This is a genomic window from Geitlerinema sp. PCC 7407 (genome assembly GCF_000317045.1).
Lineage (GTDB): Bacteria > Cyanobacteriota > Cyanobacteriia > PCC-7407 > PCC-7407 > PCC-7407.
Genome location: NC_019703.1, coordinates 594,794 through 650,899, shown reverse-complemented (window position 1 = coordinate 650,899; position 56,106 = coordinate 594,794). Strand labels below are relative to the sequence as shown.

Genomic DNA, 56,106 nt, shown 5'->3' with positions numbered 1-56,106 from the left:
TTCAAGACTTTCCAGGTTGTGCTGAAAAAAGACGGGGCTTATTAATCCCTGCTGTGGGTGCCTGATGCTCAAAAGCCCGGCGATCGCCGGGCTTTGGGCGTTGAAGCGTCTCTCTAGCCTTGGACAACCAGCGCCTGTAGATTTTGGGCAGACTGGTTGAGGCTCTGGACGCTTTGCTTGGTTTGGGAGATGCCAGCGGCAGTCTGGGCCACGCCTTGGTTGAGGGCGTTCATGGCTTCGACCACTTGGTGACGCTCCTACACCAACCTAACGGTATGGTGTAGGCTTCTCAGGCATTCCGAAGAATGCGTAGAACTTCCTTGGAGGTGTCATCGCTGAAATGGATAAATACCAAGGGTGTCTGTATGGGTGGATGGGAGGACAGGTGCCAAGGTGCTGCTCTAGGGCTGAATCTGGGCGATCGCCCTTCGAGGGCCACGACCTCAAGGCTTTGGCAGCTGCTATCACCCTCCAGCCCAGGAATCCGCTAGGACACAGCGCTCACGCAAACAGGAGCGCCTCAGAGACGCAGACGTTGAAGATTGCTCTTAGAATTCCCTGAGAAAGTCGCAGAATGCCAAATTTTCGCGATCGCCCAAGGAAAAAACCTGAAAACTGAAGGGCTTTCCTGCCACTAGACCTTGAGATTTACGCCAAAACCCTAAATCTTGGCAAGCGTACTTTTGGGCAAAGCTGAGGGTCTCCAAAGGCGCAATGGGGGCTCTAGGCTGGCTGGGAGGCAGTGCGTCTCGCCCCAGGGCGGTATGGTGAGGAGGTTGGCTGGCGAGCGGCTATGTTTGCAACCATTGAGCAGCTGCAAAGTGTGCAAATTTTTGCTGCTTTGGAGGAGACGGAACTGGAGGCGCTCCAGGCTCAGACGAAGCTGTGGCGCTACGAAGCGGGCGATCGCGTGATGCAGGAGGGCGATCGCCTGCCGAGCTGCCTGTACGCGATCGCCGAGGGCACCGTGCAGATCACCAAACTGGCCACCACCGGCAAAGAGACCATTCTGCGGTTGCTGGGAGCGGGCGAAATCTTTGCGGCTCCGGCCCTGTTTGGGGACGGGATCGCCCCGGCGACGGTGCTCGCGCTGACGGACTGTAGCGTGCTGACGGTGAGCCGCGAAGCCCTGCTGGCCGTGATTCAGCAAAAGCCCGAGGTGGCGCTGCGGATGATGACGGTGTTCAATCAGCGGCTACAGCAGCTCCACGAAACGGTCCACGGCCTGGTGTCGGAGCGGGCGATCGTCCGTTTGGCGCGGCTCCTGCACTATGCGGCCCTCGAAGAGGGGGCGCAGCTCCAGGCGAATGGGGGGTTCCTGGGCGATCGCCGGCCCTACTACCAGATCGCCCGCAGCATCGGCATCACCTACGAAGAGTGCGTCCGCCTGATCAAGCGCCTCCAGGCCGTGGTGCGCTACCAGCGGGGCGGCAAGATCCAGATTTTGGACTTGGCGGTGCTGGAGGCGATCGCCCGGGGAGACCTCGAGCCCTGATCCATAGCCAGAGCCCCACCCCCAAGGAGGGGCGGGGCTTTGGCACAATCAATTGAGTCTTTGAATCAGGCCGCTGTGGCCAGAAATTCTAGACTTAGACCTTACTGGAAGTCATAGTCTTGGGTTCGGTCTGGGTCGGCTGTCGCAGCAAGGCCGCGATCGCCTGCACCGTGAACAGCACAATGGCGATCGCCCCCAGAGAGAACACAATATCCCCCGGAATGCGCAGCCACACCGTCCACTGCATCCACGGGCTGCCCACCACCTCCGCACTGCGGGCGTACCACGTCCCGTGATTGACCGACTGCACCAGCTGATAGAAGCCATTGGGGATCAGGCCAAAGACCATCATGATCACCAGGCCGCCATTCAGGCTCCAGAAAGAAAAGCGCAAGAGCTTCTCATTCCAGGCCCGCTCCGGCACGATCTCCCGCAGCGCAAACAGCATCAGCGCCAGGGCCAGAGAGCCATACACCCCAAACAGAGCCGAGTGGGCGTGAATGGGCGTCGTATTGAGGCCCTGGGAGTAGTACAAAACGATGGGCGGGTTGATCAAAAAGCCAAACACCCCAGCACCTACCAGATTCCAGAAGCAGGTCGCCAAGAAGAAGCGCAGGGGCCAGCGATAGAAGCCCTCGGCTTCCTGGGACAGGCGCAGCGTCTTCACCACCTCAAAGCCAATCAGCGTCAGGGGCACCACCTCCAGGGCTGACGCCACCGCGCCCATAGCCGCAATAAAGGAGGGCGTCCCGGCAAAATACAGGTGGTGCAGCGTGCCAATCACACCGCTACCAAGGTACAAAATCGCCGTGAGATAGGTCGCTCGCAGGGCCGAGGACTTCTTGAGGAAGCCCAGCTCGCTGCACAAGTAGGCGATCGTCACCGTCGCGAAGACCTCAAAGAAGCCCTCCACCCACAGGTGCACCACCCACCAGCGCCAATACTCCGCCACGCTCAGGTGAGTGTGATTGGTGTACATCAGCCCCGCCGCATAAAAGAGCGGAATCGTGATCGCGCTGTAGAGAAAGAAATGGTTTAGGCCCGTGCGGTTGCCGTCGGTCTTGAGGGCCGGCTGCAGCGCCCGGTACATCAGCCACAGCCAAAACACCATGCCGCCGATCAGCAGCACCTGCCACAGGCGACCCAGCTCGACATACTCATAGCCCTGGTGGCCAAACAGGAAGCTAGCGTCTCCCGTCAAAAAGCCCTGGACGCTAGCCCAGGAGCCGATCAGGGAGCCTACCACTACCACTGTTAGAGCAATCAGCAGGCCGCCATTGCCCCAGGCTTGGCCCTTGGGCTCCTGCTTGCCAAAGCGCGGCCCGAAGTAGAGCCCCGCCGCCAGCCAGCAGGTCGCAATCCAAAACACCGCCAGCTGCAAGTGCCAGGTGCGCGAAGCAGCGTAGGGCATGAACTGCTGGATCGGGACGCCGTAGAAGCTGTCGCCCTCCACAGCGTAGTGGGCCGTCACCATGCCCATGATGATCTGGACCAAAAACAGCGCCATCGCCACCCCAAAAAACAGGCTCGAAACCTTTTGGCTGGGGGTAGCCAGGCGCAGGGCGGGCTGCAGAGGAACCGTCTGCACTTCGTCGCTGCTTTCTTGCTCTAGGTAAACGAACAGGAAAAGGGCGATCGCCGCAATGAGGACAATCACCGACACAATGGACCACACCAAAAACTGCCCCGGCGGCTGATTGCCGATCAGGTCATCGTGGGGCCAGTTGGCCGTATAGGAAAAAGGCGCGTTGGGCCGATTGGCGGCGGCGGCCCAGGCTGTCCAGCTAAAAAAGGCGGTCACGTCGTGGATTTGCTGGTTGTCGGTAAACCAGCCATCGGGAATCGAGTGAATTCGCGACCCGTGGGCCAAAAGCACTTGATAATCCTCAAAGACCTGCTGAAGACCGCGCGTTTGGGCGGCGGTCAGCGTCAGGGCTCGAGTGTTGGCGTCATAGCGGTTGATCTTAAATTCTTGGCTCACTTCGGCCTGGAGCTTGGCGCGCTCCGGTGCGGGCAGCGCCTCGAGGTCGGCCTGGGAAAAGTGAGTATCGTTGGCGTAGAGAACTCCGGCGGTGGCCAGGCCCCAGCGGTGCAGGACGTCAGCGGTCCAGTCAGGCGCGAGATAGCTGCCGTGGCCCCAAATGCTGCCAATGTGCTGGCCGCCCCGCCCCAGGTAGGTCACTTGGCCCCGCTCGATATCCTCGGCCCGCAGCACGATTTCTTGCTGGGACGACTGGACGGTGGCGGGGATGGGGGGCGCATTTTTCCAGATGGCCGCTCCCGCCCCGATCAGGACGGTGAAGGTAATGACACACACCAAAACTAGCCAAGCGGGCAAACTCAGCGATCGCCGACTTGGAGAGGCGGGAGTGGCAATACCGAGGGTGGAATTTGCCATACCAAAATCCTTAAAGTGCTGAATCCAGCGAAATAAACAAGGCCCAGAAATCTGAGCCTCGCAGGTTGTCGTTGGGAGAAATCAGGGGCGATCGCCCCTAGTCAAAAGTTGAGGGACGATCGCCCAGATCACGGTCAAAGCTGCTGCGTCGAAGCGGCTGCAAACATCTAGAGAATCTATTCCCTAGGATGCTAGATAGATTTTGTGAAGCGATGAGTTTGCAGACTTTCTTCAGCAAGCTGTGACATTTAGCAATCTTTTTTGGCTGTCGAGAAAAACTGCCAAAAATCGGTAAAAAACGACCAGAATCCGCAGCTAAACCACAGACGATCGCGCGTCCTCGCGGGCAGCTGCCACCAGCACCAGGCACAGCAGGGCGATCGCCCGCTGCCAGGCTTCTCGCACTGCGGCTTCCTCGACCCCGTCAAACAGGCTCACCAAGCGCGGCACCGATCGCTCGAGGGCCGGCAGGGGCACCGGACGATGGAGCTCCACCAGGCGGATCAGGCTCTCCTCGTTTTGCAAGAAGCGCACCACCCAGCGCGTGGTGTGGTCCGGGCCGTCGGGCACCCGGCGTAGACCCAGCTCTTGCTTCAGCCAGACGTAGAACGGCGGAAGCTGGGTGGCCAAAATTGCGCCTGCGGTGGGCAGCGTTTCCTGGAGCAGGGGCACATTGAGCTGCCCGAGTTCGGCTTTGAGGGTGGGATGGGCCAGCAGCTCTTCGAGGCGGAGATCCAGCAGAGACTGGATTTCTTCAGGAGACAGGGGCAAGTGAGCTGCAAAGGTGTCCAACATAGGAGTGTTCATCGGTAATTAATTCGATAACGTGAGTAAAAACGACAGATTTTCTGAGGCGCTGAGGGCGTGGGGCGCGTGGGCCGGCATGAAGATCAGGCGGCCTGGTTCGAGGGCAATATCTGAACCGTTCAGGGTGAGGGTGCCCCGCCCTTCGACTACCTGCACCAAAGCATTGCGGGTGGAGGTGTGCTCAGAGATCTCGGTGCCCGCAGCCAGACAGAAGAGCGTGAACTGACAGTGGGTGTCCTTGAAGAGCACGGTGCTCAGAACTCCGGCCTCGGGATAAAGAACATGATCCCGCAGATGTAGGGTCAGCGTATCAGCAGACAGGAGGGTGGTCGTCATAGCAGACTCTCTGGGTCGGTGCTGCGCCGGGCGCAGAGGATGATGTGGCCGAGCTCGGCCTGGTAGCGCCGGAAAAGGCGGCGCATGGTCAAAACGCGATCGCGGATGGCGGGGCGGGTCAGGAGATTCCAGGCGATGCGCAGCATCCCCAAGAGGCCCTCATCTCGCAGCATTTGGCGCGGATCGAGCAGGCCCATGGGGCCGGTTTGCGATCGCTCCACGGCGAGGCCCGCTTGGGCACAGGCAGCGCGCCAGTCGGCCTCTGAGATCGGCGTGACGTTGGAGCGAATGGCCTGGGCGAGGTCGCGATGAATCTCGTCAGCGCGATCGCGGGCCAGCAGCTCGTGACTCAGGAAACGGCCTCCCGGCTTCAGGCGATCGCCCACAGACCGCAGGATCTGGGCCTTGCCCGCCGAAGACTGCATGCTCAAGATCGCCTCGGCCAGCACGTAGTCGTAGGTGCCCGGAATCTGGTCGAGGCGAAAGATGTCGCCTTCGAGGATCTCAACGCGATCGCTCAGCCCCGCCGCTGCCACCGCTGCTCGGGCTCGGGCGACGCTCTCGGGGTTCTTCTCGACGCCGACCACCCGCACCCCAAAGCGCTGGGCCAGGGCGATCGCGCTTTCGCCAAAGCTGGAGGCCAGCTCCAGCACTGTGTCCCCCGGCTGAAACTCAGCCCAGCGAAACAGCGCTTCGGTGGCGGTGCGGCCGCCGGGACGCAAGATGCGCTTGCCCGCCGCCGCCAAAACCTGGTGTCCTGTTTGCCGTTGAAGCGTGGTGTCGGTCATAGCCGTGACCTGAATTTGAGCTATCCCCACTCTGGCAAAGTTGGGCGGCCGCTTCTATGAGGTAGCTCATAGAGCCAAAAATTTAATTTGCTGCGAGGCATTGATTGGGGTCAATTCTTGTCTGAGCGAGAGGGGGTGAGCGCCCCAGGGCGCTCATCGCGGCGAAAATGGGTCCAAGGCCGATTTTCGGGCAGATCCGCCCAGGAAAGTGAGCCGGCCAATTCCCAAGCCTGTAGGCTATTGAAAAGGGTGCTGCGCCCCTAGGGCTGGTAACCTTTCGCGCGCCCCCGTTTTCTATCTCTGTGCACTCCATTCCTTTGCCCATGTCTCTGCCAGACCCACGCCGCCAAAAACAACTCATGAAGCTGCTGGAGCGTCTGGAACTGCCGCCGGATGTTTCTGTCCGCTGGGATCTGCTGGATTTGGCCCTCACCCACTCCACGGTCTCCCCCACCGAGAACTACGAGCAGCTGGAGTTTATGGGGGACGCAGTGGTGCGTCTGGCCACAGCAGAGTTTTTGATGGAGACCTACCCAGACTGGCCGGTGGGCGAGTTTGCGGCCCTGCGATCGATTTTGGTGAGCGATCGCCGCCTGGCCCAGATTGCCGATCGCTACGGCTTCGATCGCTTCTTGCTGGTGGGCAGCAGCGTGGCGGGGAACCGAGCGGGCCAGGAAACCCGGCTGGCGGAGTCCTTTGAGGCGGTGCTGGGGGCGCTGTACCTGAGCACTCATGACCTCTCGCTGGTGCGGCCCTGGCTGGATACCCATCTGCAAGAGTTTGCCGAAGAAATTCGCAGCGACCCCGCCCGCCAAAACTACAAGGCGGCCCTCCAGGAATGGACCCAGGCGCGCTACCAGTGCCGCCCCGAATATCAGGTCCAGGAGGTGAGCCAGATTTATAACGACACCAAGCGCTTTCGGGCGGAGGTGTGGGTGCGCGATCGCCACGTCGGCAGCGGCAGCGGTCGCTCGATCAAGGCCGCTGAGCAGGCTGCTGCTCAGGAGGCGTTTTTGCTGCTCTCCCAAAGTTCCAATCCTGATCTAGATTCTCATCTAGCCTGAACCATGCCTAAACCGGTCAAGCTGGCAATTTTTGGGGCGGGGCGCTGGGGAAATCACCTGGTGCGCAATGTCTTGGCCCACCCGGAGGCCGAGCTCGTGGCGATCGCCGATCCCCAGACGACGATGCTGCACAGCCTCGCCGATCGCTACGACCTGACCGGCATTCGCCTCAGCCCGGACCCCGCCAGCGCCCTCCAGTACCCCGACCTAGAGGCCGTCATCGTCGCGACCCCCGCTGTCACCCACTTTGACCTGATCCGGGCAGCCCTGGAGCGGGGCTGCCACGTCCTGGCCGAGAAGCCCCTTACCCTGGAGCCCGAGGCGTCGGTCGCCCTCTGCCAGCTCGCCGAAGCCCAGCAGCGCCAGCTCGTGCTGGACCACACCTACTTGTTTAACGGGGCGGTGCGCCAGGGGCAGGCCACGGTCGAGACGGGGGTCTTGGGGGAGCTGCGCTACGGCTATGCGGCCCGCACCCACCTCGGCCCGGTGCGCCAGGACGTCGATGCCCTGTGGGACCTGGCCATTCATGACTTGGCCATTTTCTATAGCTGGCTGGGGGAGATGCCGGTGCGGGTCCGGGCGGAGGGGCGCACGTGGCTCCAGCCCCGCCCCGAGAATCCCCTGGGCTCGCCGGCGGGCCTAGCGGACTGGGTGCAGGCCACCCTGGAGTATGCCAGCGGCTTGGTGGTGACCCTGCACCTGAGCTGGCTGAATCCTGACAAGCAGCGCCGGCTGGTGCTGGTGGGCAGCCAGGGCAGCCTGATTTTTGATGAGCTGCGGACGGACGCGCCCCTGGTGCTGCAGCGCGGTCGGCTAGAGCCGCGAGGCGCGCAGTTTGTCCCGGCGCAGCAGAGTACCGAGGCGATCGCCGTTTCGCCGAGCGAGCCGCTGTACCAGGTGTGCGACCACTTTCTCCACTGCGCCCGCCACAATGTCCCATCGGCGGTGTCCTCCGGCTGGCTAGGAGCCCAGCTGGTGGCGGTTCTGCGCTCCCTGAGCGACTCTCTCCACCGGGAGGGCCAGACCGTCAGCGTTCCCGCGATTCTGCCCGAGGGGCTTCGGCGGGGTCGGGAGTGACCTCGCTGTCGGCGATCGCCGTCATCGGCAGGGCAATTTCCACCGTCGTGCCCAGGCCCTGACCCTCGCTGCGCAGGGCGATCGCGCCGCCCATCAGCTCCATCAGATTGCGAGAAATCGCCAGCCCCAGCCCTGCCCCCTCAAAACGGCGGGTGGTCGAGCCGTCCACCATGACAAAGGGCCGAAACAGCTTGTGCTGGTCGGTGGGATCGATGCCGATGCCGGTGTCCTGAATGTGCAGCAGCGCCCACGTGCCGCGGGCGATCGCCGCCGAAGCCGTCTCAGGATCAGCACCTGCGGCATTCTGCGGCATCTCAATGTGCAAATCGATGTGAATGCCGCCCTGCTCGGTGAACTTGATGGCGTTGTAGAGCACATTGATCAGCACCTGCTTGAGCTTGGCCGGATCCGCCTGCACCATCACCGGCTCCGGCAGCGCTGGCATCGTCAGATTCAGGCCCTTGTTGTCGATGTGGATGCTCTGCAAGTCCACCACCTCCCGCAGGATTTGCCGCAGGTCCACAGGTTCCAGGTTGACCGAAAGGGTGCCCGCCTCGATTTTGGCGATGTCCAGCAGATCGTTGATGATCCGCAGCAGGTGAATGGCCGCGTCGTCGGCCCGCTGCAAAAACTCCAGCTCTTCCTCGCGGCTGTCGCAGCAGTCATCGCGAACCAGGCGCACGCAGCCAATGATGGCGTTTAGGGGCGTGCGCAGCTCGTGGGACGTGTTGGCGAGGAACTGATTTTTCAGCCGGTTCGCAGACTGGGCTTCTTGCCAGGCGGCCTCTAGCTCATGGGCTCGATCTTCGAGGCCCTTGACCATTCGCTGGAGAGCGGCGGACAGCTGACTAAACTCGCGGATGCTGAAGCGGGGCGGCTCGCTGCGAATGTCTTGCTGGACGCTGAGGGCGTAGTCGCGCAGCTTCTCCACGGGGCGGGCGAGGTCGCGGGCGATGTAGAGGGTGGCGGCGAGGCTGGCAGCCACCAGGCCCAGGGTGAGCATCACCAAGACTGCCTGGATGTCCTGGAGGCCCGAGAGCGCATCATCCAGGCTGGTAACGGCGAGAACGGTCCAGCGCTCGGGGCGATCGCCGCTGCTCCAGACCGTTGCTAGGCTGTAGCCCGCCAGCCACTCGCGGCCGTCATCCTGAAAAGAAAACAAGTGCACAAAGGAGCGCTGATTGGCCTGGGCGTTGCGCATGGCGCTGCGGAAGCGATCGGCGTCGCCGCCTTCTTGGTAGATGTTGCCGCCGACTCGGCTGGCGTTTGGGTGCGCCAAGATCCGGCCCTGGGCATCGACGATCATGGTGTAGCCCACTAGGGACTTGGGGTCGGCGTTGTCCCACTGGTGCAGCACAGCTCGGACTGACAGCACGTAGCGCAGCTGGTCATTAGGGCTGTAGACCGGCGTGCTGAGGATCAGGTGCAGCTTGCCCTGATCGCTGTTGGTTTGGGGCGTGGTGCTGGAGGGAGCGGCCGGGACGATCGCGGGGCGATCGCCCATGCGCTGGGAGTTTTTGGGCCAGGGGAGCCCCTTGAGCGGCTGCAGGGCCTGATTGCCGCAGGTGCTGCTAACCAGGACGCCAGACTGGGCGTCGCGCAGCTGCAAGCAGTCGACTCGGTTCTGGAGGCGATCTTGCAGCTGGGTGACAAACTGATTGACCTGAGCAGGGGGGCCACTTTGCAGGACGCTGGTTTCGCTGGCGGTGAGGAGATTGGCCTGGAGCGATCGCACCGACGTTTGGATGCCCTCGGCTTTGCGAGCGGCGCTTTCAGTCATCGTCTTGCGGGCGGTTTCCAGCAGGCTCGTTCGGGCTTTGCGGTAGGTGACGGCCTCGCCGATGAGCAGCACCGGCACACTGAGCAACAGAATGCGCGATAGCAAAATTCGACGGAAGGACGACTGACCAAACTGAACCATCGGTGCCCCTAATCTCAACCTGATGAGGATCAACGCACGAAATCAACCCCGAATCCAGCGGCATGATCGCCCCCGGCCTCTCTGAAACGATCGGTCAATGCACCCAAATGCTTTCGCTGGAAACCATTGTGGCATTCCCAGCAAAAAATTCCCCACCGCGCGCACCGCGCCCCTAGCGCCGCCGCAGCCGTCCCCAGTGCTCCTCACCCGCTCGCTCGGCCACAGAGCCGATCACGGGCTCTAGTCGCACAATCTCAAAAGCAGGTGCAAAGCGATCGCAAATTTCGGCGCGGGTAATGTCGAAGGGCGGGCCGCCGGGACGACCGTGGGTAAAGAAGACGGCCAACAGCTCGCCGCCCGGCTTCAGCAGCGATCGCACGAGGTCCACGTAGGCGGGACGCTGGCTCGGATCGAGGGCGCACAGGCAGGTATGCTCCGCCACGTAGTCAAAGGCCCCCGTGAAGGCTTCGGGCAGGCCAAAGATGTCCTGCTGCCGAAACTCGACCGTGAGCCCGCGGGCCTGGGCGGCCTCCTGGGCAGCGGCGATCGCCGACGGCGCAAAGTCGACCCCCACTACCTGAAAGCCCCGCTCAGCAAAGGCCAGGGCGTCATGGCCCCGGCCACAGCCCAGCACGAGCAGGCGGCCCGGGGCGGGGGCCTCGGGGCTCTCGAGGAGCTGGAGAAAGGCGGGGGCGGGCTGGCCCAAGTCCCAGCGGCTACTGCCCGTCTGGTAGCGCTCTTCCCAAAAGTGGCTGTCTTGGACCGTCGGAGCGGAGGAATCAGCTTGCATGATTGGCCAAAAAATCGGTACGGCGATTTTTCTATTATGCAAAGAGCAGAGCGGCCTCAGAGCAGGCTGGAGTTGGGACGGGCGATCGCCGATGATGGGAGCGTCTTGCTGTGCGATCGCTGGATTGTTTGCCTATGGCTGCCCAACTGCGTCCCCACACCACGGTCGTCCTCGCCATGAGCGCCGACGGCAAGATCGCCGATGCTGCGCGATCGCCCGCCCGCTTTGGCTCCGAGCGCGATCGCCAGCACCTAGAGGCCCAGGTGGCTCTGGCCGACGGCGTGATCTTCGGAGCGGGGACCCTGCGGGCCTATGGCACCACGATGTCGGTCCGCGATCCGGCGTTGCTGGGCGATCGCGCCCAGCGAGGCCAGCCGCCCCAGCCCGTGCAGATCGTGGTGTCCCGTCGAGCAGTCTTTGATCCCCAGTGGCGATTTTTTCGGCAGCCGGTGCCCCGCTGGCTCCTGACGGAGGCCCATCAGCGCGATCGCTGGCGATCGAGCCCCGACTTTGCTGAAGTCCTGGGGGCGCCGCTGGCGGGGGCCGATTTCGACTGGGCGGCGATTTGGGCAGATTTCTATCGGCGGGGGCTGAGCCGGATCGCGGTGCTCGGCGGCGGTGAGCTGGTGGCCAGCTTGGCAGCGGCGGACCTGATTGACGAGCTGCACTTGACCCTGTGTCCGCTGCTGCTGGGCGGGGCCGCTGCCCCCACCCCCCTAGAAGGGTCGGGCTTCGCGGCGGCCCACGCGCCCCAGCTTCAGCTCCTGAGCGCGGAGGTGGTCGGCGACGAGGTGTTCTTGCACTACCGACGGCGATCGCCCGAAGGCCCTGCCCGCCCAGCTTCTTGACTTTGCATTAGGCTAAGTGAAGCGGCCTGTGCCGCAATCCTCCGTTGTGTCCTTCTCCTGCGCGAGTCATGCTGGAATCTCTTACCGCTCGCTATTCCGTGGCCTGGGTCAACCGCATAGCCGACATTCCCCAGGCTGCCTGGGATGCCTTTGCCAAGCCCTTGGCCACGCCCTTTCTGGAGTGGGACTGGCTCGATCACCTTGAGACCTCGGGCAGCGCCGTCCCCAACGCGGGCTGGCTCCCCAACCACCTGACGCTGTGGCGCGATCGCACCCTGGTGGCCGCCGCGCCGCTCTACCTGAAGGGCCACAGCTACGGCGAGTTTGTCTTTGATCAGCAGTGGGCTGAGCTGGCCCAGCGCCTGGGCATCCAGTACTACCCGAAGCTCCTGGGCATGACGCCCTTCACCCCTGCCACGGGCTACCGCTTTTTGATTGCTCCCGGTGAGGACGAAGACCTGCTCACCGAGCTGATGGTGTCGGAAATTGACCATTTTTGCGATCGCAATCGCATTTCGGGCTGCCACTTCCTCTACGTGGACCCCGACTGGCAGCCGGTCCTGGAGCGCCACGGCTTCACCCCGTGGCTGCACCACAGCTTTTTGTGGGAAAACCAGGGCTACCAAACCTTCGATGACTATCTGGCCCGCTTCAATGCCAATCAGCGCCGCAACATCAAACGCGAACGGAAGGCGATCGCCACAGCGGGCCTAGAGCTGCGCGCTCTCACCGGCGACCAAATCCCCAAGCCCCTGTTTTCGCTGATGTACGACTTCTACAGCGACACCTGCGACAAGTTTGGCTGGTGGGGCAGCAAGTACTTGACCCGTCACTTTTTTGAGCAGCTCCACGCCACCCACCGGGAGCAAGTGGTGTTTTTTGGGGCTTATCGGGAGGGAGCGGACGATCGCCATCCCCTGGGCATGTCTTTTTGCATCACCAAGGGCGATCAGCTCTATGGCCGCTACTGGGGCAGCTTTGAGGAGATCGACTGCCTCCACTTCAACGCTTGCTACTACGCCCCCATCGAGTGGGCGATCGCCCACAATATCCGCACCTTCGACCCCGGAGCCGGTGGCCGCCACAAAAAGCGCCGAGGCTTCCCCGCCGCCCCCAACTACAGCCTCCACCGCTTCTACAACGCCCGCTTCCGCAAAATCCTCCAGCAGTACATCGCCGAGGTCAACGACCTCGAAGCCCAAGAAATGGACGCCATCAACCAAGAACTCCCCTTCAAGCAAGCCTAAGCCTAAAATTCATGGCCGAGCTAACAGAGCCGAGCTAACAGAGCCGAGCTAACAGAATTAACGACGATAAAGCGTTGATTTGAGAGGGGCAAATACAGCCTGATTTCTGTTTGTCCATCAAGAGTGAAATTCCTTTGAAAATCATAAAAAATTCAAGAGTAGTTCTGTTGTCAAAGCACTGAAAGTCATCTTGCCAATTTGCAGTTTGAGATCTTTTCTTGTGGGCATATTGGAGCGAAAAATTTTGACTTCAAAACAGCTTTTTCTCTTAGAAGCCGTGTGAAAATTGCCTGAGAAATAGAAGTTTTCGGCATCCATTCTTGGGATCAAGAAGGGTTTGCTGTTTTGAGAGGAGCTGTTATGTCCGAGTCTCGTATGTATCAGCCCGCGCTGCTGCGGATTCTCCACGGTGGGGCGGCGGTGCTGGTGATTTTGGCGCTGATTTCGGGGTTCTGGGTGTATGACACCTACGACAAGCGCTGGGGGAGCCTGGGCCTGCCGAGCCTGGGGGATATCCAGGGCATCCACGGCACGATCGCGCTGACGTTTTTGCTGCTGCTGCCGATTTTTGCGCTGTACAGCTTCCATTTGGGGGCTCAGCGGCTGGTCCAGGGGCGATCGCTCGCGGCGCTGCGGCAGGTCGGCAAGCCCATTTGGTGGGTGACGCTGCAGCGGCTGGCCAACACCCTGATGCTGGTGGCGGTGACGGCGTCGGTGGTGACGGGCCGGATGATGAAAGAAGAGTGGCTGCCAGCGGGAGAAATCGATCGTCCGTGGTACCTCGCCCATCTGCTGGCCTGGGGCGGCGTGTTTGTCAGCTTGGCCCTGCATCTGCTGCTGGGGGCCAAGGTCGGGGGCGTGCCGCTGCTGGCGTCGATGTTTCGCTGGGGCCTGCGGGAGGGCGACGAGCCGAGCACGTGGCTCCAGCGCTTACAGCTTCGTCCCGCCAGTTCGATCTTGAAAGTGCTCGAAGTGCTGGTGATCGGCGGCATCGCCCTGGCGTTTATTCTGCCGGTGTTTAATCTCTGATCAGCGCTTGAGAAAAACTCGCCCCTCGGCCTCAAGAGGTTTGCTTGTGCAGGCTGCGATCGCGGCTGAGCAGCGCCACGCTGAAAGTAACCACGATGATGCCCAGCACTTGCAGCCCGTTGAGGGTTTCCTGGATCGCGAACCAGGCCACCAGCACCGTGAGCGCCGGATTGGTCGCCCCGACCATCGAAGCGGTGGTAGCGCCCACCAGTCGAATGCCGAAGTTGTTTAGCAGGTGGCCCGTGAGGGTGGCGATCGCCGATATTAGGCTGCCGATCCAGAGCTCGGGCCACGCCAGCCCCGCCCCCTGGACCGGCCAGACCCCCAGGCTGCCCGCCGACAGCACCAGCGCCACCGCGAAGCTCATCCACGTGAAAGGCACTGGGTGCAGGGTTTCAAAGCTTTTTTGGGCGTTGACGGTGTAGAGGGCGTAGACCACGCCGGAGGCGATGCCCAGAGCCACCCCCAGCCACAGAGAGCTGTCGGCGTCGGGCTGACTGTGGGGCATGGTCAAGACGCTGCCCAGCAAAATCAGGCCCATGACGCCCCAGCGAAAGGGGCTCGGGCGCGCGCCAAACCAGCCCCAGGCAAACAGCGCCGTAAACACCGGATAGGTGAAAAACAGCGTCAGAGCGATGCCGGTGGGAATCAGGCCAATGGAGACGTACAGCAGGGCCAGATAAAGAAACATCAGCCCGCCCCCGGCGATCGCCCGCAGCAGCGCGGGCCGGCTCGCCTGCTGCCGGAGCCGCCGAAAATCCTGCCAGGTGTCAGCGTGGAGCGTCGGCATGATCGCCGCCATCAGCGGGACCACCACCACCATCCGCAGAAACATCAGCAAGAACGAGTTTTGGAAGGTGGGGGCGACAAACCCCCCCGTCTGAAACGCGCCCAAAATCGTCTGTTCCTGGAACAGCACCCGCACCACAATATTTTGCAGGCAGAAAAAGACCGACGACAGCAAAACAATCAGAAATCCAGCCACAGGCGCGATCGCAAACGAACCAGCATTCTGATTCTAGTGAAGACCGGTCTTGAACCTCTGGAAAAGCAGACTGTCGCCCGGGCCTAGGCCGCGGTTTGGGAGACCTCCTGCGCCTTCAGGCGAGCCTCCTCCGCCAGGAACTGGCTGACCTGCTGCTCGATCTCGCGCTTGACGATTTCGCGGTACTCCACGAAGTGCTCAATCTGCGCACAGACCGACAGGTAGCTGCTGATCCCGCCCGGATTGTGACGCCACATGTTCCACAGGTTGCGCCAGAACTGCCAGCGGGTTTCTCGCACCACCCCCTGGCGCCAGGCGATCGTCAGCAAGGCGCGAATCGTCACCCAGTTGATCGGCTTTCTGGCCCGCTTGCCTTTCTTGGGATAGGTCGCTTCTCCCAGGAGGCGATAGTGCCGGTACGCGCGATCGAGGAAGCGCACGGGATCGTAGAGCTGATAAAACGCGTCCACGTACTCCTGGGCGATCTCCTCCAGGGGCCGAGTCGGCACGTAGTTCATCAGGGTTGTCTGGTTGATGTTGGCCGACTTTTCGCGCAGCCGCCCTTCCTTGTTGAGTCGATGCCACAGCGCGGTATCCGGCAGCGCTTGCAGCATGCTGAACAGGGCCGTCGGGATGGCAGTTTTTTCCACGAACTGGACGATGCGCTGGCCTGCCCCCGACTTTTCGCCGTCGAAGCCGATGATGAAGCCAGCCATCACTCGCAGCCCCGAGCGAGTAATGGCCAGGACGGCCTCGCTGAGGGAGTCGCGGGTGTTTTGGTGCTTTTGGGTCAGGGTCAAGCTGGACTCGTCCGGCGTCTCGATACCGAGGAACACCGCGCCGAAGTTGCACTGGACCATGGCGTCCATTAGCTCTTGGTCCTGGGCCAGGTCGACCGACGCTTCGGTGGCGAAGGAGAACGGATAGCCGTGCTCGACCATCCAGGGCTGGAGATCTTTGAGAAAGAGCTTGACGTTGCGCTTGTTGCCGATGAAGTTGTCATCGACCATGAAAATGCTGCGTCGCCAGCCCAGCTCGTAGAGCCGCTCGAGCTCCGCCAGCAGCTGGGCGGGGGTTTTGGTGCGGGGTTTGCGGCCGTAGAGGACGATGATGTCGCAAAATTCGCACTGGAACGGGCAGCCCCGGGAGAACTGCACCGACATTTCTGAGTAGGCGTCGAATTCTAGCAAGTCGAAGCGGGGAATCGGCGTGCCGGTGACGTCTGGCTTTTCGCCATTGGCGCGGAAAACGCCGGAGGTCTGGCCCTGGGCGATCGCCTCGATGAACATCGGCAAGGTAATCTCGCCCTCGTCCAAAATCAGGTAGTCTGCGCCGACATCGCTGACCTCATCGGGCAGGGCGGTGGCGTAGGGACCGCCCACCGCAACGCGTTTGCCCTGCCCCTTGGCGACCCGAATCTGCTCAAGCAAATCCTCTTTTTGCACGATCATGGCGGAGAGGATGACCAGCTCGGCCCAGTCCCACTCCGCTTGGGTCACCTCGCGTATGTTGCGATCGACCAGCTTGAATTCCCACTCTTGGGGCAAAATCGCGGCGACGGTCACCAGCCCCAGGGGCGGCAGCATGGCCTTGCGATCGAGGAGGGCCAGGGTTTTCTCGAAGGACCAAAAACTCTTGGGAAACCGAGGATACAGCAACAGGACACGCATAGACGGCTCCAAATCAGAACAACCTCTCGCTTTGGGAAGGATCGAGGGTTTTTGGCCTCTGGGTCCATCCCCCACATTTTGAGATTCCTGGCACTGGGACTCGTTTGGTGGAGGGTTTGTGCCTTGGCCTGAAGTGCCCTCATTTTGTCACAGAAATTCGTTTGACAGCCTGCCCTGGAATGGATCGAGGCAAATTGCCCGAGAGATTTAAGATCAAGTTAGATCTTTGAGCCCAGACTGCCGGCTATCACGTCCTTCGGAGACGCACCCATGAATTTGCCCCCCTGGATTACGGTTTCTCGGTTGATTGCGGTGCCGCTGCTGCTGCTGTGGCTGCGCGGTGAGCCCAGCGAGGCGATCCGCTGGGTCGGCTGCGGCGTGTTTGTGCTGGCGGCGGGCACCGACTGGCTCGACGGCTACCTGGCCCGACGGCTCAACCAGGTGACCGACCTGGGGAAGTTTCTTGATCCCTTGGTCGACAAGCTGCTGGTCCTTGCGCCGCTGATGGCGCTGATTGGCCTAGGGCAGGTCCCGGCGTGGGGCGTGTTCATTATTTTGGCCCGCGAGCTGACGATCGCAGGGTGGCGGGTCAATCCGCTGCTGTTTACGGGCAGCAGCAGCATTTCGGGTGCCAATCTCTGGGGCAAGCTCAAGACCGTGAGCCAGATCGTCGCGATCGCCCTTTTGATTGCGCCGCTGCCCACCTGGCAGCCGGTGGCGATCGCCGCTTTCTGGCTCTCCGTGGTGCTCACGGTCATTTCCGGCGTGATCTACATCTGGCCGAGCGCCAAATCAACCAGCGCGACCTCCTAAACCTAGGTCGGCACCGCTTCGCCGGGGCGCAGGCGAGCCCATTTCCCTTGATCGGCGCGAAAGCTGTCGCACCCCACCACGTCATACTCAAAGCCAAAGTCTCCCTCCTGGGTCACCCGGCCATCGTCGGTAATCACGACCTCTGGCAGCATCATGTTGGCGTTGATGGTGGGATTTTCGGGCTCGAAGGTGGGGGTGTCAGTGAGGTGGGGCTGCTGGTGATTGGCCTCCACTGCGTGGTAGGTTGTGCAACGGTCGACGTAGTAGCAGTTAACGCAAATGCACATGGTGGCTCCCTCCCAAGGATTGGCAGGCTCGTTCGCATCGAGAGCCTGGGGCTTTCTGCTACTCTAGCTCAGACGGCCGGGCGATCGCGGTTTGGACAAGGCGCGGGGCTATCTCCTCGGCAGACGTCACCTGGGTTCCGCAGATTTTCTGATCAGTCTCTGCGCCAACCCCAGGGAAAATGGGTCTAATTGAGTCTTGGCTCGCTTCATTATTTATCTTTCGCTGTTTGATTGCTGTTGGTGCTTTCCTCTGCCTTATCTCCCCAATCTTGGCCGTTTTCTCTAGAATGGCTGCCGTCCAGCGCTTGCTTGGTGGGCGGCGCAGTTCGTGATGCCTTGCTCGGACGCCAAGCCGAGACCCTCGATCTCGATTTCGTGCTGCCCGAGCAAGCGGTGCAAACGGCCCAGGCCATTGCCCGTCACTACCGGGCAGGCTTTGTGGTGCTCGATGCTGAGCGCCAGATTGCTCGGCTAGTCTTTCCCCGGGCCACTGCGGATTTTGCGCTCCAGGAGGGCGTGAATCTGGAGACGGACCTGAAGCGGCGGGATTTCACGGTGAATGCGATCGCCTACAGCCCGCACCAAGACGAGCTGATCGACCCGCTCCAGGGCCACGCCGATTTGCAGGAAGGCATTATCCGAATGGTGTCCTCCAGCAATCTGCGCGAAGATCCCCTGCGGCTCTTGCGGGCCTACCGTCAGGCAGCCCAGCTAGGCTTTCGGGTAGAGCCCGAAACCCGCGTCGCCCTGAAAACCCTCGCGCCGCTGCTAGCTGACATTGCCGCGGAGCGGGTGCAGACGGAGCTGAACTATCTCTTGCGCACGGTGGGCGGCGCTCCCTGGCTACGGGCGGCCTGGCAGGACGGGCTGCTGGAGCACTGGCTGCCCCACAGCACCGAGGCAGGCCTGACCCAGGTCGAAACCTTTGAGCAGCTGCTGGCCGAGCTGGGCGATCGCTGGCCCGCCCTCGCCCCGGCCCTCAACCAAGAAGTCAGCTTTAGCAATGCCCAGAGCAGCAAAAAGGAGCTGGTTCCGAGCCATCGCACCTGGCTGGCGATCGCCAAATTGACCTGCCTGCTCGCCCCCGAGGCCGACGCCGCCGAAGCCGAGCTGCTGCGCCTCAAGATGAGCCGGGCCGAAGTCCGCGCGGCGCTGCTGTTTCAGCAGTTTTTGCCCACGCTCAAAGCAGGACTGCCCACCCGGCGCGATCGCTTCTTTTTCTTCCAGGCGGTGGGGCCTGCCTTTGCCGCCTTGGCCATGCTGGCGATCGCCAGCGGCACGCCCATCGACGCGATCGCTCCTCTGCTCGACCACTACTTCGATCCCACCGATCCCGTCGCCCACCCCCAGGCCCTCCTCAGCGGCCGCGACCTCATGACCACCCTCAAGCTGCCCCCCGGTCCCCAGATCGGCCAGTTGCTGACCCACGTTCAGGTCGCCCAAGCCGAGGGGCTGATCACCACCCAAGCCGACGCCTTGGACTGGATTCGGGCCTATTTGGCGGCTCCGCCCTCACCCTGGGAAGCCCCGATTCCCCAGGCGGAAGGGTTGGGTTCGTCCAAAAAATTATGTTAGAGTGGCTATTCCACCCCTCGAGCAAGGGAAGCCTTGGTTGTCCTTTTCCGATGTCTTGGCAAAAGGAACAGGGCCTAGTGCTCAGCTTAAGTGCTGGTAAATGGTTTCGGAGAGGCATTCAATAACATGGCTAAACGCCGCAATTTAAAGAAAGAAAAAGCGCTGCGTAACGAAGCATACGCGCGGAAGTTCCGGAAGCGGACCAGCCGCAACCGCATGAACCGTCGTCGTCCGATGGGCAGCCGTCCCGAAGAGGAAGGTAGCGAGAATAAAGAAGAGCAAGACGAAGGCGCTGTTGATCGCTAAGTCTGTTGCTTGAGGAGCCTCGCTAGGCTCTTTCTTTTAAAGCTTTTCAGAAACCAGATCCATCCAGGCTTGTTCGCCTTTGAGCGGGCGACCCTCTAGCCACTGATTGACTTGATGGGCCATGGCGAAGCCAGAGCGGTAAGCGCTGCTGAGCCCCTCGCCGCCACACCAATCTCCCCCACAAATCCACGGTGCAGGTTGGGTCGCGGCTAAAGCGCGATCGTGGTGGGACTGTTGAGGAATGGCATAGCGCCAACGGTGCACCTGCAACCAGTCCGGTTGCTGCCAATAAGAGATTTGCAGGACAGAGGCTGCCCGCTGAAGTAAAGCGTGGGCAGCCTCTGTTAGGTTTGGGGCATCAAAATTTTCGGCGGCAAAGCTCGGGCTGCTGTGCAGCACCAGCACCGGCGCAGCCGGCAGCGATCGCTTGCTGCTCTCGAGGCTAATCCAGCTCAGGAGCGGATCCTGGGGCAGGGCGATCGCCTGCCAATCAAGATTTTCGAGCGTTGGGTGGGGCCGGTAGCCTGCCATGACGGTCATGCAGGGGTCAAAGGTGACCGCTTCTAGCGCTGCTAGGGACTCTCCAGGAATTTGGGGCACAGGGGCTAGCAAATCCAGGGCTTGGGCCGCCGGAATTGCCAAAACCAAGATCTTGGCCAGGACAGGATCGGGGGCTTGGACGTCGGGGGTAGGAGGTGCGAAGGTGAGGTGCCACTGACCAGCTGGGGTCGGCGCGATCGCGCTCACGCGGTGTTCGCGGTGCAGCGTCAGGCCCGTCGCCAGAAACTTAGCGACAGAGTTGATGCCCAGGGCGGCGACGTAGCGGGGATGGCGATCGCGCGACGGACGAAGCTGGCCATCGGGACCGAGCTCCTGCACGTGGTCGGTCCAGGGATGAATCAAGCCGCGATCGCGCAGCAGCGAAAGCAAAGCCGTCAGATCGCCCTCGGGGGAATCCTCGAAGTAGCGCAGCCCGTGATCGGCCCAGGTGCCCTGGGCGCGCCGCGTGGCCATCCGTCCACCCACGCCCCGAGATTTGTCAAAAACCACCACGTCATAGCCTGCCTGATGGAGCTGCTGGGCACAGGTCAGCCCAGCCATACCGGCTCCTACGATCGCAATTTCAATCAAGCTGCACTCCGTCTGCATACCCAGGACTTGGTAGGGGCCTGCGGCCCGCGAAAGCGGCGAGGCTTTCTTGGGAACGAGGCACGGGGCCAGCTTTTTGAGCCATGCTGACCTCTCCAGGCCTCGATGCTAGCAGCTTGGGGACTTGGGGCGCTAGACGCGAGGGACTGGTCGGCTGCCGATAGAATAGCTACAGCGATCGCCCTTTGTGAGACTGTCAGAAGTTTTAGCAGGCGATCGCCGCAAGATCTTGGCAAGCCAGTGGTTTGGAGGCAAACGCCGTGGACGAACTCAGAACAGGGCTGGAGTTGGCAACCACCGAGGAGTTGGTTCAGCTGACAGACGTTTTATTTCGTCCCAAGTTTAATCCGCTGGACTATGTCCAGACGCCCAACCCCGTTGACCTCCAAAGCCAGTCTCGTCAAGCCTGGATCGATCGCCTAGAGCAGCGCTTTCGGTTTTTGGCGGCCGACGGCGTGACAGTGCTCCAGGGACGCACCCAGCGGGTCACGTACCGGCAGGCCCTGGTTCAGGTGTGCCGCTACCTAAAGCTGCCCTACTCAGCGTCCCTTTCGACCGTTGACCTGGAGGCAGAGGTGTTTTTGCATTTGCTGGGCCGAGCGTGGCGGCAGCTGCCCGCCCAGGAGCGCAGCGTGCTGAATGCGGCCCTCCAGCGATCGCTCACCCAGGCAGAGCTCGCTCAGCAGCTGCCGCGATCGCTCCAGCGAGACCCCATGGGGCTGCTGATCAAGGGGGGCAGCGCGATCGCCGTTAGTTCTTTGATTCAGCCGTTCCTGCTACAGCAGCTGGCGCGCCAGTTTGCGATTCATTTTGCGAGCTACCAGATGGCCAAGCAGGCGATCGTCCAGGGCGGTGCGGCCGCCGCCGCCCAGTTCCAGGGCTACGTCGCGATGCACATGGCCAAGCGCGGCATGGCCCTGAGCGTGGCGCGCTATTCGGCAGCGCGCAGCGTGTTTACGGTTTTGGGTCCTGCGCTGTGGGCGTGGTTCTTGGCGGATCTGGGCTGGCGGGCGATCGCCACCAACTACAGCCGCATCATTCCCACCGTGTTTGCCCTGGCTCAGATTCGTCTGACCCGCGCAGAATTCCTGGGCGCAGTTTGATTCTGTGGATAGAGGGTCTAGAATTGCGGCACTGATGGCTCCGGCGTCTCTGATGCGCCAACGCCGTCACTGGCTGCTCCCTCTCACGGATCAACGTCTCCGGTGAACGCTCTCTCTTTGACCAAATCCCCTCTGATCCAGCGCCATTCAGACCCGAGCCTCAACTTGGCCTGGGCAACGGCGCAAGTTGGCCTGTTTGTGTTCTTCTTGTGGCCTGCGCCGGGAGGCGTCCTGCTGGGATTTTCCCTGCTGGCCACGTGGTGGCGCCATTTGGGCAGGATTGTGCGCCAGCCGATGATGTGGGGCTGGCTGGGCCTGGGCCTCTGGCTGGCCCTGACCTGCATCACGGCCTATCGCCCGGTGGACGCGTGGCTAGGTCTGGCCAATTTTTTGCCGTTTTTCATCTTCTTTGCCACCTACAGTCGCCTGCTCCAGACCGCGGCTCAGCTGCGGCATCTGGCCTGGATTTTGGCGGCGGGGGGCGTGGTGGTGGTGGCTCTGGGCCTGGGGCAGCTGGTGGGCCTGTCCACCTCGGAGACGATGACCCAAATTCTCGGCTGGCGACTGCATGCGGGGGGCAACCCGGTCACGCGAGCGGCGTCGGTGTTTATGTACGCCAATATCCTGGCGGCCTATTTGCTGGTGCTGATCAGTCTGTGTGTGGGGCTGCTGATCGATGAGCGGCGGCGCGGCGGACACCGAGGACGCCAGATTTTTCTGGGGGTGCTGCTGTTTTTTGGCGTGGTCACACTGCTGCTGACCAGCTCTCGCAATGCCTGGGCGATCGCCCTTTTGGAGGCGATCGTCTTCTCGGTGTACTGCGGCTGGCGCTGGGTCGTAGGAGTGGTGGGGGCCATCGGCGGCGCGGTGGGTTTAGCGGCCTTTGGGCCTTTGCCGCTGCGCACGTGGCTGCGCTGGATTGTGCCGGTGTTCGTGTGGGGTCGCCTGACGGACCAGTCTTTTCCCAATCGCCCGTCGGCGACGCTGCGCAGCACTCAGTGGCTGTTTGCGCGCCAGCTGACGGCGGAGCGGCCCTGGCTGGGCTGGGGCCTGCGAAATTTCACGCCGCTGTACGAGGCCAAAACTGGGTTTTGGCTGGGGCATCCCCACAATTTGCTGCTGATGCTGAGCGCTGAGACAGGCATTCCGGCAACGCTGGCGTTTTGCGCTCTGGTGGCGTGGCCCTTGGCCCAGGTGGGCCGCTATCTACTGGCCCCGGAGCACTGGCTGTCGAATCTGGACGGGGGCGATCGCGCGGTGCTGTTCGCCTACGGCGTGGGCTTTGGGGCGATCGCCCTGTTCAACTTGCTGGATGTCACCCTGTTTGACCTGCGGATGAATCTGGTGGGCTGGCTGCTGCTGGCCTGCCTCAATGGCTTGGTTTTGCGACAGCGGGCGATCGCCAGGGATTCTCTGGAGACCCCAGGCTCGTTAAAATAGCAAGAGATTTTTGCCAGGGCATTTCTCCCGGCCAGCGCCAATCGTCAGGGACCGAAAATGTCGGATCAGAGAATGTCGGATCAGCAGTACGCGCCCCCCAACCACTACGCCCTGCTCGGGCTCCATCCGTCGGCTTCCGTGCGGGATATTCGCCAGGCCTACCGCGACTTGAGCAAGCAGTATCACCCAGACACAACCTTGCTGCCGCCAGCGATCGCCACTGCCAAGTTTCAGCAGCTCAACGAAGCCTACGCAACCCTCAGTAACCCCGATCGCCGAACCACCTATGACCAGAAAATCGGCTACTCCCGGGTTCCCGTGATACAGGTGCCCCCAGCCTACAACCGCCCAGCCACTCCGCAGCGCTACGCCTCCTCCTCGGCCTACCTCGATCCCACTGACCGGCCCCTCTCCCCCGGCGAAATCTTTGCCCTGTTTTTGATGGGCCTGACGATCTTGGGCTGCCTGATTTTGGCGATCGCCATCGGATTTGCTCGGGGCGATGCCGCCTTCGAGCCCCTCCAGGCCGAGCAGCCCCGCGAAGGTCTCCAGCAGTCCTCCGCGGCGATCGCCGAGCCCCCGCTTTGGTCCTCGGCCAGCCCCGCCCCGCCCCTCACCCCCTAGGCCCAAGGGACACGCTCCAGCGCTCCAGCGCTCAAAAACGCCAAAGTTCAAGAATTCAACCATTCAAGGGCGATCGCCCTGACGCATCCCGACCCCTTCACCCCATCATCACCATGACCCTGCCTTCCGCCGACACCCCCCTCTACAACCATCCCCTGCCCCACATCGAGCAGTGGCTCCGCGATCAAGGCTGCGAACAGGATCGAACCGATCTCCACTGCTGGCACATCCAGCAAGCCGCCTGGAGCGCCGAGATTTGCCTCGACATCGATCAGATCGCCGTCCGCTACCTCAAAGCAGGCGAAAGCGGCGAAGACATTCAGCGCGCCTTCAAATACTCCCTCAACCGCCAGGACATCGAAGCGGCTATCTTTTCCGGTCCCTAGACCTTGCCAAAGCGACGCTCCCGCTGCTGGTACGCCAGCAAGGCGCGTCGCAGCTCATCACGATTGAAATCCGGCCACAGCGTCTCCGTGATGTAAATCTCGGAATAGGCGACCTGCCACAGCAGAAAATTACTGATGCGCATCTCGCCACTCGTGCGAATCAGCAGATCCGGGTCGCAGATGCTAGCAGTGTACAAGTGGCGCTCAAACACCGACTCATCAATCTCATCGGGGCTCAAGGCCCCTTGCTGCACCTGATGGGCGATCGTCCGGCAGGCCTGGAGAATCTCCTGGCGACCGCCATAGTTCGTCGCCACCGTAAACTGCATCCCGCGATTGTTGCTCGTCGCATTCATCGACTGCTCCATCGCCGCTTGCAGCGACGCCGGCAGCGCACTGAGATTCCCCATCAGCTTCAGGCGAATGTCCCGCTCCATCATCTCCGGCAGCTCTCGGCGCAGAAACTGCTCGATGAGCGTCATGATCAGCATCACCTCTTGCTGCGGGCGGTTCCAGTTCTCCGTCGAGAACGCATACACCGTCAGCGCCTGAATGCCCCAGTCATCACAGCAGCGCACCGCTTCTCGCAGAGAGTCTACCCCCCGAGGATGCCCCATGATCCGCGGCAGGCCGCGCCGTTTCGCCCAGCGTCCATTGCCATCCATGATGACAGCGACGTGTCTCGGCAGGCGATCGCGCTTCAAATCAGCAGGTAACTCTTTCAAGACAGTCGGCTTTGTAGTCATTGTTTCTCCCGAGAAGCTGAAGAAGGAAGACGGAGTATGCGCGAAACGAGGGCCCAGCCCTGAGCACCAATCTGACGACCTAAACTCCGCAAATCAGTGGCCACTGCCTCACGATCTACAGACGGAGAAAAGCGAGTCTCCAGCAATTCCTTCAGTTTACTGCTCGTCAAAGGGCGGTTCAGCGTGCCTCGCTCCGCTAGCGAAATAGACCCAGTCTCTTCGGATACAACCACACAAATACAGTTTTCGACCCGCTCTGTAATCCCCATTGCGGCACGGTGCCGAGTACCCAGTCGCCGAGACGCCGTGCGGTCCGAAATCGGCAAAATCACGCTCGCCGCCACAATCCGCGATCCCCGAATCAACACTGCCCCATCGTGCAGCAGGGTCGTCGTCTGAAACAGCGTTTGCAGCAGCTCCTTAGAAACATCGGCATTGAGCTTGACCCCCGGCACCGAAAAATCGCGCTCATCAATCGGGCGATCGGTCTCCAAGATCAACAAAGCCCCAGTTCGATTTTGCGAGAGCTCTTTGACCGCGTCCACGATCTCATCGATCACGCTATCGGCCTTGGGCATCGTTTCCCGAGACGGCTGAAACAGCTGCAAGATTTCCCCTCGCCCTAGCTGCTCTAGAAACCGCCGGAACTCCGACTGCAAAATTACCGCCATTGCCACTGCCGAACCAACGACCAAATTGGTCAGCACAAAGCTGAGCAGCATCAGCCCCAAGCGACTACTGAGCGCCGCCGCCAGCATCAGCACCAAAAAGCCTCGCACCATCCAGAGCGTTCTTCGTTCGCCAATGATGACTAGAACAAAGTACGTCAGAAGCAGAACGAGGCCCACATCTACGAGAAACCCAAGACTAGCGATAGAAAACAGCCAAGGGGGCAACTGGATCGAAAAAAATAGCAAGGGGTGAGTCCAGGAAGGGTCTATCAGCCATTGCTTCATATATCCCATTGGAACTGGATCAACCTTGCACTTTGACGAGGGACTTATCCAGCAGGTATCGCTTGGGGCGGCTGGCGCAACCGACAAGGCGATACCCGCTGCGGAAGACAGCCCTGGAGAAGATTGCAGCTAGGCGAAGAGCGGTAATGGCTCTAGGCAACCTCTCAACCAGGCTCGATCTACGGCACCAAGCGATCGGGTAGACAGTCTTGACGGAGGAGATCTTCGTAGGTTTCTCGCTGCACAATGAGATTTGCTTCGCCATCACAGACCAAGACTGCGGCAGGCCGGGGCACGCGGTTGTAGTTCGACGCCATGCTGTAATTGTAGGCACCTGTGGCATTGACGACGAGGATGTCTCCAGCCTCTGCGGGCGGTAGCGAGGCCGCCTTGATGAGGATATCGCCAGATTCGCAGTGCTTACCGGCGACGGTGACCGTTTCGCTCAGGGGGGCGGACATGCGGTTAGCGATCAGGGCGCGGTAGAGCGACTGATAGGTGATGGGGCGGGGGTTGTCGGACATACCGCCATCGACAGAAAGGTAGGTACGAATGCCGGGAATTTCTTTTTGGCTGCCGACGGTGTAGGCGGTGACGCAGGTGGAGCCAATGAGCGATCGCCCGGGTTCGCACAGCAGCTTGGGAAGCGATCGCTGGCTTTGCTGGCAGGCCTTCGCCACCGCATCAGCCACGACCTTCACCCACGCCTCGATGCTAGGGGGATCATCGCTCTCGGTGTAGCGGATCCCCAGACCACCGCCAATATTGAGCTCTTTTACCTCGATGCCGTAGGTCGCAGCCAACTCCAGCCACTGCACCATGACGCTCCCCAAATCCTCGTGGGGCTGCAGCTCAAAAATCTGAGAGCCGATGTGGGCATGGAGGCCAACGCAGTTGAGGGAAGACTGCTGGCTCACAAACGCAAACACCTCGGGCAGCTGGTCTGGATCAAAGCCAAATTTGCTGTCGAGGTGTCCTGTGCGAATGTACTCGTGGGTGTGGCACTCGATGCCCGGCGTCAGCCGCAGCATCACCCGGGCCGGTGCGTATTGCGCGCCCTCATTTCCCAGCCACTGCGTGAGCAGCCGCAGCTCATGCCAGTTGTCTACGACGATGGTGCAGCCTGCATCGGCCGCGAGTCGCAGCTCTTCGAGGGATTTGTTGTTGCCGTGGAGATAGAGTTTGGTCGAGCTCACCCCTGCCTTGAGCGCAGTCAGCAGCTCACCGCCCGAGACGACGTCCACTCCCAGCCCTTCGCTGGCCACAATGGCGCAGATCGCCAGGCAGTTCCAGGCCTTGGAGGCGTAGAGAACCTGGGACTCTCCGGGGTAGTGGCGGGCAAAGCCGTCGCGATATTGCTGGCAAGCGGTGCGCAGGGAGTGCTCATCCACAATATAAAGAGGAGAGCCAAACTTTTTGACTAGGTCAGGCACGTCGCAGCCGCCGATCTCCAGGCTGTCTTGATCGTTGACGCGGGCGGTCAGCGGCAGCAGAAACTGGTTGGGCGATCGCCCCGCCAACTCTGTAGGCGCGACCTCGGGCAAATAATGGCGAGCGGTGGCAGTTGCCACGGCAGGGGGAGTCGAAACCATCGTGTCCTTATCTATAGATTTGGGTGAGGGTGCAAGGCAGGAGCGGGGTCATGGGTCAGAACCACTAGGCTCGGAGCCCCGAGCTAGCATCTTTGGGTTGACGTCGGTTTTCGATGGCGACTGCACGGGTCTGACGGCCCACAGACATCCCGTTACCCAGTGTACAATTGGAGGCTGTGCAACCTCAGCCCTTCCAACCTTCATCTTGTGAATTTCATCGCGCTGCGATCGCTGACCCCTGACCTCCTGCCAGCGGTGCTTGATCTAGACCAACAGTGTCTTGGGGGCCTGTGGAATGCAGACGGCTATCAGCGCGAAATTGACAGTCCCAACAGCGATATTTGGGTCTTGGTGCCCGAGCCCGTTCAGGGGAGCGATCGCCCGCCAGTCCTGGCCCTCGGCTGCCTATGGGCTATCTTAGAAGAAGCCCACATTACCTTGCTGGCCGTCAACCCCAGCTATCAAGAACAAGGTTTAGGGCAAGGAATGCTCTATGCTCTGCTAAAATCAGCCTGGCACCGCAGACTGGAGCGAGCCACGCTGGAGGTGAGGGTTTCCAACCAGGCCGCCATCGCGCTTTATCAGAAATTTGGCTTCAAAGAAGCGGGCCGCCGTCGCGGCTACTACCAAGCGACGGGTGAGGATGCGCTTATTCTCTGGCGGGGTGGTTTACATCATCCCGAGTTTTCTCAGATTTTAGCGAACTGGGACCAGAGCGTGCGTCACCGCCTTACCCAACATCAATGGGAACTGCGACTACCAGAGCCCTTTCCCAAGCCCCAAAGCGTCAGCGACTTGTCATCGCCCTTGACTGGCCCATGATGTAATCGCCTTTTCGTTGCTGTCCTTCTCACCCTGACCGCCCATCCAAAGGGCGGCAATCCTCCCCTCTCTGGCGTCCCACCGGCAACCGGTGGGTCAATTTCCCTGTGTTAGAATCAGCGTACCGGCACGCAGCAGGTGATGGGAATTACGCCATGTTTGAACGCTTCACAGAAAAAGCCATTAAAGTGATCATGTTGGCTCAGGAGGAAGCTCGCCGCCTGGGACACAACTTTGTGGGTACAGAACAGATCCTCTTGGGTCTGATTGGAGAAGGGACCGGCGTCGCCGCCAAAGTGCTGAAATCCATGGGGGTCAACCTCAAGGATGCTCGCATTGAAGTTGAAAAGATTATCGGTCGGGGCTCTGGCTTCGTTGCCGTTGAGATCCCGTTTACGCCTCGAGCGAAGCGCGTTTTGGAACTCTCGCTCGAAGAGGCCCGCCAGCTTGGCCACAACTACATCGGCACTGAACACCTGCTCTTGGGTCTGATCCGCGAAGGAGAGGGCGTTGCAGCTCGCGTTTTGGAAAACCTGGGCGTTGACCTGTCGAAGGTGCGCACTCAGGTAATCCGGATGCTGGGTGAGACGGCCGAAGTCTCGACGGGTGGCTCCCAAGGCCGGACCAAGACGCCAACGCTGGATGAGTTTGGCTCAAATCTGACGCAGATGGCTGCGGAGGGCAAGCTCGATCCGGTGGTGGGCCGCCAAAAAGAAATTGAGCGGGTGATCCAGATTTTGGGTCGCCGCACCAAGAACAACCCGGTCTTGATCGGGGAGCCAGGGGTCGGTAAGACGGCGATTGCCGAAGGGCTAGCCCAGCGCATCGCCAACGCCGACGTGCCCGACATCCTCGAAGACAAGCGGGTTGTCACCCTCGATATCGGTCTGCTGGTGGCAGGCACCAAGTACCGAGGCGAGTTTGAAGAGCGCCTCAAGAAGATCATGGACGAGATCCGCTCGGCCGGAAACGTCATCCTGGTCATCGACGAGGTGCACACCCTGATCGGCGCGGGTGCCGCAGAGGGCGCGATCGACGCGGCCAATATCCTCAAGCCAGCTCTGGCTCGGGGTGAACTGCAGTGCATCGGCGCGACGACCCTCGACGAGTACCGCAAGCACATCGAGCGAGACGCCGCTCTAGAGCGACGCTTCCAGCCGGTGATGGTGGGTGAGCCTTCGGTGCAGGAGACCATCGAGATTCTCCATGGCCTGCGCGATCGCTATGAGCAGCACCACAAGCTGAAGATCAGCGATGAAGCGCTAGAAGCAGCCGCCAAGCTGTCTGATCGCTACATCTCCGATCGCTACCTGCCCGACAAGGCGATCGACTTGATCGACGAGGCGGGCTCTCGGGTTCGCCTGATCAACTCCCAGCTGCCACCGGCCGCCAAGGAGCTCGATCGCGAACTGCGCCAAGTCCTCAAGGAGAAGGACGAAGCGGTCCGCTCCCAGGACTTTGACCGGGCCGGCGAACTGCGCGATCGCGAGATGGAAATCAAAGCTGAAATCCGCTCGATCGCCCAGAACCGCAAGAACGAAGGCGGCACCACCGAGGACAGCCCCTTCGTGACCGAAGAGGACATCGCCCAAATCGTGGCCTCTTGGACCGGCGTCCCCGTGAACAAACTCACCGAGTCCGAGTCCGAGAAGCTGCTGCACATGGAGGACACCCTCCACAATCGCCTAATCGGCCAAGACGAAGCCGTCAAAGCGGTCTCGCGCGCCATTCGCCGCGCTCGAGTGGGCCTCAAAAACCCCAACCGCCCCATTGCCAGCTTCATCTTCTCGGGTCCGACCGGCGTTGGTAAGACCGAGCTCACCAAGGCTCTGGCGTCCTACTTCTTCGGCTCCGAAGATGCCATGATCCGCCTTGACATGTCGGAGTACATGGAGCGCCACACCGTCTCCAAGCTCATCGGTTCGCCTCCGGGCTACGTGGGCTACAACGAAGGCGGTCAGCTCACCGAAGCCGTCCGTCGTCGGCCCTACACCGTTGTGCTGTTCGACGAGATCGAGAAGGCGCACCCCGACGTCTTCAACATGCTGCTGCAAATCCTGGAAGATGGTCGCCTGACCGACGCCAAGGGTCGCACGGTGGACTTCAAGAACACGCTGCTGATCATGACCTCCAACATCGGTTCGAAGGTCATCGAGAAGGGCGGCGGCGGCCTCGGCTTCGAGTTTGCAGAAGACCAAGCCGACTCCCAGTACAACCGGATCCGATCGCTGGTGAACGAAGAGCTGAAGCAGTACTTCCGCCCTGAGTTCCTCAACCGGGTTGACGAGATCATCGTCTTCCGCCAGCTCAAGAAGGACGAGGTCAAGGAAATCGCCGACATCATGCTGCACGAAGTCTTTGGTCGCCTCGGCGAGCAGGGCATCGTTCTGGAAGTCACCGAGCGCTTCAAGGATCGCCTAGTGGAAGAAGGTTACAACCCGAGCTACGGAGCCCGTCCCCTGCGTCGCGCTATCATGCGACTGCTCGAGGACTCTCTGGCAGAGGAAATCCTCTCGGGCCGCATTCAGGAAGGCGACACCGCCGTCGTGGATGTGGATGAGGAAGGACAGGTGAAGGTTCTGCCCGGCGAGAAGCGCGAACTGCTGTCGCCCGCGGTTGAATAACCGTCTCTTTCCCTAAGTACCTGCTGAACTAATTTAGGTTGGCTGTAGAGGGCCTCGCTCTCTACAGCTTTTTTGTTGGGGGCGATCGCCCCCTAGAGGCACCAGGGAACACTAGACCATAGCCGGGACGGTGCGATCGCCCCACCCTTCACGCAGCGCAAGCGCCAGGCGAACCCCATGAGTGACCTTTTCAAAGGATTTGAGCAGCTCCTCGAAATTGCCAAACTTCTAGAAGAAAAAGCTGAAAAAGGCGAACTAAAAACCGATATTCAAATCAATTCTCGTCCGCTGAGCAGCATTCCCCGCCAGGGCAACATTCCCAGCGGCATGGGGACCAGCCGAATTCGCCAAAATCCGCCCGCACCGACGTCTTCAGATCCAGACGTCATCGTCACCCCACCGCCCAAGGACGCCTCCGCCGCGTCGAGCCCCGGCGAGGACTCAGAACCGGGCGATCGCTCCCTCAGCGAAATCGGCGGCCTCGGCCCCGTCCTGCAAGAGCTGCGGGAGCTGGTCGAAATTCCCCTCAAGCGGCCAGACCTGCTGCAGCGCCTAGGACTGGAGCCCACGCGGGGCGTCCTGCTGGTCGGCCCGCCGGGCACCGGCAAGACCCTGACGGCCCGCGCTCTGGCCCACAGTCTGGAGGTGAGCTACATCGCCATTGTCGGGCCGGAGATCATGGGCAAATACTACGGCGAGGCCGAAGGACGGCTGCGCAGCCTCTTTGAAAAAGCTGCCAAATCTGCGCCCTGCCTGGTTTTCATTGACGAGATTGACAGCTTAGCGCCCGATCGCAGCAAGGTGGAAGGGGAGGTGGAAAAGCGCCTGGTGGCGCAGCTGCTGGGGCTCATGGACGGCTTCGCGGCCCAAGATGGCGTGATCGTGCTGGCGGCCACCAATCGCCCCGATCACCTGGACCCGGCCCTGCGGCGACCGGGACGCTTCGATCGCGAAATTCACTTTTCCATTCCCGATCGCGACGGACGCCTGGACATTTTGCGCATCCTCACACGGGCGATGCCCTGCGACGAAAGCGTCGATCTGGGGGCGATCGCCGACCTCGCCGTCGGTTTTGTCGGTGCTGACCTCAAGGCCCTGACCCAAAAAGCCGCCTACAGCGCCCTGCGCCGCCAGGTTCCCTCCCTGAGCGCTCCCATTCCAGAGGTGATGACCTTGGGGCAAGGAGACTTTTTGCAGGCGATTCGGGAGGTGCGGCCCTCTGTCCTGCGCTCCGTCGCCGTTGAGTCTCCGAACCTCACCTGGGCGGAAATCGGCGGCCTAGAGGAGGTCAAACAGACGCTCCAAGAGTCCGTTGAAGGCGCGCTGCTCTATCCAGACCTGTACGCCCGCGCGGGGGCCAAAGCGCCCCGCGGCATCCTGCTGTGGGGTCCGCCGGGGACCGGCAAAACCCTCCTAGCCAAGGCGATCGCCTCCCAAGCGCGCGCCAACTTCATCGCCGTCAATGGCCCCGAACTGCTGAGCCGCTGGGTTGGTGAAGCCGAGCAGGCCGTGCGTGAACTTTTTGCCAAAGCGAGACAGGCCGCCCCCTGCGTGGTCTTCGTCGATGAGCTCGATACCCTCGCCCCCGCCCGAGGCAGCAACTTGGGAGATTCGGGGGTGAGCGATCGCGTGGTGGGACAGCTGCTGACCGAGCTCGACGGGCTCCACGGCTGCCCCAATGTCCTGCTGGTGGGAGCCACAAACCGGCCCGACGCCCTTGATCCGGCGCTTTTGCGAGCGGGGCGCCTGGATCTGCAAATCATGGTCGACCTGCCCGACCTCGCCAGCCGCCAAGCCATCCTGGAAGTTCACAACTGCGATCGCCCCCTAGACGGCGTCGCCCTCGACCACTGGGCCGCCCAAACCGAGGGCTGGAATGGCGCTGACCTGGCGCTTTTGAGCAATCAGGCGGCCCTCGAAGCCATCCGTCAGCACCGCACCCAGGGCCTCAGCGACCCCAGCAGTCTGCGAATTCAGCAGCAGCACTTTGAGAGCGCCTACCATGTGCTGCTGCTGCAAAAGCGCTAGCCTGCTTGCAACCTTGGGCCTGCGCACCTTTCGACAAGCAGGCCCGAGATTCGAGGCCACTTTCGGGATCCCGCATACGCTAGGTTTGGGCTGGCGGACACGCAAAAAACGCCTTGTCCATGCGCAAGGGATAGGTATCCGTCTGGAAGCCGTCCCGAATCGCCTGCTGGGCCAGCGATCGCGCCTCCGCTAAGGTTTTGTCGGTGCCGATGACCAGCGCAGAATACTGATTGTCAGGCTTGGGCCCGCACACCTGGAGCCCGGGATAGCGCTGCTGTAGCAGAGCGCGATCGCCGATGTGCGCCTGAACTCGCTCAAGCTCTGCCTGCACATCACTCTTTTCCTTGGAAGAACCCGCCACCACAAAATAGCGATCGCGGCTCAGGGTCGAGTCGATGGCTGAAGCCACCAAGGCCGCATTTCCAGGGGCGCTCGGGCTTTCTGCCTGTTGGCGAATCGTTGCGCTTATGCGCTTGAGCTCATCGGCGATCGACAGTTCAGCCTTGGACTGCACCTGCGGCAGCAGCGTCCCTGAGATTTGCTTCTCAATGTCCGTCACAATACGATCGCGATCGCGCAGAATGTCATTTGTCACTTGCTGACTAATCATCGGCAGCTGCGCCTTGACTTCTCCGGCCACGAGCTCCGCCGCCCCCAAGGAAGCAACCTTATCTCGAATTTCTTGCTTGATGCTATTGAGCTCTGCCAATCCAAATAGCGTTAGCACCGCGACCGCCACCCCAACCCACTGCATCATCTTGTTGCGAGCATCCTCGAAGATTCGATAGGCTTGCAGCTCACCAATATTCTCTAGATTTTGAATTTGATTTTCGATTTCTCGACTTTTATCTTCCAGGCGAGCGAGCTTTATTTGCAGTGTATGAAGATCGGGAGTCCCGCTCTCGGACTCCGCAGTTTCCATGTGATCCACAGCTTGCTGAAGCTGGACACGCTCAGCCTTGAGATCGGCCAGCTGAGACTTTAGGCCACCGATGGAAGAAGATTCAGCATCTTCAGTTTTTGGAGTCATTTTCGTTTCTCCAAAACGATGCTTCCATCATGGCAATCACAGCCTAAGACGTCTGTTTTTTCGCCGATTTCTCAAACAGTTTTAATGAGCTGAAATATTACAACTTGAGCATTTTTCAAAAGAGAAAATCGCCTTGTTTGAGCTCATGAGAATTGCTCAGAATTCTTTAAATCAATCATTCAGAGAATGATGCTTTTGCTTACATTTTTTAGATCAATCTTTTTGAGAATTACAGATGAATGTGATATTCGAGAGAATCTAAGATTTGGCCACTGAGGTTCATTACCTGAGATTCTCGGTAAATTTCTCCGCCCAAGCTCTCCGCGATTTTTCGGCTAGGAAGATTGCGCCGATCAACGGAATAAACAATGTATTCAGCGTCTAAGTTTTCGGCAATCCAGTCTTTTAGAGCGTGAATGGTTTCGCGGCCAACGCCCAAGCCTTGAGCAGACCTTTTGAGCCAGATTCCCAGCTCAGGATGAGACGTATGAATATCGTGAATGCCGGTCATACCGAGGAAACTTTGATCGCTTTTTTGGCGAATCACTAGGGTCAGATCGTAGCCTTGGTGGCGTCCCTGGACGGCCTGACGAATAAAGTGCTGGGTTTCCTCTAGGCGATCGGGCGCCTTGGGATAGAGGTAGCGGGCGATGTCGGGCGTGAAGGCAGCAAAAATTTCCGACGCATCGGTTAGGGTGACCGGGCGCAGATCCAGGCGGGGCGTTTCGAGCTGGAAGGTGTCCCAGTCCATCACATTAGGGGTAGGGGCCTAGGGGCGGGCCAGCAGCGGCGCGGCCTGAAGCAGCTGCTGGGTGTAGGGGTGGCGAGGCTGGGTGAAGAGCTGCTCGGTGGGGCCGATTTCGACGATCTGGCCGGCCTGCATGACGGCGATGCGATCGCAGAAGAAGCGCGCAACCCACAGATCGTGGGTGATGAAGAGGTAGGTGAGGTGAAACTCGTCCTTGAGCTCTCGCATCAGGTCGAGCACCTGGGTTTGGACGGTGGCGTCCAGCATGCTGACCGGCTCATCGCAAATCAGGAGCTGGGGCCGGGTAATCAGCGCGCGGGCGATCGCCACTCGCTGCTGCTGGCCGCCCGACAGCTCCGACGGATAGCGGTTATAAAAGTCTTCGGCGGGCGTGAGGCCGACGCGCTCGAGCATCTGCTCTGCCTGGGCCTTGGCTCCCGCTGGGTTGGCCAGCTTGTGGATGCGCAGGGGGTCTGCGATGCTCTGGCCCACGGTCATCATGGGATTGAGGCAGGCGTGGGGATCCTGGAACACCATCTGCATCTGGCGGCGCTGCTGGCGCAGGGCCGCCGGGGACAGCGTGGTGAGATCCTGACCGAGGAATTCGACCCGGCCAGCGGTGGGCCGGATGAGTTGCAGCACGGTGCGCGACAGGGTGGATTTGCCGCAGCCCGATTCGCCCACCAGTCCCAGGGTTTCGCCGGGATAGAGATCCAAGTCAATGCCGTCTACCGCTCGGATCACTCGGTCGGATTTGGCGAAGAGTCGCTCTAGGAAGGTAGCTTCGAGGGTGTAGTGCTGCTGAAGCTGGGAAAGGCGCAGCAGCGGGGCCTGATCCGGGGGCGGGGCAGAGTCTGCCGGGACGCGGGAGGCCACCGCCTGGAGGTGCAGCGCGGCTTCGAGGAGCGATCGCGTGTAGGGGTGCTGGGGCTGCTGGATAATTTGCTCGGTTGGCCCCATTTCGACCATTTCGCCGCCGTACATCACCGCGATGCGATCGCAGTATTCGCCGATCATGGCCAGATCGTGGGAAATCAGCACCAGGGCCATTTGGCGATCGGCGCACAGGCGCGTCAGCTCCTGGAGGATCTGGGCCGAGACGGTGACGTCCAGACTGGTGGTGGGCTCGTCGGCCACAATCAGCTTGGGGTTGAGCAGCAGGGCCAGGGCGATCGCCACCCGCTGGCGCATGCCGCCGCTGAACTCGTGGGGATACTGGGACCAGCGATCGGCGGGGATCTTGACTGCCTCCAGGGTGGCGATCGCCAGCTCCTTGGCGGCCTTGCGGGAGAGATTTGGCTGGTGGGCCTGCACCGTCTCCAGGCAGTGATCCCCGATGGTCATCAGCGGATCGAGGCGCGTCATTGGGTCCTGAAACACCAGCGCCACCGCCTCTCCCCGAAAGAGCCGCAAATCCGTCGGCCCAAAGTCCAGCACCGATCGCCCTTCAAAGCGGATTTGCCCCTCGACGCGGCTGCCGTCCGGCAATAGACGCATCACCGCCCGCCCCAGGGTCGACTTGCCGCAGCCCGATTCGCCCACCAAGCCCAGGCGCTCCCCCGGCCGCAGGCTCAGGGACACCCCCTTCACCGCCCATTCGTCGCCCATGCCGCCGCGCCCCCCGTAGGGATAGGCAACCTTCACGTTTTCTAGGGTCAGCAGTGCATCGCTCATGATCGCGTCGAGGTCCCGTGGGTAATCAGTCGTGGGCAGGTCTAGCCTTGGGGGCGATCGCGCTGGGTGAGCGCATCCGCCTGGGGCTTGTCAAAGCGGCGCATCAGGTAAGCCACGCCAAAATCGCCGTAGGGATGACCTTCGAGGGCCTCAGCCAACGCAAAAATTTGGGCAGCCAGCTCCGGTCCCAGCTTGTCAATGGTGGCCTGCTGCTCTTTTTCAAACAGCTCATTTTCGCGCACTCGGGCCTGCCAGTCGCTGGAGAAAAGCTGCTCAATGGTGGCGTGCAGCCCTAGCTGCTCTAGCACGCCCCACTCGCCGCGATCGCACCAAATCCCGCCGCAGTTGGGGCAGCGCTCAACATAAAAAGGCGTCTTGACTCCCACCCGGGCGCGGGCCAGGTAGTGGCGACACTCGGGACACAGCGCCGCCTTCATGTCGTAGGGCGACTGCACAAAGTCCACGTCCAGACGGGGCGAGAGGGTCTCAGGAGAGATGGGCCGCGCCTGCTGGCGAAACTGCCACGAAGAGTAGTTCTCCGACGGAATCCACGTCCCCTTGCAGTCCGGGCACCCGTGGACCGGCAAATCTTGGGACAAGACTTCATCGACCAGTTCCGTTTTGCGATCCTTCGGGCACAGCACAGGTCCAACCTCCCTCACAACGAAAGCAATATTGCTGCACTTGGGCAGTGTATGGGCGATCGCCTTGGGCCAAGGCCGATCGCGCTAGGGTTATTTTCCCGTGATCTGACGCTGGCTCCGCAGGATTGCCGGATCTCACATCTTCTGTCATTGATCAGCATACGGCAGAGCACCGCAAAAACGCCCTAGGACGCGGGTCGCTCGGCCTCCACTAGCACCTGGCAGTAGCCCGCCAGCTTCTCCAGGCGATCGCCCAGTTGCTTTTGGCGCTGCTGCTGAGTCGCACTCTGGCGCGCCGCCTGGAGAAACATCCCATCCATCGCCAGCAGTCGCAGCTCCTTTTGCATCTCCGTGCGCACCGCCTGCACCCGAGGGGCGATCGCCCCGTCCAGCTCCGCCAGATCCAGCGGCCCCACCTGCTCTTGGAAAAACTGCTGCACCTGCAACAGCTGCGCCCGGAGAGCTGGCCCATCCCTCTCAGGCCCTTGGACAATCGTCCGGCAGGCAGTCAACAAGTCTTGCCATTGCTGATAGCGATCGCGATGGGACGGCGGCAGCCAAAAATCACCCATCGCTATCCTCCCTAGACCACACAAAAACTTTTGTACTATTTCGAATCATTTCGCTTTTTGCCGCAAAATTTGGCCTTTTCAACAAGCGTTGCAGCGCGATCCCAAAGAGTCGCTAAAGAAACTCATGGATTCACAAAGTCGTGATTTTCTCTCAAAAATCATCAGGATTTCTAGCAGTCTCTACCACAAAGGCGCGATCGCCTCCTGAGCCCCCTAGGCCAGTCAAGAGCTTGTCTATTATGATGAATAGAACTAGGGTTTATAAACGTCTTGTTCGCGCCAGTTTCGCGCCCCAGACAAGACCTCGCCCCAAGCTTAAATCCACTCTGCACAGTCCTCCTCGTCGTTTAGAACGACTGACAGAGCGGTCTTTTTATCGCTAATTGATTGCAGTTATCTGCTTTTCAGCAGATCATCCCTTGCAATCTAGCATTTGCATTCTGTATTCTCGAATACATTTTCCCTTATAAAAAACCAGCCAAATATCTTCTTAAGCCGACGCCACCTTACCTCCCGCCGATTGTATGAACGTAGCAACGCTGACCTCTCCAACCGACTTCATCCTTCCAGACTGGCTGAATGAGTGTATGGTGCAGGTTCCGCAACCTGACGCGAGTTCGACTGACGCTGAAACGGACAAAGACGAAAAAGAATCGAGCGGGCCTAGCCTGATTTGTCGAGCCTTTTGCTTTGCCTACGAGCTGCACGAAGGTCAGTTTCGCGCCTCCGGAGAACCCTACATCGCGCACCCCGTAGCCGTGGCTGGGCTGCTGCGGGACCTCGGCGGCAGTCCGGCCATGATCGCGGCGGGCTTTTTGCACGACGTGGTTGAAGACACCGACGTCACCGCCGACGAGATCGAAGAGCGCTTTGGCCCCGAAGTGCGGCAGATGGTCGAGGGCGTCACCAAACTGTCGAAATTCAACTTTTCTAGCAAGACCGAGCGTCAAGCCGAAAACTTCCGGCGGATGTTTTTGGCGATGGCCAAAGATATTCGCGTGATCGTGGTGAAGCTGGCCGATCGCCTGCACAACATGCGCACCCTGGAGCACCTGCCCGACGTCAAGCGGCGGCGGATTGCCATGGAGACGCGGGAGATCTTCGCGCCCCTCGCCAACCGCCTGGGGATCGGCCGGGTGAAGTGGGAGCTCGAAGACCTGGCGTTTAAATATCTAGAGCCCGACGCCTATCGGCAAATGCAGTCTCTGGTGTCGGAAAAGCGGGGCAGCCGCGAAGACCGGATCGCTCAGGTGACCGACGTTTTGCGCGATCGCATGGCGCAGTCTGGCATTCGCTGCGTCGACATCAGCGGCCGGCCCAAACACCTCTACAGCATCTACCAGAAGATGCAGCGGCAGCACAAAGAATTCCACGAGATCTTTGATATCGCCGCCATCCGCATCATCGTCGAGAGCAACGAGGAGTGCTACCGCGCCCTCGCCATCGTCCACGACGCTTTCAAGCCGATCCCGGGCCGCTTCAAGGACTACATCGGCCTGCCCAAACCCAACCGCTATCAGTCGCTGCACACCGTGGTGGTGGGCAACATGGGCCGCCCCCTAGAGGTGCAGATCCGCACCCTCGAAATGCACCAGATCGCTGAGTACGGGATCGCCGCCCACTGGAAATACAAGGAGTCGGGCCACAGCAGCTCTAAGTTCACCGCTTCCGACGAGAAATTTACCTGGCTGCGGCAGCTGCTGGAGTGGCAAAACGACCTCAAGGACGCCCAGGAATACCTCGACAACATCAAAGACAATCTCTTTGATGATGATGTGTACGTCTTCACGCCCCAGGGAGACGTGGTCGCCCTAGCGCGGGGAGCCACTTCGGTGGACTTTGCCTATCGGATTCACACCGAGGTCGGCAACCGGTGCGCGGGGGCGCGGGTGGATGGCCGGATGGTCACCCTCGACACGCCGCTCAAGAACGGCGACATCGTGGAGATCATTACCCAAAAGAACTCTCACCCGAGCCTCGACTGGCTGAACTTCACGGTCACGTCGGGCGCACGCAACCGCATTCGGCAGTGGTACAAGCGATCGCACCATGACGAGAACGTCGCTCGGGGCCGATCGATGCTGGAAAAAGAGCTGGGCAAGAACGGCCTAGAAGCCTTGCTGAAGTCCGAGCCCATGGCCGCTGTTGCCCATCGGTGCAACTATCACACCGTCGAGGATCTGCTGGCGGCCCTCGGCTACGGCGAGGTGACGCTGAACCTGGTAGTCAACCGGATTCGCGACGCGGTCAAAGCCACGCAGACCATCGAGGTAGCCAGTCACGACGCCGACACGCTGCCTTTGCCGACCAGCCACCGCAACCTCAAAGAGGTGCCCGCCAGCAACCCCAACCACTCTCCGATCATTGGGGTGGAAGGACTGCTGTACCACTTGGCAGGCTGCTGCAACCCCGTGCCGGGGGAGGCCATCTTGGGGGTGGTCACGATGAGCAGTCGCGGCATCTCGATCCACCGCCAGGGCTGCCACAACGTGGAGAATATTCCGGGCGATCGCCTGGTGCCGGTGAGCTGGAACAACAGCGATCCCGCGCGATCGCGTCCCCAGACCTATCCGGTCAATATTCAAATCGAGGTGATCGACCGGGTCGGCGTCCTCAAGGACATCCTCTCGCGCCTCACCGACAACAACATCAACGTGCGCAACGCCCAGGTCAAAACCTTCCCCGATCAGACAGCGGTCATCGATCTGTGCATCGATATCCGCGACCACACCCAGCTCGAGCGCACCTTCACCCAGGTCCGCAAGATGAGCGACGTGCTGAATATGCGGCGGATCAGCCAAGCAGAAGACTGTTAAAAATCGGCTGTTTGCCTTCAGGTTGCTTTTCCCTATCACCCTCGGGCGGCGAGTCCTCGCTGGACTTCGCCGCCTTTTTCGTGGGCTTCTGAGCAATTTTTGGCGCAGCGCTGACTTTTGGCGCGTTCAGGGCGCTATTTCATAGAGGCCTTGAGCTCGCGATCGATGCGCTTGATGTGGTTTACAAACCAGTCGAGGAGATGCTCATTAACTTTCATGGCCAGGGGCAAGCTAGCGCCTTTGGCATTGAACTCGGCCTTGATTTCTCGGAAAGTGGCCGAAAATTTGGCGTGGGCCTCTTTGTTTTGGCAGGCAACTGGGCAGCTGTGTTTTTGCATGCAATTCTCTTCAAAGCCGAAGTGCTGCCACACATATAAGTCGAGAAACTGAATGATTTTTTGAATTTCTTCTTTGCCTCGATTGGTGTTCATCGCATCCACCAAAGCATTCATTTGCTCAATCAGTTGCTGATGCTGGCGATCGATTTCAGGAACACCAATTTTGAGCGTGTCATTCCACATTACGAGGGGCATAGAAAGTCAAAGCCAGAAAGTTATGTTCAGCATTCCCTCTAAGGAGAAGGCGATCGCATTTTGGGAAGCTTACTGACAAAACTTATTAGATAGGGATGGCGAGAACTGAGGTTCAGATGAATTTCAGTATATTTTTGAGCCGATTTTAAGTATGAACAACCGGAAATAAAACAACTCAAAGATTGTTTTAATCGCTTCAAAGACAATACTTTAATTTAGAATTAAGCCAAATAAAAAGAGCTTGGCTCATTCGTCCAAGCTCTTGAAACTTGATATTTGTCCAGCAAGCTTGACTGACGTTTTCACTCCGGGAGACTGTATCCGGAGTTGTCAGGGTGCTATCGTCCCCAGCTCCAGAGCCGCCGCCATTGCGATCGGTCTTCTCGATTGCCTTGAGTTCAGTATGGGCGATCGCCCCTTGCAAATCTTCCGCTAGGTGACGGAGGTTTTCTAGGCCGAGCGGATCAAAAGCGCAAAGAGACCTAGGCGATCAAAAGCAGCTTTGGGACGTCGCTTTCTGCAATCGCTCAAAGGCTGTTTCGTCGAGCTGGAGCCGTCTAGAAAGCCCCCTTCAGGCTGCAACATACTGTCATGTCTTGGCCGCGACTTTGGTGATAGCTTTAAAGCACAGGCAGAGAGTCAACGCTTCATCTAGACCTCTGATTCCTGGAAAGTTCGTGGAAAATTGCGCGATTTTGCGAGATTTAGCCACGGGCGATCGCCAGCGCCTTGACGGCGAGGTTTGCGCCACCGTTACGGCGATTTCTTGTCCCCCTGAACGCTGGGAGGGGAGGATGATGCCCCCAACTTTTGCTTGGTTGTTTCTGATGGCCTTGATCAGTGCTTGGCTGTGTCAAATTGCCACCGACGACATTGACACAACCTTGGCAGGAGCGATCGCGGTGATGTCCTTTTTCTTGGGCCTCGCCTTTTCGCCCTGGAGCCTGCAACTGCTGATTTTCGTGCTGCTGCTGTTCCTCGATCGCCTGTATTGGTGGGGCGATCGCGCTGCCTCAGAAACCATCAAATCTCGAAATTAAAGCCCCGCTCCCGGAGCGCTAGATAGGCCTGCTCATCAAACTGGTAGAGCCGCGCTGCCCGGTGGGGCACATTGGCCTGGGTCTCATCTAGCTCGGTGAGGAGACCCATTTTAAGAATCTTTTTGCGGAAATTTCGTTTGTCCAAAAGCTGGCCCAGGATGGTTTCGTAGAGCTTCTGGAGCTGGGAGAGGGTGAACTTTTGGGGCAATAGCTCGAAGCCGATGGGCTCGTAGCGCACCTTGCCTTTGAGGCGGGCGATCGCCCGCTGGACGATCTCGGCATGGTCGAAGGCCAGGGGCGGCAGAGCATCCATGGGGAACCAGGCGGCATCGCTGGCATCGGTTGCGGCCTGCACGGGATGCTCGGCCAGGTTGACCAGGGCGTAGTAGGCCACCGACACAACGCGATCGCGCGGGTCCCGCCCCGGCGCCCCAAAGGTGTAGAGCTGCTCCAGAAACACATCGGTCATCCCAGTTTCCTCTTGCAGCTCTCGCTGGGCCGCCTCATCTAGGGACTCCTGAAGATGCACAAATCCACCCGGCAGCGCCCACTGTCCCTGAAACGGGGGCAAGCTGCGGCGAATCAGCATGACCTTGAGGGTGGTCTGGTCATCGAGGCCAAAGATCACGCAGTCCACAGTCAGGGCGGGGCGGGGGTACTCGTAGGTGTAGGGCATGGCGACCAAAAAAGCGCTGGGTAAGGGCTGCGCCTCGCAAGGGGGCGGCGGGGAAGTCAAAACTCCCCCAGACCCGGGGTTGATGATACCGCTGGATGGCTCAGAACAGAGGGAGTGCTGCCGGTAGGGTGAGGAATCTTTGGGCAAGATTGACATATTGTATTTTTGACACTATGCTTGGTGTACAAGATACACAATACGGCCATGGAAGACCAGTTTGAGATGGCGGCGGGCTCGGTGATCGGTACGGAGCATCTGCGAACCGGCAAGAACAACCAAGACGCCTTCTACAGCCTGCGCCAGCCGATGGTCACCGTGGCGGTGGTGTGTGACGGGTGCGGCAGCAGCGCCCACAGCGAAGTGGGGGCCAAGCTCGGAGCGCGCTGGATCGCCGAGGCGATCGCCCAGCGCCTCGATGCAGGTCAAGACCTGTCAGAACCGTTTTGGTGGGGGGTGCAGCGAAGCGTACTCGCTCAGCTGCGGGCCTTGGTGGAGCGCTTTGGCGGCGATCGCCCCCAGGTGGTCCAGGACTATCTGCTGTTCACCGTGGTGGGCGCGGTGGTCACGCCGACGGAGACCCAGGTTTTTGGGCTGGGGGACGGGGCGATCGCCGTGAATGGCCACCTGCAACACCTAGGCCCCTTTCCCAACAATGCGCCGCCCTATCTGGCCTATGGCCTCTTGGTGCCAGACACCGCGCGATCGCCCATTCTCGATCTGCAAATTCACCATTCCCTGGCCACCCAGGACGTGCAGTCAATTTTGATTGGCACAGACGGCCTAGAGGACTTTTGCCGAGCAGCAGACCAGCCCGGACCGGACCCCAGCACACCCCTCGGTCCCCTGAGCCAGTTTTGGCAAGACGATCGCTACTTTCGCAATCCCGATGCGGTGCGGCGGCAGCTCACCCGGCTCAACCACCAGCGCACGATCGCGAACTGGCAGGCGCAGCAGCTCACCAAATTCGGCGGCCTGCTGCGAGATGACACCACTTTGATAGTTCTCCGCAAACGATCGCCCTCGACATGAGGGAGGAGGCAACCATGCCCCGCTTATCCAATTCGCAGGTCCACTATGCCGTGGTGGTGGAGCCCGAGATGTTTTGTGATCACTGCGGCCACGGGCTCGACGCCGAAAGCCGCTACTGCTCCCACTGCGGCCACGCCGTGACCCCGGAAACCCGCCCGGAGAAGAGCTCCCGCCTAGATCCCGCGACGCTCTTGGCAGCGATCGCCCTTGGCCTGCTGCTCTTGATGGCGCTGACCGGCCCCGAGGCGTTTTCTCCCGAACCTGCTCCGATTTCTGCTCCCTTGGTGCCCTAGGAGACTGCCATGTTAGGCGCGATCGCCGGTGACGTGATTGGCTCGGTGTACGAGCGGCAAAACTGCAAGCGCAAAGACTTTCCGCTGTTTCGGCAGGGCAGCCGGTTCACCGATGACACGGTGCTCACCGTGGCCACGGCCGAAGCCTTGCTCCAGGGCGCTGACTACGCCGACACCTACAAGCGCTACTTTCGGCGCTATCCCCTGGCGGGCTTCGGCAAAAGCTTTACGCTGTGGGCTGGCCTCAACCGCTCCGAGCCTTACCAGAGCTGGGGCAACGGCTCCGCTATGCGCGTCAGCCCCGTCGCCTTGGCGGGGGAGGACCTGGAGACCGTGCTGGCTCTGGCAGAGCAAAGCGCCGCCGTCACCCACAACCACCCTGAGGGGATCAAGGGGGCGCAGGCCACGGCCGCCGCGATCTTTTTGGCGCGGCGGAGTGAATCCAAAACCGCGATTCAGGACTACCTCGAGACCACCTTTGGCTATGACCTGAGCCAGTCCCTCGACGACCTGCGTCCCCACTACCGCTTTGATGTGTCCTGCCAGGGCTCGGTGCCCCAGGCGATTCGGGCGTTTCTAGAATCGACGGACTTCGAGGACGCGATCCGCAACGCCATTTCTCTGGGCGGCGACAGCGACACGATCGCCTGCATCGCCGGAGGCATTGCCGAGGCGTTCTATGGCGGGGTGCCAGAGGCGATCGCCCAGGAAGTGCTGGCGCGGCTGGATGCGCCCCTGCGCAGCGTGACCGAGGCTTTTGGAGCGCGCTACGGAGGCCAAGCCCGATGAAGGTCTATGTCCAGGGCCGCCGCCACACCCTCAAGGCAACGGATGCGATCGCCAAAGGTGGGGAAGCCGACATCTTTGCCCTGGGGCCAAACCGGGTCCTGAAGCGATTCAAAGACCCCCAGCATCCAGACTACGCCCGCCAGCCCCACGCCCAGCAGGCCGCCCGCGATCGCCTGCACCTGCACCAGCAAAAGCTGCCCGCCTTCCCCAAAAATCTGCCGGCCCGCGTGGTGGCTCCCGAGGCGATCGCCACTGACGGCCAGGGCACCATCGTCGGCTACACCATGCCTCGCCTGGACCCGGCGACGGTGCTGCTCAAATACGGCGATCGCAGCTTTCGGCAGGCGGTGCCCACGGCGGAGGTCATCGAGGTCTTTCGGGATCTCCACGGGACCGTGACCCAGCTCCACCAAGCAGGGGTCGTGATCGGCGATTTCAATGACCTGAACGTGCTGGTCCAGGGCAGCGCCGCCTACCTGATCGACGCGGATTCTTTCCAGTACGGCAGCTTTCCCTGTCAGGTGTTTACGGCCCGGTTTCTGGACCCGCAGCTGGGCGATCCCCAGGCCGGTCGATTTCAGCTAGCCAAGCCCTACACGCCCTTCTCGGACTGGTACGCCTTTGCGGTGATGCTGATGCAGAGTCTGCTGTTTGTGGATCCCTACGGCGGCGTCTACAAACCCAGGGCTTCGAGCCCCAAAATTCCGCCTAGCGCGCGGCCTCTGCACCGGATCACCGTCTTTCACCCCGAGGTCCGCTATCCCAAGCCCGCCCTGCCCTACGGTGTGCTATCCGACGACCTGCTGCACTACTTCCAGGCGGTGTTTGCAGGCGATCGCCGGGAGGTCTTTCCGCGATCGCTCCTCGACGGGCTGCGCTGGACCACCTGCACCCGGTGCGGCACCGAGCACGCTCGCTCCTGCTGTCCTCGCTGCACCCCGGCCCAGACCGCCCCGGCACTGCCCACCCCAGCGGCTCAGACCGCCCGCAGCGTCAGCGTGAGCGACGTATTTGAAAGTGGAGGCGTGATCCTGTGCGCCGCCGTGCAGCAGGGGCGGCTGCGCTGGCTGGTCCACGAGCAGGGAGAGTTTCGGCGAGAGGACGGCAGCGTGGCGTTTCGGGGGGCGCTCGATCCCCAGACTCGCTTTGGGGTCCAGGGGGACGCCACGCTGGTGGCGCGGGCGGGCCAGTGGCTGAAGCTGCGGCCCGGACACTCCCCCGATCGTCTGACGGTGGAGGCCGCCGACGGCAATGCCCAGCATCGCTACTGGGCTCACCAGGGCCAGCTGTGGCGAGACGGAGACCTCGGGCCGGTGTACCTCGGCGACGTGCTGGCGGGCCAGACCCAGTTCTGGGTGGGCGATCGCTTTGGGATGGGCTTTTATCGGGCGGGACACCTGAGCGTGGCCTTTGTCTTCGATGCCCAGCGCCCTGGGATCAACGATCGCGTGGCGCTCCCGCCGATGGGCGGCCAGCTGATCGACGCCACCTGCACCTTCAGTGAGCAGCGGGCCTGGCTCTTTCTGACGAGTCAGGACCAGGGTCAGCGAGTCCATCGCTGCTGCGTGATCCGGGCAGATGGCACCGTCGAGGCCACCGCCACGGCCATCGCAGGGGACGATCACTGGCTGGCGCGGCTCGGCCTCGAGCGATCGCTCCCAAATGCCTGCCCCGCCTGCGCTGTCGGCGCGTTCCTGCTGGCCGCCACTGACGACGGGATTGTGCGCATCGACCTCCAGGCAGGCCAGCTCGTGCACACCCACACCTTCACCGAGACGGAGCCCTTCGTGAACGCCAGTTGTCACCTGCTGCCCGCACCCCAGGGCCTCTACAGCGTGTCCGCTCACCGGATTCGTCGCCTCACCCTGGGCTAGGCCCCGGCGCGACGCTCTCCCCTATTCACCCTTTGCCATTTTTGAGGATCTCCCCATGACCCAAAGCGTTTCTCATTCCTTACCCCTGCCGCCCCACTTCGAGGCGGGCCGGGTCGGCCAGGTGTGGCGCGTACCCTACCAAGCGCGGGCCGAGCAGGCCAGGGCCTGGGCCAAGCAGCACGCGATCGCCCCCGCCGCCAAGGACAAAACCCGCCTGTGCCTGATGGCCATCGATGTGCAAAATACCTTCTGCATTCCGGACTTCGAGCTGTTTGTGGGCGGGCGATCGGGCCAGGGAGCCGTCCAGGACAATGTGCGCCTGTGCGAGTTTATCTACCGCAATTTGGGCCTGATCACCGAAATCGCACCCACCATGGACACCCACACGGTGATGCAGATTTTTCACAGCCAGTTTTGGGTGAACGACGCGGGGGACAATCCGCCGCCCATGACGACCATCTCGCTGGCACAGGTGCAGCAGGGCCACTGGAAGGTCAACCCGGCGATCGCCCACAGCCTCGCCAAAGGCAACTACCTGCTGCTACAAAGCTACGCCCTGCACTACGTCCAGACCCTCAGCCAGGACGGCAAGTATCCCCTGACCATTTGGCCCTACCACTCCATGCTGGGGGGCATTGGCCACGCCCTGGTCTCGGCGGTGGAGGAGGCCTGCTTTTTCCACAACATCGCGCGCCACAGCCAAACCAACTTCGAGATCAAGGGCGGCAACCCGCTGACCGAAAACTACTCGGTGCTGCGGCCCGAGGTGCTCGACGGCCCAGACGGTCGACCGATCGCCCAGAAAAACACCCGCTTTATCCAAAAGCTGCTGGAGTTTGACGCGGTGATCATCGCCGGTCAGGCCAAGAGCCACTGCGTCGCCTGGACCATTGCGGACTTGCTGAGCGAAATCCAGGCCCAGGACCCGGCCCTAGCAAAGAAGGTGTATCTGCTGGAGGACTGCACCTCGGCGGTGGTGGTGCCGGGGGTAGTGGACTTCACCGATCAGGCCGATGCAGCGTTCCAGCGCTTCGCGGATGCGGGGATGCACCTGGTGCGATCGACCGAGGCGATCGCCCACTGGCCCGATCTTTCGCTGTGACGCAGGCTTGTGGTTCGCCGATTCCCGCGATCGCCCTCTCAAGCTTTTTCGACCTTTCCTGAGCTTTCTCAAGTTCTCTCAATCTTTTCTGAGATTGTCTAAGCCTTTTTGCGCCTTTTTAGGAGTTCCATCATGAGCCAAGGCACCAACCTGAACGAGCTATTCCAGAGCGCCCAAGCCGAGGGCCTGTTGTCCAGTGCCTCCTTTCAGGCGCTGAATGTGGCGGACATCGGCACCCAGATCCAGGCGGGCCTGGGGATCGCCATTGACGACGTGACCGCCAGCGAAGTCGTCCTGGTCACCCTGATGCCCGATGACTCCGGCTCCATCCGCTTTTCGGGCAACACCGCCACGGTGAGCGCTGGCCACAACACCGTCCTCGACGCTCTCAGCCACTCCCAGCAGCAGCAAAACCTGCTCGTCCACACCCGCTACTTGAATGGGCAGGTGCTGTTTCCCTACTGCCCCGTCGCCCAGGCCACTCGTATGGACAGCAGCAACTACAACCCCAACCTGGGAACGCCCCTCTATGACCAAACCGTGGTGCTGCTCGGCACGGTGCTGGCCAAAGCGCAGGAGTTTGCCGATAACGGGGTGCCGGTGCGGACCGTCACGCTGATTATTTCCGATGGGGGCGACGAGCACTCCCATCGGGCCAGCGCCGACACGGTGCGATCGCTGGTGACGGACATGCTGCGGGCCGAGACTCACATTGTGGCGGCCATGGGCATCGACGACGGCAGCACGGATTTTCGGCAGGTGTTCCGAGACATGGGCATCCGGGATGAGTGGATCTTGACGCCGGGTAACAGCCGCAAAGAAATCCACCAGGCGTTTCAGCTTTTCTCGCAGTCAGCGGTGCGGGCCAGCCAGAGCGGCAATTCCTTTAATTCCCTGGGCGGCTTTGGCTCGCCCTAGCCTCGCCAAGTCAAAGAGGCGATCGCCCGACAGAATCTGTCGGGCGATCGCTTACAAATTTTGTTCTAAGCCAAACTTTTTAGAAGATTGATCGCCCAGTAAATTTCTTAAGGAATTCCATTAGTCACTTTTGGGCTTGATGCATCGCAGACAAAGCCTTCTCTCAACCTGAAACAAAAACTGCATCGATTACTCTTAATCTTTATCTTCTCCAGTAATCACCTTCATCCCTATCCTCATTATCGTCATCATCATCTTCTCTGTATGGGATTACTGGAGTGACCGAGACTGAGACTGAGGCGTCATCTTGAAAACCTAAAGCCTTTGGATAAACCCTCTCAACAGTTGCTGAACAAAGAGGTAGTTCGTCGTCAATTTCAAGTGTTTTGACGCCAAAGCGTTGTGATGTGACTGTGACTACTGTTTTCCCAGAAGAAACTCTTAGAGTTACCCTGTCTGGAGGAAGAGCAATATCTGTAAAAGCCCAAAATGACTCAATCATTGGGAGCTACCCTCTACAGTGCTTTATCCAGCGTTATGGATATAGTGCTTATGTTATTTTATAGTACAAATGATCGCAAATTTTCTTTAGTCGGCTTTAGACTGAACTCACAAGTTAAAGCGTGGGAAGTTCTGAAGCAGCTCTACTACTTCAAAATTTCATTAGGTCATCGGAAGCAAGAATTAATTGATGGCTCCCTTCAGGTGCATATTGCTTCGACATCCCCTGATTACTTCGCTGTATAGATGAAGCAATTAGGGGAACTTAGTAAAAACAAGAACCCAGACCTCTCCCTCACGACGGCAGCACTCGATGGAATTTCACGCTTGGCTGAAACGGTTTTCTTTGATTTTGCTGGGCCTTGTGGCGCTGGTGGCGGCCCTCTTTTTGGGCAGCTTGCGCGACGGCGGCCTGTCCTCCCAGGCCTCCGTGCCTGACCCCCACGAGCTGATGCACAGCGTCCCGGCCAGCGACACCCCGATCCAGTGGGAAGAAGTCGAGACGAGCCCGCAGTTTGCCCAGAGCGCGCCGCCCGTGGAGGCGATCGCCCCGAGCACCTATCAGCCGCCCATCGTCGCGGCCCCGGCCCACCCCACCAACTACGGCGATCGCTTTACCCACGACGCCCAGGGCAATCCCCTCACCCATGCAATGATCGTCGTGCTCCACGAAACGGTGTACTCCGCCGAGAGCGCCATTCGCTTCTTCCAGACGCCCCACTACAAGGACGAAGAGCAGGCCAGCTACCACACCCTGATTCGCCAAGACGGCACCGTCATTTACCTGGTCCCGCCCGAAAAGCGAGCCTTTGGGGCCGGAAATTCGGTCTTTATGGGGCCAAACGGGCCAGAAACGCTGAAAACCAAGGCCGAGCTGCCCCCTTCGGTGAATAACTTCGCCTACCACGTCGCCCTGGAGACGCCCCGAGACGGCTGGAACAACAACCGTCGCCACAGCGGCTACAGCGCCCAGCAGTACCAGTCCCTTGCGTGGCTGCTAGCCCAGACCAACGTCCCCGAAAACCGCATTACTACCCATCAGGCCGTGGACCAATCCGGCAGTCGCCTCGACCCCAGGAGCTTTGATCAGGTGCAGTTCTTGGCGATGCTGCGGGGCTACGAGCGGCCTGCCCAGGCCAACCTGGCACCAGCAGGCGATCGCGTCACCCAGGCTTCGTGACAGCCATCACGGACCACCCTCCCGAATGTCACACCGTGTCGGGCCTTACAGTCACCGAGGTTTTTCGTAGAAATACGGATACTAAGGATGTAGAGGATTCTAGGTGCTGGCAATGGACGTTGAACTTTCTTCCCAAACAACGCTAGAGCAGTTGGTTGCGAATATTTTGGAAGCTCGACGCATCACCCGCCGAGACCAGCAGCGGCTGATGGCGCTGTTTGGCCAAAACAACCTGAACAGCCAAGAACAAGGCCTGATCAACCACCTGTACGAAACCCTGCGTCGCGGCCTGCTGCGCGTGGTTGATTAATCTACGGTGAGTGAGCGCGGCAGTAGCCCGCACCTTGGCGATCGCAGGCCCCTTTTTCCCGAGTCGCCTGCCAGGAGCGTCAGCCGCGATCGCACGGAGATCTGGCGATCGATCGACACTGCCACCCATGTTTTTACGATTCTCTACAAGTTTGTTGAGACAGATAAATAAATCAAGGGGAGCGATCGCCCGCTGCGCTGGAGGTCCTCGGAGCCGTGAGCTATGATTCCTAGCAAGCTGGGACAACTCAAACCCTTGCAGTGATTGACAAAAGAGGTACCGACGAGTGGCACACCCTTGTGAGCTAGAACGCGTTTCCGAAGACCTTCGGACCCTTCTGTCCGAGGAAGCCTCCAAGCCCTCAGCCGACAAGCGGGACGCTGTGGCAGGCCTGATGAACTCCGAGCGCTTTGTCGCCTCCTACGAGGCCTGCGTTTGGTGGGATGGCTGCTATTACTGCCAAGACGCCAAAGGCGATTGGTACTGCATTCGGTGCGGATTCTTCTAAAACCGATGCTTTGCAGTTCTGATTTTTTGGGCGAGGTGCGCTGCGATAGCCTTGCAAACCAAAGTCTCCCACCATTGGGGGGCTTTGGTTTTTTGGGGCCTTGAGCGCTCACTCAGCCAAGCCAGCCGATCGTTTAATCATTTTTATTAATAGTTTTTATAAGCTTTAAGAATCAATCGGTCATCAGTTTTTTTGTAACGGTAGGTAACGAAAACTCGAGCGATCGCTTCTGGGAGCGGCTCTGGCTTTTGCGAGTTTCCACGGACCGGGCCAGCAGGGTGGTAGCGGGCGAAATCCGTGTGCCAGACTAGGGCGGAATCTACTGCTCAGCAGTCTTGAGGATCTTCCGAGGAGACCAACAGGCTGCTGACTTCCTGGCTCACGACTGTTTCGTTCTCTAGTCGCAAAGTTGCCTATGAAGCGGCGTCATTTTCTCCAGGTGGGAGGTGGTCTGCTGGCCTCGCTGGGCTGGAATGCCCTGGCGGTCCAGCACCAGAGCGATCGCTACGGTCGCGCGATCGCCCAGAGCACTCCCCGCAAGCTCGCCCTGCTCGTGGGCATCAACGAATATCCCGAGAGCAGCCTTTTTTCGCCACTCTACGGCTGCGTCACCGATGCCGATCTCCAGCGACAGCTGCTGATTCACCGGTTTGGCTTCAATCCCAAGGACATCGTCACCCTCACCGACGCCCAGGCAACCCGCGACGGCATCCTGACCGCCTTTGAGGAGCACCTGATCCAGCAGGCCAAGCCGGGAGACGTGGTGGTGTTTCACTTCTCGGGCCACGGCTCCCAGGTCTCCGACCCCGATCGCGACTTTCCCGACGGCCTCAACAGCACCCTCGTCCCCGTTGATAGCCGCCTGCCCGCCAACTTCCCCCGGGAGGGCGGCGCCGTTCAGGACCTCATGGGCCACACGCTCTATCTGCTGATGAGCGCCCTGCAAACCGAGAACGTCACCGCCATCCTTGATAGCTGCCACTCCGGCGGCGGCAAGCGCGGCAATGTGATCGTGCGATCGCGCGCTGGGGGCAGCGTCCTCGAGCCCAGCCCTGAGGAGCTGGCCTACCAAGACCAGTGGCGATCGCGCCTGGGCCTGAGCCCCGACGAGCTGATCGCCCAGCGCCGCAAAGGCATCGCCAAAGGCATGGTCATCACCTCCACCCGCCGAGACCAGCTGGCCGCAGACACCCCCTTCAGCGACTTCTACGCGGGGGCCTTCACCTACACCATGACCCAGTACCTGTGGCAGCAGGCCGGGGCCGAGCCCTTCGTCAGCGCGATTCCCAACATCGCCCGCGCCACGACGCGCGACTCCTTCAGCGGCCAAGAGCCCGAGTACGAAGCCAAGGCAGGCAGCAATAACGAGCAAAAACCCTTTTATTTCGTCCCAAATCAAAAGCCCCCCGCCGAAGCCGTGATCACCAAGGTGGAAGGATCCCAGGCGGAGCTGTGGCTCGGGGGCCTCGACCCGAATAGCCTGGAAGCCTTCGGAGAATCGGGGGTTCTGAGCGTGGTCGATGCCCAGGGCAACGAGCAGGGACTGGTGGAGCTCCAGGGCCGCGAAGGCCTGGTGGGTCGGGGGCGACTGCTCCAAGCCAAGGTCCAGCCCGGCGCCCTGCTGCGCGAGCGCAGCCGCGGCGTCCCGACCGACTTGGTGCTGCGGGTCGGCCTCGATCCGTCCCTGGGAGACGACGCCTCCGCCGCCCAACAAGCCCTGGAGCGCGTCTCGCGGGTGCAGGTACGGCCGCTCCAGCAAGGGGAGGTGGACTACCTGCTGGGCCGAGTCACTGAGGCCGCGCGGCAAAACTGGCAAGGCGCTGGAAAGCCAGCGATCGGGAGCGTGGGCCTGTTTTCCCAGGCGCTGGAGCCGGTGCCCGGTTCCTTTGGCGGTGCGGGGGAGGGGGTCGAAGCAGCGGTCCAGCGGCTCCAGGCCAAGCTGCGATCGCTCCTGGCGGCGCGCATCGTCCGCACCACCCTCAACACCAGCACCTCTCGGCTCCAGGTCAGCGTCAGCCTCAGCCCCGAGGGCAGCGACTCCCAGCTCCTGGCAGAGGTCTTTCCGACCCGCAGCGCGCCTCGCCGCCGCAGCGCCAGCCCCAGTACTGGCCTGCCCCGGCTGGCTGTGGGCACCCCGGTCCAGTTTCGCATCGAGAACCGCGAAAGCCGCGACCTCTATTTCAGCGTGCTGGTGATCGACCCGACGGGCGATATGGCGGTGATTTTTCCCAATCAGTGGACGGCCAGCGATGAGGTGATGCAGGTCAAGGCGGGCCAAAGCATCCTGATCCCGGACGCGGGCCGCGACAGCTTCCGGCTGGTCACCCAGGAGCCCAAAGGCGTCTCGGAGGCGCTGATCATCGCGAGCAGCTCGCCCCTGCGGCAGGCCCTGAGCGCGCTGCGGGACGTGGCGACCCGGGGCGGCCAGAGCCGCGGGCCAGTGGCGCCGGAGGATCCAGCGACCGTGATGGGCAGCCTCCTAGCTGACCTAGGGGGCGGATCGCGCAGCAGCGGCGGCCCGCGATCGCCGGGTGGCCAGCTCGACACGGCCCAGCTGGCGGCGATGGCGATCGCCTTTGAGGTGGTCTAGGGCCGCAGTTTCAACACCATCCTAGGGAGGCAGGTATGGTTTCACGTTGGTTGGCGGGGGCGGCGGCGATCGCCCTAGGACTGGGCAGCGTCAGCCACTGGAGCCCAGGGCAGGCGGCCCCCGCTCCCGTAACCCGAGAGATCACTAGCCAGACCTTCTTGGACCGGGGCTTTGTGAAGTTTCAGGCGGGCCAGTACGCGGAGGCGATCGCCGACTGGCAAACGGCCCTTGAGATGGCCCAGGCCGAGGGCGATCGCCCGGCCCAGTTTCAGGCCCTGGCCGAAATGGGGTTTGGGTACCTGATGCTCCAGGACTACGAGCGATCGGCCCAGTCCTCCGAGGACGCCTTGGCCATCGCCCGCGAGCTCCAGCAGCCCGAGGCGATCGCCAGCACGCTGAATAACCTGGGGCCGGCCTACTACGAGCTGGGGCGCTTTGAGGCGGCGATCGCGGGGTACCAAGAAGCCCTGGCGATCGCCCAAACGCTCGATTCGGACGCGATTCGGGGCCGCTCCCTGGGCAACCTCGCCAACGCCTACCAGGCCACCGGACGCCATCGCGAGGCGATCGCCGCCTACCGGCAGCGCCTCACCCTGGCCCAAGCCGCCCAGGATTCTTCGCGCCAGATCCTGACCTGGGTGGCGATCGCCCGCAGCCACAACGCCCTCGGAGAGGTGGAGGCCGCCGCCCAGGCCTACCGCCAGGGCCTCGCGATCGCGGAAAGTGTGCCCAGTCCCTCGGAGGTGAGCAACCTGCTAGAAGGACTCGGGGCGCTTTACTTTCAGCATCGGCGCTTTCGGGAGGCGATCGCCGTTTATGAGGAGCTCAGCCAGCACGGCCAAGCTCACCAAGACCTCGGCAGCCAGTGGTCCGGCCTGGTGAACCTGGGCAGCAACTACCTGGAGCTGAGCGACTACCCGACCGCCCTGGGCTACGCCGAGCAGGGCCTCGCGATCGCCCAGAGCGCCCAAAACCCCGAGTGGCAGGGCTTCAGCCTGTCGCTGCTGGGCAGCCTGTACAGCGCTCGCGGCGAGGTTGAGCAGTCCTTGAGCGCTCAGCAGCAGGCCGTGGCGCTGGCCCGCCAAACCCAAAACGCGCCGGAGCTGGTCAGCCGCCTCAACCGCCTCAGCATCAGCCATCAGATGCTCGGCCAGCTCGGTCAGGCCAAGCCCCCCCTGGAAGAAGCCCTCACCCTCGCTCGCCAGAGCCAAAACCGCCAGCAAGAAGGCCAAACCCTGGGAAATCTGGGCCTGCTGTACCTCAGCTCGGGTCTCTACGCCGACGCTCTGGAGGCCGAAAATCAGTTTTTGACGATCGGGCGGGAGACGGGCGACCGGGTTGCCGAGAGCAACGCCCTCAACAACCTAGCCCTGATTTACCTGGAGCTGGGCAAGGACACCCTGGCCGTCGAGCTGTTGGACCAGCGCCTGGGGATCGTGCGGGAGATCGGCGATCGCGTGGGCGAGAGCCAGACCCTGGGCAACCTCGGTAACGCCTACCAAAACCTGGAGGACAGCGCCAAAGCCATCGACTATCAGCAGCAGCGCCTCGCCATTGTCGAGGCCATCGGCGATCGCCGGGGCCAGGTCGAAACCCTGGCCAACCTGGGAATTGTTTACTTTGAGCAGGGGGATCTGGACCGGGCCGAAGCCACCTGGCAAGCGGCCCTGCCCCTGGCTCGGGCCACCGGCTACCGCGAAGCCGAGGGGGTGCTCATCGACAACCTAGGCAACCTGTACCGCCAGCGCAGCGACCATTCGCGGGCGATCGCCGCTCACCAGAGCGCCCTGGAGATCAGCCGCGCCACCCAGAACCGCGGCAACGAAGCCGCCGCCCTGCGCAACCTGGGCTGGACCTATCTGCAAAACCAGCAGATCTCGGAGGCGATCGCCGCGCTCCAGACCAGCGTCGACGTCCTAGAATCCCTGCGCCCCGGCCTCCAGGACAGCGACAAGGTGGCCCTGCTCGATCGCCAAAGCCTCACCTACGACCTGCTCCAGCGAGCCCTCTTGGCCGATCGCCAGCCCGCCGAGGCTCTGGTCGTCGCCGAACGGGGGCGGGCGCGGGCCTTTGCTGAGCTGATCGCCGCTCGCCTCACCGACACCACCGAAGCCGACGTCCAGCTCGCTCCCCTGTCCCAGGCCGAGATCCAGGCCGTCGCCCAAAAGCGCCAGGCCACCCTGGTTTCCTACTCCATCGTGCAGGACGTCCTCGCCCCCACTCCTCGCAATGGCGCGCCGGCCATTAGCCTGCTGATCGGGGTCGTGCAGCCCGATGGCACCGTCACCCTGCGGCAGCAAAACCTGGACATTTTGCGGAAGCGAAACCTGCAAATTCAGGATTTGGTTTTGCAAAATCGGCAGCTGCTGGGGG

At 61.1% G+C, this 56,106-nt stretch carries 52 protein-coding genes (2 of these 52 only partly in view); 30 read left to right on the top strand and 22 right to left on the bottom strand.

Annotated elements, in window-relative coordinates:
• Positions 1-45: the end of a sugar transferase gene (locus GEI7407_RS02755; protein ID WP_051030663.1), read on the top strand. The gene continues 609 nt to the left of window position 1, outside the view; only the last 45 of its 654 coding nucleotides appear in the window; its start codon lies beyond the left edge, outside the window; its stop codon occupies positions 43-45.
• A 68-nt stretch (positions 46-113) separates the two neighbouring features.
• Here the strand turns inward: GEI7407_RS02755 and GEI7407_RS21760 are convergent, their stop codons facing one another.
• Positions 114-245, bottom strand: a complete 132-nt coding sequence (locus tag GEI7407_RS21760; protein ID WP_255347603.1) for a hypothetical protein — start codon at positions 243-245, stop codon at positions 114-116.
• A 548-nt stretch (positions 246-793) separates the two neighbouring features.
• On the opposite strand from GEI7407_RS21760, the gene GEI7407_RS02750 reads away from it, so the two are divergent.
• Positions 794-1,495, top strand: a complete 702-nt coding sequence (locus GEI7407_RS02750; RefSeq protein WP_015170599.1) for a Crp/Fnr family transcriptional regulator — start codon at positions 794-796, stop codon at positions 1,493-1,495.
• 94 nt (positions 1,496-1,589) lie between these two features.
• Here the strand turns inward: GEI7407_RS02750 and GEI7407_RS02745 are convergent, their stop codons facing one another.
• The 4 genes from GEI7407_RS02745 to GEI7407_RS02730 all read right to left on the bottom strand — a co-directional run bounded on the left by GEI7407_RS02745 (position 1,590) and on the right by GEI7407_RS02730 (position 5,824).
• Positions 1,590-3,893, bottom strand: coding sequence for a nitric-oxide reductase large subunit (locus GEI7407_RS02745; RefSeq protein ID WP_015170598.1), 2,304 nt, complete (start codon positions 3,891-3,893; stop codon positions 1,590-1,592).
• Positions 3,894-4,208: 315 nt separating this feature from the next.
• Positions 4,209-4,688: a hypothetical protein gene (locus GEI7407_RS02740; protein WP_015170597.1), complete on the bottom strand. Its 480-nt coding sequence runs from the start codon at positions 4,686-4,688 to the stop codon at positions 4,209-4,211.
• 18 nt (positions 4,689-4,706) lie between these two features.
• On the bottom strand, positions 4,707-5,036 hold the full coding sequence (locus GEI7407_RS02735; RefSeq protein ID WP_015170596.1) for a cupin domain-containing protein: 330 nt from the start codon (positions 5,034-5,036) through the stop codon (positions 4,707-4,709).
• A complete protein-coding gene (locus GEI7407_RS02730) occupies positions 5,033-5,824 on the bottom strand; it encodes a cyclopropane-fatty-acyl-phospholipid synthase family protein (protein WP_015170595.1) in 792 nt (263 codons plus the stop codon). The genes GEI7407_RS02735 and GEI7407_RS02730 overlap by 4 nt, the downstream gene beginning before the upstream one ends.
• Before the next feature lie 323 nt (positions 5,825-6,147).
• Here GEI7407_RS02730 and rnc point away from each other — a divergent pair, with 323 nt between their 5' ends.
• Together rnc and GEI7407_RS02720 are read left to right on the top strand one after the other, a co-directional pair.
• Positions 6,148-6,888 carry a ribonuclease III gene (gene rnc, locus GEI7407_RS02725; protein WP_015170594.1) on the top strand — a complete coding sequence of 247 codons (741 nt, stop codon included), beginning with the start codon at positions 6,148-6,150 and terminating at the stop codon, positions 6,886-6,888.
• 3 nt (positions 6,889-6,891) lie between these two features.
• On the top strand, positions 6,892-7,965 hold the full coding sequence (locus tag GEI7407_RS02720; protein WP_015170593.1) for a Gfo/Idh/MocA family protein: 1,074 nt from the start codon (positions 6,892-6,894) through the stop codon (positions 7,963-7,965).
• Here GEI7407_RS02720 and GEI7407_RS02715 read toward each other — a convergent pair.
• Positions 7,916-9,886, bottom strand: a complete 1,971-nt coding sequence (locus GEI7407_RS02715; protein WP_015170592.1) for a sensor histidine kinase — start codon at positions 9,884-9,886, stop codon at positions 7,916-7,918. The two genes, GEI7407_RS02720 and GEI7407_RS02715, sit on opposite strands and share 50 nt — an antisense overlap.
• Positions 9,887-10,058: 172 nt before the next feature.
• A complete protein-coding gene (locus GEI7407_RS02710; protein ID WP_015170591.1) occupies positions 10,059-10,676 on the bottom strand; it encodes a methyltransferase domain-containing protein in 618 nt (205 codons plus the stop codon).
• A gap of 134 nt (positions 10,677-10,810) precedes the next feature.
• On the opposite strand from GEI7407_RS02710, the gene GEI7407_RS02705 reads away from it, so the two are divergent.
• The 3 genes from GEI7407_RS02705 to GEI7407_RS02695 all read left to right on the top strand — a co-directional run bounded on the left by GEI7407_RS02705 (position 10,811) and on the right by GEI7407_RS02695 (position 13,800).
• On the top strand, positions 10,811-11,524 hold the full coding sequence (locus GEI7407_RS02705) for a RibD family protein (protein ID WP_015170590.1): 714 nt from the start codon (positions 10,811-10,813) through the stop codon (positions 11,522-11,524).
• 68 nt (positions 11,525-11,592) lie between these two features.
• Positions 11,593-12,771 carry a GNAT family N-acetyltransferase gene (locus tag GEI7407_RS02700; RefSeq protein ID WP_015170589.1) on the top strand — a complete coding sequence of 393 codons (1,179 nt, stop codon included), beginning with the start codon at positions 11,593-11,595 and terminating at the stop codon, positions 12,769-12,771.
• 360 nt (positions 12,772-13,131) lie between these two features.
• On the top strand, positions 13,132-13,800 hold the full coding sequence (locus GEI7407_RS02695) for a cytochrome b/b6 domain-containing protein (protein WP_015170588.1): 669 nt from the start codon (positions 13,132-13,134) through the stop codon (positions 13,798-13,800).
• A gap of 31 nt (positions 13,801-13,831) precedes the next feature.
• Here the strand turns inward: GEI7407_RS02695 and GEI7407_RS02690 are convergent, their stop codons facing one another.
• Both GEI7407_RS02690 and GEI7407_RS02685 read right to left on the bottom strand, forming a co-directional pair.
• Positions 13,832-14,785, bottom strand: coding sequence for a DMT family transporter (locus GEI7407_RS02690; RefSeq protein ID WP_015170587.1), 954 nt, complete (start codon positions 14,783-14,785; stop codon positions 13,832-13,834).
• A gap of 83 nt (positions 14,786-14,868) precedes the next feature.
• Positions 14,869-16,455 (bottom strand): B12-binding domain-containing radical SAM protein, encoded by a 1,587-nt coding sequence (locus GEI7407_RS02685; protein ID WP_015170586.1) that lies wholly within the window; start codon positions 16,453-16,455, stop codon positions 14,869-14,871.
• 270 nt (positions 16,456-16,725) lie between these two features.
• Between GEI7407_RS02685 and pgsA the strand changes: the two genes are divergently transcribed.
• Positions 16,726-17,268 (top strand): CDP-diacylglycerol--glycerol-3-phosphate 3-phosphatidyltransferase, encoded by a 543-nt coding sequence (gene pgsA, locus GEI7407_RS02680; protein ID WP_015170585.1) that lies wholly within the window; start codon positions 16,726-16,728, stop codon positions 17,266-17,268.
• Between the two features lie 2 nt (positions 17,269-17,270).
• On the opposite strand, the gene GEI7407_RS02675 is transcribed toward pgsA, so the two are convergent.
• The gene (locus GEI7407_RS02675) at positions 17,271-17,555 is read right to left on the bottom strand and encodes a Ycf34 family protein (RefSeq protein WP_015170584.1); all 285 of its coding nucleotides are present in this window, start codon (positions 17,553-17,555) and stop codon (positions 17,271-17,273) included.
• Between the two features lie 240 nt (positions 17,556-17,795).
• On the opposite strand from GEI7407_RS02675, the gene GEI7407_RS02670 reads away from it, so the two are divergent.
• Entirely contained in the window at positions 17,796-19,130 is a 1,335-nt protein-coding gene (locus GEI7407_RS02670) for a CCA tRNA nucleotidyltransferase (RefSeq protein WP_015170583.1), read from the top strand.
• Between the two features lie 126 nt (positions 19,131-19,256).
• Positions 19,257-19,436 carry a hypothetical protein gene (locus GEI7407_RS02665; RefSeq protein WP_015170582.1) on the top strand — a complete coding sequence of 60 codons (180 nt, stop codon included), beginning with the start codon at positions 19,257-19,259 and terminating at the stop codon, positions 19,434-19,436.
• Positions 19,437-19,472: 36 nt separating this feature from the next.
• Here GEI7407_RS02665 and GEI7407_RS02660 read toward each other — a convergent pair whose 3' ends face one another.
• Positions 19,473-20,585 (bottom strand): NAD(P)/FAD-dependent oxidoreductase, encoded by a 1,113-nt coding sequence (locus tag GEI7407_RS02660; protein WP_051030662.1) that lies wholly within the window; start codon positions 20,583-20,585, stop codon positions 19,473-19,475.
• A gap of 260 nt (positions 20,586-20,845) precedes the next feature.
• Here GEI7407_RS02660 and GEI7407_RS02655 point away from each other — a divergent pair, with 260 nt between their 5' ends.
• The 4 genes from GEI7407_RS02655 (at position 20,846) to GEI7407_RS02640 (ending at position 24,138) form a co-directional block, all read left to right on the top strand.
• Entirely contained in the window at positions 20,846-21,688 is an 843-nt protein-coding gene (locus GEI7407_RS02655) for a YaaW family protein (RefSeq protein ID WP_015170580.1), read from the top strand.
• A gap of 117 nt (positions 21,689-21,805) precedes the next feature.
• Positions 21,806-23,128 carry an O-antigen ligase gene (locus GEI7407_RS02650; protein WP_041268629.1) on the top strand — a complete coding sequence of 441 codons (1,323 nt, stop codon included), beginning with the start codon at positions 21,806-21,808 and terminating at the stop codon, positions 23,126-23,128.
• Positions 23,129-23,185: 57 nt separating this feature from the next.
• The gene (locus GEI7407_RS02645) at positions 23,186-23,752 is read left to right on the top strand and encodes a J domain-containing protein (RefSeq protein ID WP_015170578.1); all 567 of its coding nucleotides are present in this window, start codon (positions 23,186-23,188) and stop codon (positions 23,750-23,752) included.
• A 113-nt stretch (positions 23,753-23,865) separates the two neighbouring features.
• Entirely contained in the window at positions 23,866-24,138 is a 273-nt protein-coding gene (locus tag GEI7407_RS02640) for a DUF3143 domain-containing protein (protein ID WP_015170577.1), read from the top strand.
• Here the strand turns inward: GEI7407_RS02640 and GEI7407_RS02635 are convergent.
• The 3 genes from GEI7407_RS02635 to lysA all read right to left on the bottom strand — a co-directional run bounded on the left by GEI7407_RS02635 (position 24,135) and on the right by lysA (position 27,432).
• The gene (locus tag GEI7407_RS02635; protein WP_015170576.1) at positions 24,135-24,884 is read right to left on the bottom strand and encodes an isoprenyl transferase; all 750 of its coding nucleotides are present in this window, start codon (positions 24,882-24,884) and stop codon (positions 24,135-24,137) included. The genes GEI7407_RS02640 and GEI7407_RS02635 overlap by 4 nt on opposite strands.
• Positions 24,881-25,849: a diadenylate cyclase CdaA gene (gene cdaA / locus GEI7407_RS02630; RefSeq protein ID WP_015170575.1), complete on the bottom strand. Its 969-nt coding sequence runs from the start codon at positions 25,847-25,849 to the stop codon at positions 24,881-24,883. The genes GEI7407_RS02635 and cdaA overlap by 4 nt, the downstream gene beginning before the upstream one ends.
• Positions 25,850-26,019: 170 nt before the next feature.
• Positions 26,020-27,432, bottom strand: a complete 1,413-nt coding sequence (gene lysA / locus GEI7407_RS02625) for a diaminopimelate decarboxylase (RefSeq protein ID WP_015170574.1) — start codon at positions 27,430-27,432, stop codon at positions 26,020-26,022.
• 207 nt (positions 27,433-27,639) lie between these two features.
• On the opposite strand from lysA, the gene rimI reads away from it, so the two are divergent.
• The 3 genes from rimI (at position 27,640) to GEI7407_RS02610 (ending at position 32,906) form a co-directional block, all read left to right on the top strand.
• A complete protein-coding gene (rimI, locus tag GEI7407_RS02620) occupies positions 27,640-28,254 on the top strand; it encodes a ribosomal protein S18-alanine N-acetyltransferase (RefSeq protein ID WP_015170573.1) in 615 nt (204 codons plus the stop codon).
• 155 nt (positions 28,255-28,409) lie between these two features.
• On the top strand, positions 28,410-30,878 hold the full coding sequence (locus tag GEI7407_RS02615; protein ID WP_015170572.1) for an ATP-dependent Clp protease ATP-binding subunit: 2,469 nt from the start codon (positions 28,410-28,412) through the stop codon (positions 30,876-30,878).
• Between the two features lie 177 nt (positions 30,879-31,055).
• Positions 31,056-32,906, top strand: coding sequence for an AAA family ATPase (locus GEI7407_RS02610; RefSeq protein ID WP_015170571.1), 1,851 nt, complete (start codon positions 31,056-31,058; stop codon positions 32,904-32,906).
• A gap of 79 nt (positions 32,907-32,985) precedes the next feature.
• Here the strand turns inward: GEI7407_RS02610 and GEI7407_RS02605 are convergent, their stop codons facing one another.
• The 5 genes from GEI7407_RS02605 to patD all read right to left on the bottom strand — a co-directional run bounded on the left by GEI7407_RS02605 (position 32,986) and on the right by patD (position 37,574).
• Complete coding sequence (locus tag GEI7407_RS02605; RefSeq protein ID WP_015170570.1) at positions 32,986-33,936, bottom strand: hypothetical protein; 951 nt, start codon at positions 33,934-33,936, stop codon at positions 32,986-32,988.
• 229 nt (positions 33,937-34,165) lie between these two features.
• Entirely contained in the window at positions 34,166-34,687 is a 522-nt protein-coding gene (locus GEI7407_RS02600; protein ID WP_015170569.1) for a GNAT family N-acetyltransferase, read from the bottom strand.
• Positions 34,688-34,705: 18 nt separating this feature from the next.
• Positions 34,706-36,358 (bottom strand): ABC transporter ATP-binding protein, encoded by a 1,653-nt coding sequence (locus tag GEI7407_RS02595; RefSeq protein ID WP_015170568.1) that lies wholly within the window; start codon positions 36,356-36,358, stop codon positions 34,706-34,708.
• Between the two features lie 41 nt (positions 36,359-36,399).
• Complete coding sequence (locus tag GEI7407_RS02590) at positions 36,400-37,002, bottom strand: zf-TFIIB domain-containing protein (RefSeq protein ID WP_015170567.1); 603 nt, start codon at positions 37,000-37,002, stop codon at positions 36,400-36,402.
• A gap of 185 nt (positions 37,003-37,187) precedes the next feature.
• Positions 37,188-37,574, bottom strand: coding sequence for a heterocyst frequency control protein PatD (gene patD / locus GEI7407_RS02585; protein ID WP_015170566.1), 387 nt, complete (start codon positions 37,572-37,574; stop codon positions 37,188-37,190).
• A gap of 524 nt (positions 37,575-38,098) precedes the next feature.
• Here patD and GEI7407_RS02580 point away from each other — a divergent pair.
• A complete protein-coding gene (locus GEI7407_RS02580) occupies positions 38,099-40,390 on the top strand; it encodes a bifunctional (p)ppGpp synthetase/guanosine-3',5'-bis(diphosphate) 3'-pyrophosphohydrolase (protein WP_015170565.1) in 2,292 nt (763 codons plus the stop codon).
• Positions 40,391-40,524: 134 nt separating this feature from the next.
• Here the strand turns inward: GEI7407_RS02580 and GEI7407_RS02575 are convergent, their stop codons facing one another.
• Positions 40,525-40,923, bottom strand: coding sequence for a bacteriohemerythrin (locus GEI7407_RS02575; protein WP_015170564.1), 399 nt, complete (start codon positions 40,921-40,923; stop codon positions 40,525-40,527).
• Between the two features lie 827 nt (positions 40,924-41,750).
• Between GEI7407_RS02575 and GEI7407_RS20905 the strand changes: the two genes are divergently transcribed.
• Positions 41,751-41,963, top strand: coding sequence for a hypothetical protein (locus GEI7407_RS20905; RefSeq protein WP_150109711.1), 213 nt, complete (start codon positions 41,751-41,753; stop codon positions 41,961-41,963).
• Here the strand turns inward: GEI7407_RS20905 and GEI7407_RS02565 are convergent.
• Positions 41,947-42,639, bottom strand: a complete 693-nt coding sequence (locus GEI7407_RS02565) for an NrtR DNA-binding winged helix domain-containing protein (RefSeq protein WP_041268245.1) — start codon at positions 42,637-42,639, stop codon at positions 41,947-41,949. The two genes, GEI7407_RS20905 and GEI7407_RS02565, sit on opposite strands and share 17 nt — an antisense overlap.
• 204 nt (positions 42,640-42,843) lie before the next feature.
• Between GEI7407_RS02565 and GEI7407_RS02560 the strand changes: the two genes are divergently transcribed.
• The 6 genes from GEI7407_RS02560 (at position 42,844) to GEI7407_RS02535 (ending at position 48,644) form a co-directional block, all read left to right on the top strand.
• Positions 42,844-43,668 carry a protein phosphatase 2C domain-containing protein gene (locus GEI7407_RS02560; RefSeq protein WP_015170561.1) on the top strand — a complete coding sequence of 275 codons (825 nt, stop codon included), beginning with the start codon at positions 42,844-42,846 and terminating at the stop codon, positions 43,666-43,668.
• A gap of 14 nt (positions 43,669-43,682) precedes the next feature.
• Positions 43,683-43,961, top strand: coding sequence for a zinc-ribbon domain-containing protein (locus GEI7407_RS02555; protein ID WP_015170560.1), 279 nt, complete (start codon positions 43,683-43,685; stop codon positions 43,959-43,961).
• Between the two features lie 9 nt (positions 43,962-43,970).
• Positions 43,971-44,750: an ADP-ribosylglycohydrolase family protein gene (locus tag GEI7407_RS02550; protein WP_015170559.1), complete on the top strand. Its 780-nt coding sequence runs from the start codon at positions 43,971-43,973 to the stop codon at positions 44,748-44,750.
• The gene (locus tag GEI7407_RS02545; RefSeq protein ID WP_015170558.1) at positions 44,747-46,624 is read left to right on the top strand and encodes a hypothetical protein; all 1,878 of its coding nucleotides are present in this window, start codon (positions 44,747-44,749) and stop codon (positions 46,622-46,624) included. The genes GEI7407_RS02550 and GEI7407_RS02545 overlap by 4 nt, the downstream gene beginning before the upstream one ends.
• Before the next feature lie 55 nt (positions 46,625-46,679).
• The gene (locus GEI7407_RS02540; RefSeq protein WP_015170557.1) at positions 46,680-47,726 is read left to right on the top strand and encodes a hypothetical protein; all 1,047 of its coding nucleotides are present in this window, start codon (positions 46,680-46,682) and stop codon (positions 47,724-47,726) included.
• Positions 47,727-47,858: 132 nt separating this feature from the next.
• Positions 47,859-48,644 (top strand): hypothetical protein, encoded by a 786-nt coding sequence (locus GEI7407_RS02535; protein WP_015170556.1) that lies wholly within the window; start codon positions 47,859-47,861, stop codon positions 48,642-48,644.
• 202 nt (positions 48,645-48,846) lie between these two features.
• Here GEI7407_RS02535 and GEI7407_RS20900 read toward each other — a convergent pair whose 3' ends face one another.
• On the bottom strand, positions 48,847-49,146 hold the full coding sequence (locus GEI7407_RS20900; protein WP_150109709.1) for a hypothetical protein: 300 nt from the start codon (positions 49,144-49,146) through the stop codon (positions 48,847-48,849).
• Between the two features lie 312 nt (positions 49,147-49,458).
• Between GEI7407_RS20900 and GEI7407_RS02530 the strand changes: the two genes are divergently transcribed.
• From GEI7407_RS02530 to GEI7407_RS02510, 5 genes are all read left to right on the top strand, one after another.
• Positions 49,459-50,325 carry a peptidoglycan recognition family protein gene (locus GEI7407_RS02530; protein WP_015170554.1) on the top strand — a complete coding sequence of 289 codons (867 nt, stop codon included), beginning with the start codon at positions 49,459-49,461 and terminating at the stop codon, positions 50,323-50,325.
• A gap of 112 nt (positions 50,326-50,437) precedes the next feature.
• Entirely contained in the window at positions 50,438-50,635 is a 198-nt protein-coding gene (locus GEI7407_RS02525; RefSeq protein WP_015170553.1) for a hypothetical protein, read from the top strand.
• Positions 50,636-50,921: 286 nt separating this feature from the next.
• Entirely contained in the window at positions 50,922-51,143 is a 222-nt protein-coding gene (locus GEI7407_RS02520; protein ID WP_015170552.1) for a hypothetical protein, read from the top strand.
• A gap of 415 nt (positions 51,144-51,558) precedes the next feature.
• Positions 51,559-53,733: a caspase family protein gene (locus GEI7407_RS02515; protein ID WP_015170551.1), complete on the top strand. Its 2,175-nt coding sequence runs from the start codon at positions 51,559-51,561 to the stop codon at positions 53,731-53,733.
• 35 nt (positions 53,734-53,768) lie between these two features.
• Positions 53,769-56,106: the 5' portion of a CHAT domain-containing tetratricopeptide repeat protein gene (locus tag GEI7407_RS02510; RefSeq protein ID WP_015170550.1), read on the top strand. It continues 917 nt past the right edge of the window; the window shows 2,338 of its 3,255 coding nt (coding positions 1-2,338); its start codon is at positions 53,769-53,771; its stop codon lies beyond the right edge, outside the window.

What these genes read in the sequence shown, in the direction of transcription:
- GEI7407_RS02750 (WP_015170599.1), top strand. Translation starts at nt 794, where the DNA reads ATGTTTGCAACCATTGAGCAGCTGCAAAGTGTGCAAATTTTTGCTGCT.
- GEI7407_RS02745 (WP_015170598.1), bottom strand. Translation starts at nt 3,893, where the DNA reads ATGGCAAATTCCACCCTCGGTATTGCCACTCCCGCCTCTCCAAGTCGG.
- GEI7407_RS02740 (WP_015170597.1), bottom strand. Translation starts at nt 4,688, where the DNA reads ATGTTGGACACCTTTGCAGCTCACTTGCCCCTGTCTCCTGAAGAAATC.
- GEI7407_RS02735 (WP_015170596.1), bottom strand. Translation starts at nt 5,036, where the DNA reads ATGACGACCACCCTCCTGTCTGCTGATACGCTGACCCTACATCTGCGG.
- GEI7407_RS02730 (WP_015170595.1), bottom strand. Translation starts at nt 5,824, where the DNA reads ATGACCGACACCACGCTTCAACGGCAAACAGGACACCAGGTTTTGGCG.
- rnc (WP_015170594.1), top strand. Translation starts at nt 6,148, where the DNA reads ATGTCTCTGCCAGACCCACGCCGCCAAAAACAACTCATGAAGCTGCTG.
- GEI7407_RS02720 (WP_015170593.1), top strand. Translation starts at nt 6,892, where the DNA reads ATGCCTAAACCGGTCAAGCTGGCAATTTTTGGGGCGGGGCGCTGGGGA.
- GEI7407_RS02715 (WP_015170592.1), bottom strand. Translation starts at nt 9,886, where the DNA reads ATGGTTCAGTTTGGTCAGTCGTCCTTCCGTCGAATTTTGCTATCGCGC.
- GEI7407_RS02710 (WP_015170591.1), bottom strand. Translation starts at nt 10,676, where the DNA reads ATGCAAGCTGATTCCTCCGCTCCGACGGTCCAAGACAGCCACTTTTGG.
- GEI7407_RS02705 (WP_015170590.1), top strand. Translation starts at nt 10,811, where the DNA reads ATGGCTGCCCAACTGCGTCCCCACACCACGGTCGTCCTCGCCATGAGC.
- GEI7407_RS02700 (WP_015170589.1), top strand. Translation starts at nt 11,593, where the DNA reads ATGCTGGAATCTCTTACCGCTCGCTATTCCGTGGCCTGGGTCAACCGC.
- GEI7407_RS02695 (WP_015170588.1), top strand. Translation starts at nt 13,132, where the DNA reads ATGTCCGAGTCTCGTATGTATCAGCCCGCGCTGCTGCGGATTCTCCAC.
- GEI7407_RS02685 (WP_015170586.1), bottom strand. Translation starts at nt 16,455, where the DNA reads ATGCGTGTCCTGTTGCTGTATCCTCGGTTTCCCAAGAGTTTTTGGTCC.
- pgsA (WP_015170585.1), top strand. Translation starts at nt 16,726, where the DNA reads ATGAATTTGCCCCCCTGGATTACGGTTTCTCGGTTGATTGCGGTGCCG.
- GEI7407_RS02675 (WP_015170584.1), bottom strand. Translation starts at nt 17,555, where the DNA reads ATGTGCATTTGCGTTAACTGCTACTACGTCGACCGTTGCACAACCTAC.
- GEI7407_RS02665 (WP_015170582.1), top strand. Translation starts at nt 19,257, where the DNA reads ATGGCTAAACGCCGCAATTTAAAGAAAGAAAAAGCGCTGCGTAACGAA.
- GEI7407_RS02660 (WP_051030662.1), bottom strand. Translation starts at nt 20,585, where the DNA reads ATGCAGACGGAGTGCAGCTTGATTGAAATTGCGATCGTAGGAGCCGGT.
- GEI7407_RS02645 (WP_015170578.1), top strand. Translation starts at nt 23,186, where the DNA reads ATGTCGGATCAGAGAATGTCGGATCAGCAGTACGCGCCCCCCAACCAC.
- GEI7407_RS02640 (WP_015170577.1), top strand. Translation starts at nt 23,866, where the DNA reads ATGACCCTGCCTTCCGCCGACACCCCCCTCTACAACCATCCCCTGCCC.
- GEI7407_RS02635 (WP_015170576.1), bottom strand. Translation starts at nt 24,884, where the DNA reads ATGACTACAAAGCCGACTGTCTTGAAAGAGTTACCTGCTGATTTGAAG.
- cdaA (WP_015170575.1), bottom strand. Translation starts at nt 25,849, where the DNA reads ATGGGATATATGAAGCAATGGCTGATAGACCCTTCCTGGACTCACCCC.
- lysA (WP_015170574.1), bottom strand. Translation starts at nt 27,432, where the DNA reads ATGGTTTCGACTCCCCCTGCCGTGGCAACTGCCACCGCTCGCCATTAT.
- GEI7407_RS02615 (WP_015170572.1), top strand. Translation starts at nt 28,410, where the DNA reads ATGTTTGAACGCTTCACAGAAAAAGCCATTAAAGTGATCATGTTGGCT.
- GEI7407_RS02610 (WP_015170571.1), top strand. Translation starts at nt 31,056, where the DNA reads ATGAGTGACCTTTTCAAAGGATTTGAGCAGCTCCTCGAAATTGCCAAA.
- GEI7407_RS02605 (WP_015170570.1), bottom strand. Translation starts at nt 33,936, where the DNA reads ATGACTCCAAAAACTGAAGATGCTGAATCTTCTTCCATCGGTGGCCTA.
- GEI7407_RS02600 (WP_015170569.1), bottom strand. Translation starts at nt 34,687, where the DNA reads ATGGACTGGGACACCTTCCAGCTCGAAACGCCCCGCCTGGATCTGCGC.
- GEI7407_RS02595 (WP_015170568.1), bottom strand. Translation starts at nt 36,358, where the DNA reads ATGAGCGATGCACTGCTGACCCTAGAAAACGTGAAGGTTGCCTATCCC.
- patD (WP_015170566.1), bottom strand. Translation starts at nt 37,574, where the DNA reads ATGGGTGATTTTTGGCTGCCGCCGTCCCATCGCGATCGCTATCAGCAA.
- GEI7407_RS02580 (WP_015170565.1), top strand. Translation starts at nt 38,099, where the DNA reads ATGAACGTAGCAACGCTGACCTCTCCAACCGACTTCATCCTTCCAGAC.
- GEI7407_RS02575 (WP_015170564.1), bottom strand. Translation starts at nt 40,923, where the DNA reads ATGCCCCTCGTAATGTGGAATGACACGCTCAAAATTGGTGTTCCTGAA.
- GEI7407_RS20905 (WP_150109711.1), top strand. Translation starts at nt 41,751, where the DNA reads ATGGCCTTGATCAGTGCTTGGCTGTGTCAAATTGCCACCGACGACATT.
- GEI7407_RS02565 (WP_041268245.1), bottom strand. Translation starts at nt 42,639, where the DNA reads ATGCCCTACACCTACGAGTACCCCCGCCCCGCCCTGACTGTGGACTGC.
- GEI7407_RS02560 (WP_015170561.1), top strand. Translation starts at nt 42,844, where the DNA reads ATGGAAGACCAGTTTGAGATGGCGGCGGGCTCGGTGATCGGTACGGAG.
- GEI7407_RS02555 (WP_015170560.1), top strand. Translation starts at nt 43,683, where the DNA reads ATGCCCCGCTTATCCAATTCGCAGGTCCACTATGCCGTGGTGGTGGAG.
- GEI7407_RS02550 (WP_015170559.1), top strand. Translation starts at nt 43,971, where the DNA reads ATGTTAGGCGCGATCGCCGGTGACGTGATTGGCTCGGTGTACGAGCGG.
- GEI7407_RS02545 (WP_015170558.1), top strand. Translation starts at nt 44,747, where the DNA reads ATGAAGGTCTATGTCCAGGGCCGCCGCCACACCCTCAAGGCAACGGAT.
- GEI7407_RS02540 (WP_015170557.1), top strand. Translation starts at nt 46,680, where the DNA reads ATGACCCAAAGCGTTTCTCATTCCTTACCCCTGCCGCCCCACTTCGAG.
- GEI7407_RS02535 (WP_015170556.1), top strand. Translation starts at nt 47,859, where the DNA reads ATGAGCCAAGGCACCAACCTGAACGAGCTATTCCAGAGCGCCCAAGCC.
- GEI7407_RS20900 (WP_150109709.1), bottom strand. Translation starts at nt 49,146, where the DNA reads ATGATTGAGTCATTTTGGGCTTTTACAGATATTGCTCTTCCTCCAGAC.
- GEI7407_RS02530 (WP_015170554.1), top strand. Translation starts at nt 49,459, where the DNA reads ATGGAATTTCACGCTTGGCTGAAACGGTTTTCTTTGATTTTGCTGGGC.
- GEI7407_RS02525 (WP_015170553.1), top strand. Translation starts at nt 50,438, where the DNA reads ATGGACGTTGAACTTTCTTCCCAAACAACGCTAGAGCAGTTGGTTGCG.
- GEI7407_RS02515 (WP_015170551.1), top strand. Translation starts at nt 51,559, where the DNA reads ATGAAGCGGCGTCATTTTCTCCAGGTGGGAGGTGGTCTGCTGGCCTCG.